This is a genomic window from Streptomyces sp. NPDC046909 (assembly GCF_040644695.1).
In the GTDB taxonomy this organism is placed as follows: Bacteria; Actinomycetota; Actinomycetes; order Streptomycetales; family Streptomycetaceae; genus Streptomyces.
On record NZ_JBEYXC010000006.1, the window covers coordinates 57,672 to 115,342 of the forward strand.

The 57,671-nt window shown below is 72.4% G+C and carries 46 protein-coding genes (2 of these 46 cut by a window edge); 22 read left to right on the forward strand and 24 right to left on the reverse strand.

The genetic code is table 11. The features are described from left to right. Window positions 1-6,957, forward strand: the 3' portion of a protein-coding gene (locus ABZ928_RS21005; RefSeq protein WP_361520873.1) for an amino acid adenylation domain-containing protein. Its footprint begins 810 nt before the window's first position; 6,957 of the gene's 7,767 nt are visible here — the last part of the coding sequence; its start codon lies off the left edge, out of view; the stop codon is at window positions 6,955-6,957. A gap of 16 nt (window positions 6,958-6,973) precedes the next feature. After that, window positions 6,974-10,384 (forward strand): amino acid adenylation domain-containing protein, encoded by a 3,411-nt coding sequence (locus ABZ928_RS21010; protein ID WP_361520876.1) that lies wholly within the window; start codon window positions 6,974-6,976, stop codon window positions 10,382-10,384. Window positions 10,385-10,442: 58 nt separating this feature from the next. Here ABZ928_RS21010 and ABZ928_RS21015 read toward each other — a convergent pair whose 3' ends face one another. Further along, on the reverse strand, window positions 10,443-11,459 hold the full coding sequence (locus ABZ928_RS21015) for an iron-siderophore ABC transporter substrate-binding protein (RefSeq protein WP_361520879.1): 1,017 nt from the start codon (window positions 11,457-11,459) through the stop codon (window positions 10,443-10,445). Window positions 11,460-11,475: 16 nt separating this feature from the next. Next, window positions 11,476-12,438 (reverse strand): methionyl-tRNA formyltransferase, encoded by a 963-nt coding sequence (locus tag ABZ928_RS21020; protein WP_361520881.1) that lies wholly within the window; start codon window positions 12,436-12,438, stop codon window positions 11,476-11,478. Window positions 12,439-12,521: 83 nt separating this feature from the next. Here ABZ928_RS21020 and ABZ928_RS21025 point away from each other — a divergent pair, with 83 nt between their 5' ends. Further along, window positions 12,522-13,826, forward strand: a complete 1,305-nt coding sequence (locus tag ABZ928_RS21025) for a SidA/IucD/PvdA family monooxygenase (RefSeq protein ID WP_361520884.1) — start codon at window positions 12,522-12,524, stop codon at window positions 13,824-13,826. On the opposite strand, the gene ABZ928_RS21030 is transcribed toward ABZ928_RS21025, so the two are convergent. The 3 genes from ABZ928_RS21030 to ABZ928_RS21040 are packed head-to-tail and all read right to left on the reverse strand — an operon-like array spanning window position 13,823 to window position 18,486. After that, on the reverse strand, window positions 13,823-15,817 hold the full coding sequence (locus tag ABZ928_RS21030) for a hypothetical protein (RefSeq protein WP_361520887.1): 1,995 nt from the start codon (window positions 15,815-15,817) through the stop codon (window positions 13,823-13,825). The two genes, ABZ928_RS21025 and ABZ928_RS21030, sit on opposite strands and share 4 nt — an antisense overlap. Window positions 15,818-15,838: 21 nt before the next feature. Continuing rightward, the gene (locus ABZ928_RS21035; protein WP_361520889.1) at window positions 15,839-17,647 is read right to left on the reverse strand and encodes a glycoside hydrolase family 15 protein; all 1,809 of its coding nucleotides are present in this window, start codon (window positions 17,645-17,647) and stop codon (window positions 15,839-15,841) included. Window positions 17,648-17,706: 59 nt separating this feature from the next. Beyond that, window positions 17,707-18,486 (reverse strand): DeoR/GlpR family DNA-binding transcription regulator, encoded by a 780-nt coding sequence (locus ABZ928_RS21040; RefSeq protein WP_361520892.1) that lies wholly within the window; start codon window positions 18,484-18,486, stop codon window positions 17,707-17,709. A gap of 154 nt (window positions 18,487-18,640) precedes the next feature. On the opposite strand from ABZ928_RS21040, the gene ABZ928_RS21045 reads away from it, so the two are divergent. Then, on the forward strand, window positions 18,641-19,525 hold the full coding sequence (locus ABZ928_RS21045; protein ID WP_361520895.1) for an SIS domain-containing protein: 885 nt from the start codon (window positions 18,641-18,643) through the stop codon (window positions 19,523-19,525). A gap of 8 nt (window positions 19,526-19,533) precedes the next feature. Further along, the gene (locus ABZ928_RS21050; RefSeq protein ID WP_361520898.1) at window positions 19,534-20,397 is read left to right on the forward strand and encodes a class II fructose-bisphosphate aldolase; all 864 of its coding nucleotides are present in this window, start codon (window positions 19,534-19,536) and stop codon (window positions 20,395-20,397) included. On the opposite strand, the gene ABZ928_RS21055 is transcribed toward ABZ928_RS21050, so the two are convergent. Then, window positions 20,387-21,532, reverse strand: coding sequence for a methyltransferase (locus ABZ928_RS21055; RefSeq protein WP_361522227.1), 1,146 nt, complete (start codon window positions 21,530-21,532; stop codon window positions 20,387-20,389). The two genes, ABZ928_RS21050 and ABZ928_RS21055, sit on opposite strands and share 11 nt — an antisense overlap. 59 nt (window positions 21,533-21,591) lie before the next feature. Between ABZ928_RS21055 and ABZ928_RS21060 the strand changes: the two genes are divergently transcribed. Further along, window positions 21,592-22,278 (forward strand): alpha-ketoglutarate-dependent dioxygenase AlkB, encoded by a 687-nt coding sequence (locus ABZ928_RS21060; RefSeq protein ID WP_361520900.1) that lies wholly within the window; start codon window positions 21,592-21,594, stop codon window positions 22,276-22,278. A gap of 36 nt (window positions 22,279-22,314) precedes the next feature. After that, the gene (locus tag ABZ928_RS21065; protein ID WP_361520903.1) at window positions 22,315-23,559 is read left to right on the forward strand and encodes an ROK family protein; all 1,245 of its coding nucleotides are present in this window, start codon (window positions 22,315-22,317) and stop codon (window positions 23,557-23,559) included. A gap of 40 nt (window positions 23,560-23,599) precedes the next feature. On the opposite strand, the gene ABZ928_RS21070 is transcribed toward ABZ928_RS21065, so the two are convergent. Beyond that, window positions 23,600-24,469, reverse strand: coding sequence for a helix-turn-helix transcriptional regulator (locus ABZ928_RS21070; protein WP_361520905.1), 870 nt, complete (start codon window positions 24,467-24,469; stop codon window positions 23,600-23,602). A gap of 101 nt (window positions 24,470-24,570) precedes the next feature. Between ABZ928_RS21070 and ABZ928_RS21075 the strand changes: the two genes are divergently transcribed. Together ABZ928_RS21075 and ABZ928_RS21080 are read left to right on the forward strand one after the other, a co-directional pair. Next, window positions 24,571-25,278, forward strand: a complete 708-nt coding sequence (locus tag ABZ928_RS21075; protein ID WP_361520908.1) for an SDR family NAD(P)-dependent oxidoreductase — start codon at window positions 24,571-24,573, stop codon at window positions 25,276-25,278. A 31-nt stretch (window positions 25,279-25,309) separates the two neighbouring features. Next, window positions 25,310-25,759, forward strand: coding sequence for an RpiB/LacA/LacB family sugar-phosphate isomerase (locus ABZ928_RS21080; protein ID WP_361520911.1), 450 nt, complete (start codon window positions 25,310-25,312; stop codon window positions 25,757-25,759). Here ABZ928_RS21080 and ilvY read toward each other — a convergent pair. After that, on the reverse strand, window positions 25,746-26,612 hold the full coding sequence (gene ilvY / locus ABZ928_RS21085; RefSeq protein WP_361520913.1) for an HTH-type transcriptional activator IlvY: 867 nt from the start codon (window positions 26,610-26,612) through the stop codon (window positions 25,746-25,748). The two genes, ABZ928_RS21080 and ilvY, sit on opposite strands and share 14 nt — an antisense overlap. Window positions 26,613-26,695: 83 nt before the next feature. On the opposite strand from ilvY, the gene ABZ928_RS21090 reads away from it, so the two are divergent. Further along, window positions 26,696-28,165: a ketol-acid reductoisomerase gene (locus ABZ928_RS21090; RefSeq protein ID WP_361520915.1), complete on the forward strand. Its 1,470-nt coding sequence runs from the start codon at window positions 26,696-26,698 to the stop codon at window positions 28,163-28,165. On the opposite strand, the gene ABZ928_RS21095 is transcribed toward ABZ928_RS21090, so the two are convergent. From ABZ928_RS21095 to ABZ928_RS21115, 5 genes are read right to left on the reverse strand one after another with little or no spacing between them, the layout of a single operon-like run. Next, window positions 28,162-28,353, reverse strand: coding sequence for a DUF1272 domain-containing protein (locus tag ABZ928_RS21095; RefSeq protein ID WP_361520918.1), 192 nt, complete (start codon window positions 28,351-28,353; stop codon window positions 28,162-28,164). The genes ABZ928_RS21090 and ABZ928_RS21095 overlap by 4 nt on opposite strands. A 25-nt stretch (window positions 28,354-28,378) precedes the next feature. After that, complete coding sequence (locus ABZ928_RS21100) at window positions 28,379-29,287, reverse strand: phosphotriesterase (protein ID WP_361520921.1); 909 nt, start codon at window positions 29,285-29,287, stop codon at window positions 28,379-28,381. Next, window positions 29,284-29,868, reverse strand: a complete 585-nt coding sequence (locus ABZ928_RS21105; RefSeq protein ID WP_361520923.1) for a DUF4865 family protein — start codon at window positions 29,866-29,868, stop codon at window positions 29,284-29,286. The genes ABZ928_RS21100 and ABZ928_RS21105 overlap by 4 nt, the downstream gene beginning before the upstream one ends. A gap of 11 nt (window positions 29,869-29,879) precedes the next feature. After that, complete coding sequence (locus ABZ928_RS21110; RefSeq protein WP_361520926.1) at window positions 29,880-30,176, reverse strand: cupin domain-containing protein; 297 nt, start codon at window positions 30,174-30,176, stop codon at window positions 29,880-29,882. Window positions 30,177-30,188: 12 nt separating this feature from the next. Continuing rightward, on the reverse strand, window positions 30,189-30,764 hold the full coding sequence (locus ABZ928_RS21115) for a TetR/AcrR family transcriptional regulator (protein WP_361520929.1): 576 nt from the start codon (window positions 30,762-30,764) through the stop codon (window positions 30,189-30,191). A gap of 178 nt (window positions 30,765-30,942) precedes the next feature. Between ABZ928_RS21115 and ABZ928_RS21120 the strand changes: the two genes are divergently transcribed. Genes ABZ928_RS21120 through ABZ928_RS21130 form a run of 3 tightly spaced genes read left to right on the forward strand, consistent with a single transcriptional unit; the run spans window position 30,943 to window position 34,564 of the window. Continuing rightward, the gene (locus ABZ928_RS21120) at window positions 30,943-31,233 is read left to right on the forward strand and encodes an SHOCT domain-containing protein (protein WP_361520931.1); all 291 of its coding nucleotides are present in this window, start codon (window positions 30,943-30,945) and stop codon (window positions 31,231-31,233) included. Next, complete coding sequence (locus ABZ928_RS21125; protein ID WP_361520934.1) at window positions 31,230-32,006, forward strand: ABC transporter ATP-binding protein; 777 nt, start codon at window positions 31,230-31,232, stop codon at window positions 32,004-32,006. The genes ABZ928_RS21120 and ABZ928_RS21125 overlap by 4 nt, the downstream gene beginning before the upstream one ends. After that, window positions 32,003-34,564 (forward strand): FtsX-like permease family protein, encoded by a 2,562-nt coding sequence (locus ABZ928_RS21130; protein ID WP_361520937.1) that lies wholly within the window; start codon window positions 32,003-32,005, stop codon window positions 34,562-34,564. Before ABZ928_RS21125 ends, ABZ928_RS21130 begins: the two co-directional genes overlap by 4 nt. Before the next feature lie 32 nt (window positions 34,565-34,596). Here the strand turns inward: ABZ928_RS21130 and ABZ928_RS21135 are convergent, their stop codons facing one another. Together ABZ928_RS21135 and ABZ928_RS21140 are read right to left on the reverse strand one after the other, a co-directional pair. After that, complete coding sequence (locus ABZ928_RS21135) at window positions 34,597-35,190, reverse strand: ATP-binding protein (RefSeq protein WP_361520939.1); 594 nt, start codon at window positions 35,188-35,190, stop codon at window positions 34,597-34,599. 186 nt (window positions 35,191-35,376) lie between these two features. Beyond that, complete coding sequence (locus tag ABZ928_RS21140; protein WP_361520942.1) at window positions 35,377-35,700, reverse strand: hypothetical protein; 324 nt, start codon at window positions 35,698-35,700, stop codon at window positions 35,377-35,379. Window positions 35,701-36,032: 332 nt separating this feature from the next. On the opposite strand from ABZ928_RS21140, the gene ABZ928_RS21145 reads away from it, so the two are divergent. Beyond that, window positions 36,033-37,157, forward strand: coding sequence for a PLP-dependent cysteine synthase family protein (locus ABZ928_RS21145; protein ID WP_361520945.1), 1,125 nt, complete (start codon window positions 36,033-36,035; stop codon window positions 37,155-37,157). Between the two features lie 11 nt (window positions 37,158-37,168). Here the strand turns inward: ABZ928_RS21145 and ABZ928_RS21150 are convergent, their stop codons facing one another. Next, window positions 37,169-37,639 (reverse strand): SRPBCC family protein, encoded by a 471-nt coding sequence (locus tag ABZ928_RS21150; protein ID WP_361520947.1) that lies wholly within the window; start codon window positions 37,637-37,639, stop codon window positions 37,169-37,171. A gap of 52 nt (window positions 37,640-37,691) precedes the next feature. Further along, complete coding sequence (locus tag ABZ928_RS21155; protein ID WP_361520949.1) at window positions 37,692-38,522, reverse strand: DeoR/GlpR family DNA-binding transcription regulator; 831 nt, start codon at window positions 38,520-38,522, stop codon at window positions 37,692-37,694. A gap of 291 nt (window positions 38,523-38,813) precedes the next feature. Here ABZ928_RS21155 and ABZ928_RS21160 point away from each other — a divergent pair, with 291 nt between their 5' ends. Continuing rightward, window positions 38,814-41,093 (forward strand): hypothetical protein, encoded by a 2,280-nt coding sequence (locus ABZ928_RS21160; RefSeq protein WP_361520952.1) that lies wholly within the window; start codon window positions 38,814-38,816, stop codon window positions 41,091-41,093. 4 nt (window positions 41,094-41,097) lie between these two features. Here ABZ928_RS21160 and ABZ928_RS21165 read toward each other — a convergent pair whose 3' ends face one another. From ABZ928_RS21165 to ABZ928_RS21180, 4 genes are all read right to left on the reverse strand, one after another. Continuing rightward, window positions 41,098-43,536 (reverse strand): right-handed parallel beta-helix repeat-containing protein, encoded by a 2,439-nt coding sequence (locus tag ABZ928_RS21165; protein WP_361522229.1) that lies wholly within the window; start codon window positions 43,534-43,536, stop codon window positions 41,098-41,100. A 190-nt stretch (window positions 43,537-43,726) separates the two neighbouring features. Beyond that, on the reverse strand, window positions 43,727-44,332 hold the full coding sequence (locus ABZ928_RS21170; RefSeq protein WP_361520955.1) for a hypothetical protein: 606 nt from the start codon (window positions 44,330-44,332) through the stop codon (window positions 43,727-43,729). 202 nt (window positions 44,333-44,534) lie between these two features. After that, the gene (locus ABZ928_RS21175) at window positions 44,535-45,362 is read right to left on the reverse strand and encodes an MOSC N-terminal beta barrel domain-containing protein (RefSeq protein ID WP_361520958.1); all 828 of its coding nucleotides are present in this window, start codon (window positions 45,360-45,362) and stop codon (window positions 44,535-44,537) included. Between the two features lie 46 nt (window positions 45,363-45,408). Next, window positions 45,409-45,846 carry a DUF6643 family protein gene (locus ABZ928_RS21180; RefSeq protein WP_289921505.1) on the reverse strand — a complete coding sequence of 146 codons (438 nt, stop codon included), beginning with the start codon at window positions 45,844-45,846 and terminating at the stop codon, window positions 45,409-45,411. Window positions 45,847-46,142: 296 nt separating this feature from the next. Here ABZ928_RS21180 and ABZ928_RS21185 point away from each other — a divergent pair, with 296 nt between their 5' ends. Then, window positions 46,143-47,441, forward strand: a complete 1,299-nt coding sequence (locus ABZ928_RS21185) for a TerD family protein (protein ID WP_361522232.1) — start codon at window positions 46,143-46,145, stop codon at window positions 47,439-47,441. Between the two features lie 2 nt (window positions 47,442-47,443). On the opposite strand, the gene ABZ928_RS21190 is transcribed toward ABZ928_RS21185, so the two are convergent. After that, the gene (locus ABZ928_RS21190; protein ID WP_361520961.1) at window positions 47,444-48,637 is read right to left on the reverse strand and encodes a glycosyltransferase; all 1,194 of its coding nucleotides are present in this window, start codon (window positions 48,635-48,637) and stop codon (window positions 47,444-47,446) included. Between the two features lie 39 nt (window positions 48,638-48,676). Between ABZ928_RS21190 and ABZ928_RS21195 the strand changes: the two genes are divergently transcribed. Next, window positions 48,677-49,462, forward strand: a complete 786-nt coding sequence (locus tag ABZ928_RS21195; RefSeq protein WP_361520964.1) for an aspartate/glutamate racemase family protein — start codon at window positions 48,677-48,679, stop codon at window positions 49,460-49,462. Window positions 49,463-49,556: 94 nt separating this feature from the next. Continuing rightward, window positions 49,557-50,102 carry a hypothetical protein gene (locus tag ABZ928_RS21200; RefSeq protein WP_361520967.1) on the forward strand — a complete coding sequence of 182 codons (546 nt, stop codon included), beginning with the start codon at window positions 49,557-49,559 and terminating at the stop codon, window positions 50,100-50,102. 2 nt (window positions 50,103-50,104) lie between these two features. Here the strand turns inward: ABZ928_RS21200 and ABZ928_RS21205 are convergent, their stop codons facing one another. Beyond that, window positions 50,105-51,178, reverse strand: a complete 1,074-nt coding sequence (locus tag ABZ928_RS21205; protein ID WP_361520969.1) for a hypothetical protein — start codon at window positions 51,176-51,178, stop codon at window positions 50,105-50,107. 234 nt (window positions 51,179-51,412) lie between these two features. Between ABZ928_RS21205 and lnt the strand changes: the two genes are divergently transcribed. From lnt to ABZ928_RS21225, 4 genes are all read left to right on the forward strand, one after another. After that, window positions 51,413-53,023: an apolipoprotein N-acyltransferase gene (gene lnt / locus ABZ928_RS21210; RefSeq protein ID WP_361520972.1), complete on the forward strand. Its 1,611-nt coding sequence runs from the start codon at window positions 51,413-51,415 to the stop codon at window positions 53,021-53,023. A gap of 10 nt (window positions 53,024-53,033) precedes the next feature. Continuing rightward, window positions 53,034-53,513, forward strand: coding sequence for an NUDIX domain-containing protein (locus tag ABZ928_RS21215; RefSeq protein WP_361520975.1), 480 nt, complete (start codon window positions 53,034-53,036; stop codon window positions 53,511-53,513). Between the two features lie 54 nt (window positions 53,514-53,567). Continuing rightward, window positions 53,568-54,371 (forward strand): 3-hydroxybutyrate dehydrogenase, encoded by an 804-nt coding sequence (locus ABZ928_RS21220; RefSeq protein ID WP_361520978.1) that lies wholly within the window; start codon window positions 53,568-53,570, stop codon window positions 54,369-54,371. A 65-nt stretch (window positions 54,372-54,436) separates the two neighbouring features. After that, a complete protein-coding gene (locus tag ABZ928_RS21225) occupies window positions 54,437-56,362 on the forward strand; it encodes a GAF domain-containing protein (RefSeq protein WP_361520980.1) in 1,926 nt (641 codons plus the stop codon). Between the two features lie 42 nt (window positions 56,363-56,404). Here ABZ928_RS21225 and ABZ928_RS21230 read toward each other — a convergent pair whose 3' ends face one another. Continuing rightward, window positions 56,405-57,671: the 3' portion of an MFS transporter gene (locus ABZ928_RS21230; protein ID WP_361520983.1), read on the reverse strand. 128 nt of this gene lie beyond the right edge of the window; 1,267 of the gene's 1,395 nt are visible here — the last part of the coding sequence; the start codon falls outside the window, past its right edge; the stop codon is at window positions 56,405-56,407.

The following is a 57,671-nucleotide window of genomic DNA, read 5'->3' on the forward strand; positions in this document are numbered from 1 at the left end:
GACCAGCTCACGGAGTTCGCGAAGAAGTCGGGCGCCACCCCCTTCATGGTGCTGCTCGCGGGTCTGGCCGCCCTCCTGCACCGCACCACCGGCGCCACCGACATCCCCATCGGCTCGGCCGTCATGAACCGCGATCTGCCGGGCCTGGAAAACCTGATCGGCAACTTCGGCAACACCCTGGCCCTCCGCGCCGACCTCGACGGCGACCCCGACTTCACCGAACTCGTCGAACGCGTCCGTCAGTTGTGCACCGACAGCTACGCCCACCAGGACATGCCCTTCGACCGGCTCGTGGAACGTCTGCGCCCCGAACGGCATCCCGGCCGCTCCGTGTACTTCGACGTCATGCTGCTCTTCCTCACCCAGGGCCTCGAAGGACCACGGCTGCCCGGAGTGACCGCCGAGTGGGAGACGGTCCACAACGACACCACCCAGTTCGACCTCTCCCTGGAGGCCTTCCTCACCGAAGGACGGCTGCGGATCGAGGCCACCTACCGCAGCGGACTGTTCACCCCGGTGACCGTCGACCGGCTCCTGCGGCAACTGGAGACCCTGCTCGCGGCGGCCCTCGCCGACCCCGAACTCGCCGTATCCCGACTGCCGTTGATGTCCGACGCGGAGGAGCGCCTGGCTCTGGAGGGCTGGAACGCCACGGACCATCCCGTCCCCGACACCACCCTCACCGCACTCCTCGCCGAACAGGCGGCCCGCACCCCCCGCGCCCCCGCACTCCTCCACGACGACGACACCCTCGACCACGTCCTCGACTACGCGGCCCTCCACGCCCGCGCCAACCGCCTCGCTCGCCTGCTGATCTCCCGCGGAGTCGGCCCCGAGCACCTGGTGGGCGTCGCCCTGGACCGAGGCCCCGACCTGGTGGTGGCCCTGCTCGCCGTGGTCAAAGCGGGCGCCGCCTACCTCCCGCTGGACACCGGCTATCCGGCGGAACGCCTCGCCTTCCTGGTCCAGGACGCCCGGCCGACCCTGATCCTGGCCGCCACCGAAGCCGACCACGGAGTCGACCACGGAGCCCCCGTCCTCCTGCTCGACGAGGAGCGGTACGCCCACCTCGACCCGACCGAGGTCACCGACGCCGAACGCCTCCAGCCCCTTCGCCCCGAGCACCCGGCCTACGTCATCCACACCTCCGGCTCGACCGGTCGCCCGAAGGGTGTCGTCGTCCCCCACGCGGGGATCGTCAACCGGCTGCTGTGGATGCAGGCGACGTACGAACTCGGCCCCGACGACCGGGTGTTGCAGAAGACCCCGGCCGGATTCGACGTCTCCGTCTGGGAGTTCTTCTGGCCGCTGATCTCCGGGGCGGCCCTGGTGCCGGCCCGCCCCGGTGGCCATCGCGACCCCGCCTACCTCGCCGGCCTCATCCGTGAACAGCGGGTGACGACCGCCCACTTCGTGCCCTCCATGCTGCGGGCGTTCCTCGACGACCCCGCCGCCCCAGAAGTGAGCGGCGTCCTGCGCCGGGTGATGTGCAGCGGCGAGGCGCTGCCCTCCGAACTCGCCGAGCGCTTCACCCGTCTCCTCGACGGCACCGCACTGCACAACCTCTACGGGCCGACCGAGGCCGCCGTAGACGTCACCGCGTGGGCGTGCGCCGACGGCACCCGCTCCGCCGCCGGGTCCGTACCGATCGGCCGCCCGGTCTGGAACACCCGCACCCTCGTTCTCGACGCCAAGCTCCGCCCGGTCCCGCCCGGTGTGCCCGGTGAGCTCTACCTGGGCGGCACCCAGCTGGCCCGCGGCTATCTGGGCCGCCCTGGCCTCACCGCCGACCGCTTCGTCGCCGCCCCCTACGGCCCGCCCGGCGGCCGCCTCTACCGCACCGGCGACCTCGTCCGCTGGACCGCCGAGGGCGTGCTGGAGTTCCTCGGCCGCTCCGACGACCAGGTGAAGATCCGTGGTTTCCGGGTCGAACCGGGCGAGACGGAGGCCGCCGTGGCCGCGCTGCCCGGGGTCTCCCAGGCCGCCGTGACGGTACGACGGCCGGACGGCGCACCGCAGCTCGTGGCGTACGCCGTCCCACGGCCCGGCACCCGCCTCGAACCCCTCCAGGTCAGGCAGGACCTGAAGACCACCCTGCCGGACCACCTGCTGCCCACGGCGATCGTCATCCTCGACGAACTGCCCCTCACCCCCAACGGCAAGCTGGACCGAGCCGCCCTGCCCGCCCCCGACCTCGCGGACCTGACCACGGCCACCGCACCCCGCACCGAGGCCGAGGCAACCCTCTGCGCGCTCGTCGCCGAACTGCTCGGCCTGCCCTCCGTCGGCATCCACGACGACTTCTTCGCCCTCGGCGGCCACTCCCTGCTGGCCACCCGCCTGGTCGCCCGGATCCGCGCCGACCTCGGCGTCGTACTGCCGCTGCGCGCCGTCTTCGACACCCCGACCGCCGCCGCGCTCGCCCCCCTGCTGGCGGCCCCGGCCCCCGAGCCTCGCCCGGAGCTGCGGCCCGTGCCGCGCCCGGACGCGATTCCGCTGTCGTCCGCGCAGGCCAGGCTGTGGTTCCTGCACCGGCTGGAAGGGCCGAGCCCGACCTACAACATCCACACCGCCGTACGCCTCACCGGCCACCTCGACCCCAGCGCGCTCCGGCAGGCGCTTCAGGACGTCGTGGGCCGCCACGAGTCACTGCGCACGGTCTTCCCGGACGAGGACGGTGTTCCCCGGCAGAAGGTCGTCACGGACGCGGTCGTCCCGTTCGACATCGTGCCCGCCACGCGGAGCGATCTCGACGCCCTGCTGCGGGAGGCCGCCGCGCACTCCTTCGCCCTGGAGACCGAGATCCCCGTACGCGCCACGCTGTACGGGCTCGCCCCCGACGAGCACGTCCTGTTCCTGCTGATCCACCACATCGCCACCGACGGCTGGTCGGCGGAACCGCTGCTCAGGGACCTGGAGACGGCCTACGCGGCACGGCTGCGAGGCGGGCCGCCCGAGTGGGCGCCGCTGCCCGTGCAGTACGCGGACTACACGCTCTGGCAACGGGAGACGGCGGCAGGCGACAGTCAACTGGACTACTGGACCGGGCAATTGGCGGGCCTTCCCGAGGAACTCCAGCTGCCCGTCGACCGCCCCCGTCCGGCCGTCCACGCCTACGACGCCGGCGCGGTGGACTTCACCATCGGCCCCGACACCCACCGCGCCCTGCGCGCCCTCGCCACGGAAGCCGGCGGCACCGTCTTCATGGCGCTCCAGGCCGCCCTCGCCGTCCTGCTCAGCCGCCTCGGCGCGGGCGACGACATCCCCCTCGGCACCCCGGTGGCCGGACGCGGCGACGCGGCCCTCGACGACCTCGTCGGCCTCTTCGTGAACACCCTCGTGCTGCGCACCGACGTCTCCGGTGACCCGACGTACCGCACCCTGCTCGCCCGCGTCCGCGAGGCCGACGTCGACGCGTACGCCCACCAGGACCTGCCGTTCGAACGGCTCGTGGACGCGCTCGCCCCGACCCGCTCTATGGGCCGCCACCCGCTCTTCCAGGTGATGCTCGCCCACCAACAAGCCCCGGACGAGACAAGGGACTTCGCCGGTCTCACGCTCAGCGAGCTGCGCGTCGACCACTACACCGCCAAGACCGACCTCGCCTTCCACCTCTTCGAACGACCGGACGGCGGCGGGATCGGCGGCTCCCTCGTCCACAGCCACGACCTGTACGACCGCGAGACCGCGCGGGACATGGCCGAACGGTACGTCCGGCTGCTCACCGAACTCGCCGCCGAGCCCGACCGTCCCGTCAGCGCCGCCGACGTACTCACCCCGGGCGAACGGCGGTTGCTGCTGGGGGAGTGGAACGACACCGCCCACCCCATGCCCTCCACCACCCTCACCGCCCTGGTCGAGGAACAGGCGGCGCGGACACCGAGGCTGACGGCCGTGGAGTACGGCATCCCCGGCGGGACGACCCTGACCTACGGCGAGCTCAACGCCCGCGCCAACGACCTTGCCCGGCAGCTGAGTTCGCTCGGCGCCGGACCCGAGCACCGGGTCGGCATCCATCTCGAACGCTCGGTGGAGATGGTCGTCGCCCTGCTCGCCGTCCTCAAGGCGGGCGGGGCGTTCGTGCCGCTGGAGCCGTCGTGGCCCGCCCGGCGGATCGCCGAGGTGTGCGAGAACGCGGGGCTGACGGCCGTACTCGGAGGGGCGGTTCCCGGAGGTCCGCCCGCCCTCGCGGTCGACCTGAGGGACCCCGTGACGGACGCCGGGAACCCGGATGTCCCCGTCGATCCCGAAGGGCTCGCCTACGTCATCTACACCTCCGGCTCGACCGGAGTCCCCAAGGGCGCCATGATCCGGCACCGGGCCATCGCGCACCGACTGCTGTGGCAGCGCGGCCTGTTGGGCTTCGGCACGGACGACGCCGCCCTCTTCAAGGCGCCGCTCGGCTTCGACATCTCCATCAACGAGATCTTCCTGCCCCTCGTGAACGGCGGCCGGGTCGTCATCGCCGAGCCCGGCGGCGAACGGGACGTCGACTATCTGCTGGACACCGTCGAACGCCACCGCGTGACCTTCACCTACCTGGTCTCCTCGATGCTCGACCTCCTCCTCGAACTCGACGGCTTCGCCCGCCGCGCGGAGTCGCTGCGACACGTGTGGTGCGGCGGCGAAGTGCTCACACCCGAGCTGTTCGGCCGCTTCCGGTCCGCGAGCCGGGCGGTCATGTACCACGGCTACGGCCCCGCCGAGGCCACCATCGGCGTCAGCCACGTCGTCTACCGCACCGGCGCGATCCGCAGCGCCGTCTCCATCGGCCGCCCCAACGGCAACACCCGCCTGTACGTCCTCGACGACCGCCTCCGGCCCACGCCGGTCGGCGTACCGGGCGAGCTGTACGCGGGCGGCGTCTACCTCGGCCGCGGCTATGTCAACGACCCCCGTCGCACCGCCGACCACTGGATCGCCGACCCCTTCGGCCCGCCCGGCGGCCGCCTCTACCGCACCGGCGACCTGGTGCGCTGGCGGCGCGACGGCACCCTGGAGTTCCTCGGCCGCGCCGACAACCAGGTCAAGATCCGTGGCATGCGCGTCGAGTTGGAGGAGATCGAGGCGATCCTCGAACAGCACCCGGGTGTGCGGCGCGGAGTCGTGGTGATCCGCGAGGACACACCGGGCGTCAAGCGCCTGGCCGGCTACTGCCTGGCCTCCGGCGACCTCACCGACCTGCCCGGCTGGCTCCGCGAACGTCTCCCCGACCACATGGTCCCGGCCACCCTCACCCACCTGGACGCCTTCCCCCTCCTGCCCTCCGGCAAGGTCGACCGCACTGCGCTGCCCGCACCTGAGGCCACGAGCACCGACACGGCGACCAGGGCGCCCGCCGATGAACGGGAGCGGCTGCTCTGCGAGTTGTTCGCCTCCCTCCTCGGCCTCCCACGCGTCGGCGTCGACGACAACTTCTTCGCACTCGGCGGCGACAGCATCGTCTCCATCCGCCTGGTGACCCTGGCCCGCAAAGCAGGCCTCACCATCAGCCCCCGGCAGGTCTTCCAGACCCCCACCCCGGCCGGCCTGGCCGCGGCGGCCACGCGCGAGCGCCCCACGACCGGCCCGGTGGACGACCCGCTCGGCGAGGCGGACCTGACGCCGATCATGCGCTGGACAGCGGACTCGTACGACGGTCTCGCCCAGGCCGTCCTGCTCGTGACCCCGCCCGATCTCACGTACGACGGCGCGCTGGACATGCTCCAGGCCGTACTGGACCGCCACGACGTCCTGCGGGCCCGGCTGACGGACCGGCTGGTGGTGCCCGCCGAGGGAGCCGTACGGGCGAAGGACGTACTGCTCCAGGTCCGGGACGCGGTGCTCGACGCGCAGCTGGCCGCCGCCGTGGCCCGCCTCGACCCGGCGGCCGGGCGGATGCTCCAGGCCGTCTGGTTCTCGGACACCGGGCGGCTGCTCCTCGTCGCCCACCATCTCGTCGTCGACGGAGTCTCCTGGCGGATCATGACCTCCGACCTGGCGGAGGCCTGGCAGTCTGGGGAGGCCCTTGCGCGCACGGGGACGTCCTTCCGTGCCTGGAGCAGGATCCTGGGCGAGGAGGCGCGCAGGCGAGTGCCCGAACTCCCGCTCTGGAGCCAGCAGTTGGAGTCCGGCCGTCCTCTGCTCGAACGAGCCGTGGAAGGCCCGCGCCGGGACCGGACCCTCGTACTCCCTCCCTCGACCACCGGCCCGCTGCTGACGACCCTGCCCTCCGCCTATCACGCCGCCGTCCCCGACGTCCTGCTGACCGCGCTCGCGCTGGCGGCGGCGAGCTGGCGGGAAGCGCGCGGTGACCTCACGGGGCGGTCCCTCCTCGTCGGTCTGGAGGGGCATGGCCGTGAGGAGGGCATCGCAGAAGGGGTGGATCTGTCGGCCACGGTCGGCTGGTTCACCACCTTCCACCCGGTCGCCGTCGACCCCGGCCCACTGGACCTCGACGAGGCGCTCGACGGCGGCCCGGCGGCGGGCACGGCACTCAAGCGCGTCAAGGAGCAGCTGCGTGCCGTACCGGACGGAGGCCTGGGATACGGGCTGCTGCGGCACCTCAACCCCGACACCTCGGCCGCGCTGGAGAAGCTTCCGCAGCCGCAGGTCGTCTTCAACTACCTCGGGCGATTCACCGCGTCGGCCTCGGCCGACCAGGCGTGGGACCTGGCCCCCGAGGCTCCGATGCTGCCCCTCGCGGGGCCGGTGCGCTTCGGCCTGGAGATCAACGCCGTCGCCGTCGAGGGGGAGGACGGGCCCCGGCTGCACCTCTCGGCCGCCTGGCCCGGGACCTTCCTGACCCCGGCCGAGGCGGCGGATCTGCTGGCCCGGTGGGAGCGGGCCCTGCACGGTCTCGTACGCCATGGCGGGGACGCTCCGGCGGGCGGCCTGACCCCGTCCGACCTGCCGCTGGTGGAGCTGACGCAAGAGGACATCGACGACTTCGAGAACGACTTCGAAAACGACTTCTGAACCAGCGGAGGAACCGGTGACGCAGCACCCCCCGACCGCCGACGAGCTGCTCCGTGCGGTGACTGACACATTCGGCTCGGACACCCCGCCGACCGAGGACGACAGCCTCATCACCTGGGGCCTGGACTCCATCACCCTGATGAAGATCGCGAGCGGCTGGCGTCGCCAGGGCGTCCGCGTCACCTTCGCGGAGCTGGCCAAGGAACCGACGCTGAGGGCGTGGCGCGCGCTGCTCGCGGCCCACGCCGGCGTGGCACCGGAGCCCGCTCCCGCGCCTGTCCCGGTCGCCGACCCCGGGGAACCGTTCCCGCTCGCCGTCATGCAGCACGCCTACTGGATCGGCCGCGGCGAGGACACCACCCTCGGCTCCGTCGCCGCCCATCTCTACGTCGAGTTCGACGGCACCGACGTGGATCCGTCCCGCCTCGACACCGCCGTACGGAGTCTGGTGGAACGGCACGGCATGCTGCGCGCCCGCTTCACCGACGACGGCCGCCAGGAGATCCTCCCCGCGCTCACCCGCCCCGCCACGATCGTCAACGACCTGCGGGGACTGGACGCCGACACGGTCGCGGCCGAACTGGAGGATCTGCGGCACTCCTCCTCGCACGCGCGGCTCGACGTCGCCGCCGGCGAGGTGTTCTCCGTCCAGCTCTCCCTGCTGCCCGACGGCCGCACCCGGCTCCACGTCGACGTCGACATGCTCGCCGCGGACGCCCTCAGCTACCGGGTCCTCCTCTCCGACCTCGCCCACCTCTACCAGGACCCCACGACCCCGCTCCCGCCGATCCGCACCAGCTACCCGGACTACCTCGCCGAACGCGCCACCGTACGACGGCTCAGCCGGGCTGACTCGCAGAAGTGGTGGCAGCGGCGCGTCCCCGAACTGCCCAGCGCGCCCGAACTCCCGCTCGTGCCCGAGGCCGAGCGCGCCGACCCGACCCGGGTCACCCGCCGTCACCACTGGCTGCGCCCGGAGGAGAAGCAGCGTCTGACCGCCCGCGCCCACCGGCACGGACTGACCCCGGCGATGGCGGTGGCGGCCGCCTTCTCGGAGGTGCTGGCCGCCTTCAGCGGTCAGGCGCGCTTCCTCCTCAACGTGCCGATGTTCGACCGCCGCGGCTCCCACCCCGATGTCGACCTGCTCGTCGGGGACTTCACCAGCTCGGTGCTCCTCGACGTGGACCTCGCCGGGCAGGAGACCTTCACCGAGCACGCCCGGCGCCTCCAGGACCGTATGCACACCGACGCCGCCCACGCCGACTACTCCGGCGTGGAAGTCCTGCGCGACCTCTCCCGGCACCGGGGCGAACAGGTCCTCGCCCCGGTCGTGTTCACCAGCGCCCTGAACCTGGGCGAGCTGTTCGACGCGGGGGTGCGGCGGGCGTTCGGGGAGCCGGTCTGGATCATCTCCCAGGGTCCGCAGGTGGTCCTCGACTGCCAGGTCACCGAGGTCGACAGTGGACTGCTGGTCAACTGGGACGTCCGCGAGGACGCCTTCCCCGCCGGCCTCGTCGACGCCATGTTCGCCGCCTTCCACGGGCTGGTGAGCAGGCTCGGCACCGAGGACGCCGTATGGGAGGAGCCCGTGCCGGCGCTCCTCCCGGACGAACAGAAAGCGGTCCGTGCGGCGGTCAACACCACCGCGGGTCCTCGCAGTCACCGGCTGCTGCACCAGGGGTTCTTCGAGCGCGCGGCCGAGCGGCCGGACGCCCCGGCGCTGCTGTGGGCGACCGAAGGGACCCTGTCCTACGGCGAGTTGGCCGACCGGGCGCTGCGGGTCGCGGCCGATCTCGTGGAGCGGGGGGTACGGCCCGGGGACACCGTCGCCGTCAGTTTCCCCAAGGGGCCCGACCAGATCACCGCCGTGCTCGGCGTGCTCGCCGCGGGCGCCGCCTACGTCCCGATCGGCGTCGAGCAGCCGAAGGCCCGCCGGGAACGCATCCGGGCCACCGCGGGATTCCGGGTCGTACTGGACTCCGTGTCGCTGCTCGCCGAACCACTGGCGGCGCCTGTGCCGGTGGATGAGGAGCAGCCCGCCTATGTGCTGTTCACCTCCGGGTCGACCGGGGAGCCCAAGGGCGTCGAGGTGCCGCACCGGGCGGCCGTGAACACCCTCGACGACCTCAACGACCGCTTCGGCGTGGGCCCTTCGGACCGCTGCCTCGCCCTGTCCGCCCTCGACTTCGACCTCTCCGTGTACGACGTGTTCGGGCTGCTGGGCGCGGGCGGCGCGGTGGTCCTCGTGGACGAAGCCGACCGCCGCGAGGCCGCGCAGTGGGCGGAACTGGTCCGCACCCACGGGGTGACCGTCCTCAACTGCGTCCCGCCTTTGCTCGACATGCTGCTCCTCGCCACCGGACCGGGTGAACTCGCCAGTCTCCGTGCTGTGTTGCTCGGCGGCGACTGGGTCGGCATCGACCTGCCGGGGCGGCTCGCCACGCGGGCTCCTGGCTGTCGCTTCACGGGGCTGGGCGGGACGACCGAGACCGCCATCCACTCCGCCGTCTGCGAGGTGACGGACGGTCAGGTGCCGGCGGACTGGAAGTCGGTGCCGTACGGCACCCCGCTGCGTAATGTCCGCTGCCGGGTCGTCGACGGACGCGGCCGGGACTGCCCCGACTGGGTGCCCGGCGAACTGTGGATCGGCGGGGACGGGGTGGCGCTCGGTTACCGGGCCGACCCGGGCCGTACGGCCGAGAAGTTCACGGAGGGGGAGGGGATCCGCTGGTACCGCACCGGGGACCTCGCCCGCTACTGGCCCGACGGCACCCTGGAGTTCCTCGGCCGCCGCGACCACCAGGTGAAACTGCGGGGCTTCCGGATCGAGCTGGGCGAGGTGGAGGCGGCGCTCACCGGACATCCGGCCGTACGCCGGTCGGTGGCGGGGCTGACCCGAGGGCAGCTGGCGGCAGCGGTGGCCGCCGATGGGACGACGGCCGTGGAGGAGTTGCGGGAGTGGGCACGGTCGGTGCTTCCGCCGCACATGGTCCCGTCGCGGATCGTGGTGACCGGGGAGCTTCCGCTGACCTCCAACGGCAAGCTGGACCGGCGTGCCGTTCGTCAACTGTGGGACTCCGAGGAGGAGTTGGAGCATCGGGCGCCCGGCACCGCGCTGGAGACGGTTGTCGCGGGCGTCTGGGCCGATGTCCTCCGGGTCGAACGCGTCGGCCTCGACGACGGGTTCTTCGCACTCGGCGGTGACTCCGTGCTCGCCACGGTCATCGTGAGCAGGCTGCGGGAGGCGCTCGACAGTTCCGAGGTCTCCGTACGGGCGCTGTTCGCCACGCTCACGCCCGGCGGGATGGCCAAGCGGCTGTCCGCCGAGGAGGAGACGCCCGGGCGTCTTGAGCAGGTCGCCGCGATCCACCTGGAGATCGAGGGCATGTCGGCCGAGGAGATCGACTCGGCGCTGCGGGACGGATGACGCACAGGGGAGTGGGGGCGTGCCGCGCTGTGCGGCACGCCCCCCAAGTCCCGCGCCCTCAGTCGAGCTTGGTGAAGCCCGGCTCCAGGTTGTCCAGCGCCCACGGGATGCCCAGTGCCGACGGGCTGCGGAGCTGGCTGACCGTGGCGACATCGGTCACCAGGTAGTTGCCCTTCTTCACCGCGGACATGTTCTTGACCAGCGCGCTGGCCTCGAACGCCTTCTTCAGGTCCGGCGTGGTGAACGCGATGATCACCAGGTCGGCGTCGAGCTTGTCGAGCTGCTCGAAGGACAGCTCACCGGTCGGACTGCCGCTCACCGTCTTGATGTTGGTGACCGAAGGGGTCAGTTTCAGGCCGAGCTCGCTCATCAGTTTCGCGGCGAAGTCGTCCTCGGAGGCGATGGTGTAGATCTTCGCCGGGGTGTTGCCGATGGACAGGCTGTAGGTCTTGCCCGCGAGGCCCGGATGCTCGGCCTTGACGGCGGCGATGCTCGCCTCGGTGTCCTTGATGACCTTCTCGGCCTCGTCCGGCTTGCCGACGGCCTGGCCCACCACCTTCACATGCTCCTGCCAGGTCTGCTGCCCCCATGCCGTCTCGTAGCCGATGGTCGGCGCCACGGCGGCGAGCTTCTTGTAGTCCTTGTCCAGGGTGAAGTCGGAGGTGGCCAGGATGAGGTCCGGCTGGAGGGCGGCGACTGCCTCGTAGTCGACGGCGGTGAGCGTGTCGAGGAGTTTGGTCTTCTTGGTGTCGATCTTGTCCTTGAGCCACGGGTAGACGCCGTCGGAGCTCAGGGCGTCCTTCGAGATGGCGACGGGCGTGACACCGAGGGCGTAGAGCGCGTCGATGTCGTCGGTGCCGCCGTTGCCGATCACCACAACCCGCTCGGGCGCCGCCGTGATCTTCGTGCTGCCGAACTTGTGCTTGACGGTGACGGGGAACGCGGCGTCGGCCCCCGCGTTCTTGGCCCCGTCGGAGGAGGACGCGGCGGGGTCGTCGTCCTCGACGGAGCCGCACGCGGCCAGCGCGGCGGCCAGGGTGACGGTCAGAAGGGTGGTGAGGAGTTTTCTCGACATGTGATCGGCCCTTGCCTCAGCGGGAGTTCGGGTGGGACGTCAGATAGCCGCCCATCGTGCGGAAGTACTCGTGCGCGGCGTACTCGGTGCCGTCCTCGGTCCGCAGCCGCCGTACGAGGAGTCCGTGGTGGCGGCCCGTGTGGGCGTCGGCACCGGCCACGACGACCACGCCGTCGCCCTCGCGGATGAAGATCCGGCCCGGTGTGCCGCCGTAGAACCCCTCGGAGACGGCGGCCTCGACGATCCTGAGGCGCTCTTCGCGGTGGAAGGTGAACGCGTTGGGGTACGGGTCCGACTGGGCGCGGACGAGCCGCTCCAGGCGCTCCGCGGGCCAGGTCCAGTCGATGCGGCTGTCCTCAAGTGCCCTTTTGTGGAAGAAACTTGCCCGGCCGCGGTCCTGGGGCACCCACTGGCCGACGTCCTTGCCGGCGGCGATCAGATCGAGCGACTCGCGCACGATCGGCGCGATGAGGTCGACGGTCCGGTGGAAGAGGTCCGTCGCGGTGTCGGCGGGCCCGACCGGCACCGAGCGCTGGACGAGGACGTCGCCCGCGTCGAGTTCGGCGTTCATGCGGTGCGCGGTGACACCGACCCGCGGCTCGTCGTTGATGAGCGCCCAGATCAGGGGCGAGAAGCCCGCGTACGCCGGCAGCAGCGAGTCGTGCACGTTGAGCGTGCCGTGCGGAGGGAGGTCGAAGACCTCTGGGGGGAGCCAGGTGCGCCAGTTGTTGGCGACGATGATGTCCGGCGCGGACTCCCTTAGCGCGGCGAGGAGTTCGGGGTCGTCGGGCCGGTTGCGCAGCAGGACGGGGACGTCGTTCTTCTCGGCCAGTTCGGCGACGTTGTCGTCCCAGATCTTCTCGTAGGCGTGGTCGCTCTTGGGGTGGGTGACGACGAGGACGACTTCGTGGTCGGAGTCCAGCAGGGCCTGGAGTGTGCGGTGCCCCCAGGTCTGATAGCCGAACATGGCGACGCGCATGCGGTTCTCCCCTCGGACGGCCTCATTGCAAGGTAAGGCTAACCTTATCTAACATGTGGCTGCCTGAGGGAGGCGATGCCACGGTGAACTCACCGCTCACGGGATCGGATCGCACCTACGACATCCTCGGAATAGGTTTCGGGCCGTCAAATCTGGCCCTGGCCATAGCAATTGAGGAGCACAACGCGGCCCTTCCGCCGTCGCGCAGGCTCAACGCCCTTTTCCTGGAACGCCAGCCACGGTTCGGCTGGCACCGGGGCATGCTCATCGACGACGCCACCATGCAGGTGTCCTTCCTCAAGGACCTGGTGACGTTACGGAACCCGACCAGCGACTTCAGCTTTCTGTGCTTTCTGCGCGAACGCGGCCGCCTGGTCGACTTCCTGAACCAGAAGACCCTGTTCCCGCTGCGCGTCGAGTTCCACGAGTACTTCGCCTGGGCCGCCGACCGGGTGCGCTCCCTCGTCGCCTACGACCGGGAGGTGACCGCCGTCGACCCGGTCCGGGACGAGTCGGGCGCCGTCACCTGCTTCGACGTGGTCTGCGGTACGGAGACGTACCGGGCCCGGAACCTGAGCGTGGCCGTCGGCCTCGAACCGCATCTGCCGCCGGGCGCCCAGCTCTCCGAACGCGTCTGGCACAACAGCCAGTTGCTGCCGGGCGTGGAACAACTCACAGCCGAGGGGAAGTCCTTGAGGCGCGCGGTCGTCCTGGGTGCCGGGCAGAGCGCCGCCGAGTCGGTCGACTATCTGCACCGCTCCTTTCCCGAGGCCGAGGTCTGCGCGGTCTTCTCCAAGTACGGCTACACCCCGGCCGACGACAGCCCGTTCGCCAACCGCATCTTCGATCCGGAGGCGGTGGACGTGTACTTCACCTCACCGTCGGAGGTGAAACAGTCCCTGTTCGACTACCACCGCTCCACCAACTACTCCGTCGTCGACATGGACCTGATCGAGTCCTTGTACACGACCGCCTACCGGGAACAGGTCACCGGCCACAAACGGCTGCGCTTCCTCAATGTCTCCCGGATCCGCGAGGTCCGGCCCCGCGACGACGGTGCCCTCGACATCGCGGTCGAGTACCTCCCCACGGGCGAGAGCCATGTCATGGAGGCGGATCTCCTGGTCCACGCCACCGGATACCGCCCACGCGACTTCACGGCCCTGCTCGGCGAGGCCGCCAAACTCTGCCTCCGGGACGACGGGGACGCCATCCGCGTCACCCGCGACCACCGGGTGGAGACCGCCCCCGATGTCACCGCGGGCATCTACCTCCAGGGCGGCACGGAACACACCCACGGCCTGACCTCGACCCTCCTGTCCACCACCGCCGTCCGGGCCGGCGAGATCCACCGCTCCCTGGTCGCCCGGCACGCCGAGGACGGCTAACGCCGAGCCAGGATGCGGGTGATCCCGGCCGCGATCGTGGTCGCCAGGATCCACCCCGCCGCGACCAGCGCGGCCGCCAGCCACTGCTGCCAGCCCTCCGGATTGAAGGCGCCCTCCTGCCCGAAGCCCACCACGGGCAGCAGCAGATCGAGCCCGTACAGGAAGGAGTTGAACGGTGGCGCCTCCGAGGGTTTCGCGGCAGGCGGCTCCCGTACCGCGAACGCGGTGGTCGCGACGAGCAGCAGTACGGCCAGCCAGGCGGCCGCCCGGACCGGGCGGTAGCCGTAGCCGACCGTCCAGTCCTGGACGTACCCCCACAGGCGCCGGGCGGGCGACTGACTCGCCCGGTGCCGGCGGTGCCGGGCCAGCAGGACGTCGCGGGCGGCGTCGTCGTGGCCGTGGCGGGCGTAGGTGGCGGCGAGTTGTTCGTAGGGCTGGGGGAGGTAGCCGCTCGTCTCGCGGGCCAGCCATGCGAGGCGGGTCCGGACCGGAAGCGGTGCCTCCAGGTTGTCGTAGACGAGCCCGTCCATGAGAAGGTCGTCCGGCCAGCAGGCGGGGTCGTCGGCGAGCACGTCGACGCGGGTGTGCCGCAGGTCCACCGGCCCGGCGAACCGTGTGCGTGCGTCTGTGTCGATCGACCCCGTGGTGACTCGTCTTACCGACAAGGTCCCCTCGATCGTGGCGCTGGTGAGGATGAGTGCGGTGACGCGGCAGCCGGACAGCGACACCCGGCCGCGCGCCATGAAGCCCTCGCACAGATCCACCACCCCGGCGGTCAGCCCCCAGAGGATGAGGGCTCGGCCGGACGGGTTCGTCAGCCGGGCCGCGTGGAACTGCACCCCGGCACCCACTCCGGCGTCCATGAGATCGACGCCGCCCTCGGAGGTGAGTTCCCGGAGGTGCAACCCGCCCCGGACTTGTAGTCGACGCGCCGACAGTGTCCGCCGCCCAGGGTTCGCCAGCCGGGCCCCGTTGAGGTGGACGGAGCCGTCGACGCGGGCGTCGTCCAGAACGACCTGCCCATGGCTCGTGAAGCCGGGGGAGGCCTCCAGATCGCCACCCACCCCGATCAGCGAGGCGTCCAGGGCTCGCCCGCCGGGCGCGTCGAACACCGCGCCCGACAGCCGCAACGGCCCCTGCACCGCGGCTCCGGACAGCGCCACCGATCCCTTGGCCGTGAACCCTCCGTCCAGGGCGAGGATGCCCTCGACCCCGAGTCTCTCCGCGCCGAGGGCGACCCCGTCCGGGTTCTCCAGCCGTGCCCCCGTGAACACGCAGCACCGGGAGATCCGGGCGTCCTGAAGCCTCAACTCGCCCTGAGACAGAAGCCCTTCACCGGACGCCGTGAGCCCGCCGCCGCAGAACAACCCACCCTCCACCACCAGCCCGTCGCCGTTGAGCGTCGCCCCGCCCGGATGCACGACCCGCGCGCCTTCCAGCACGAACGTGCCCCCGACCCGCGCGCTCCACATCAGCATCTCCCCGCGAACGTCGGCGTCCCGGCAGTTCACGTCCCGCTCGACCAGCAGGCTGTCCGCATGGAGTGCCGGAGTCCCCGCCAGGCGGGCCCCCGTCAGATCCAGCGACCCGGTGACACGCGCCCGGGTCAGCCCCAGCGGCCCCTCGCAACGCACCGCCGCTAGCCGCAACGACCCCTCCACATGGGCGTCCCGCAGGGAGAGCCCGGGCAGCCGCGAGCCGCGCAGGTCGATCGACCTGGTCGAGGCGGCCTCCAGAAGCGGCTCGTCCTCGAATTCGCTCTCCGTGATCGCGACGGCGTACGGCACCTCGCAACCGGACAGGTCCAGCACGCCGGTCACCACGGCACCCCGTAACCGCAACGCCGCGACGAACCCCGGCACCGCCTCCCGCTCACCCAGCAACAGCCGCGCGATCACCTCCGCACGCACCGTCCCGCCCGACACCACCCGCCCGGCGGGAAACGCGTCCCACAGCTCCCGTTCGGCGTCCGACAGCACAAGCCCCGCCATGACTCCCCCCGTTGCGCACCCTCACCCCAGTGCGCGGTCCAGATTGAACGCCGCGCTGATCAGCGCGAGATGCGTGAACGCCTGCGGGAAATTGCCCTGTTGCTCACCGGTGTGGCTGATCTCCTCGGCGTACAGGCCCAGATGGTTGGCGTACGTCAGCATCTTCTCGAAGGCGAGGCGGGCCTCGTCGACGCGTCCGGCGTGCACCATGGCCTCGACGTACCAGAAGGAGCAGATGGAGAACGTGCCCTCGTCGCCGCGCAGTCCGTCGGGGCTGGCCAGCGGGTCGTAGCGGTAGACGAGGGAGTCGGAGACCAGTTCCTGGGTGAGCGCGTCCAGGGTGGAGAGCCACTTGGGGTCGGTCGGGGCGATGAACTTCGTGAGCGGCATCATCAGCACGGCCGCGTCCAGGACGTCCCCGTCCTCGTGCTGCACGAACGCCTGCCGGGTCTCGGACCAGCCGCGGCTCATGATCCGCCGGTAGATGGTGTCGCGGCACTTCAGCCAGCGGGGCAGATCGGCGGGGAGGCCGCGCCGGTTGGCCATGCGGATCGCCCGTTCGATCGCGACCCAGCACATCAGGCGCGAGTAGAGGAAGTTCTTGCGGCCGCCCCGGGTCTCCCAGATGCCCTCGTCGGGCTGGTCCCAGTGCTCGCACACCCAGTCCACCAGGGCGCACACATCGTCCCACTGGGCGCTGGAAATGGGCTTGGCCCACTTGTCGTAGAGGTAGATCGAGTCGATGAGCGCGCCGTAGATGTCCAGTTGGAGCTGGTCGGCGGCCGCGTTGCCGACGCGTACCGGCGCCGAGCCCTGATGCCCTTCCAGGTGCGGGAGTTCGTACTCGGTGAGGTCGGTGCGGCCGTCGACGCCGTACATGATCTGCAAGGGTCCGGAGGGTTTGCCGTCGCCCGGACTGACGTGCTTGGTCACGAAGTTCATGAACGCCTCGGCCTCGCCGGTGAAGCCGAGCCGCAGCAGGGCGTACACACAGAAGGCGGCGTCGCGCACCCACACGTACCGGTAGTCCCAGTTGCGCTCCCCGCCGAGCTGCTCGGGCAGGCTCGTCGTCGGCGCGGCCACGATCGCGCCGGTCGGGGCGTAGGTGAGGAGCTTGAGGGTGAGGGCCGAGCGGTGCACCATCTCCCGCCAGCGGCCCCGGTACTTGGAGGCGGCCAGCCAGCGGCGCCAGTAGACGACCGTGCTGTTGAACTGCTCCTCGGCCTCGATCCGCGCGCACCGGCGGGGCTCCACGTCCCCGCTGACCTGGTCCAGGGCGAACACCGCCGACTCGCCCTCGGAGAGCTTGAAGTCGGCGCGCACGTCCTGGCCGTCGGTCTCCAGGGCCACCGTCGCGGTCAGACCCAGCGACAGCCCCTCGGAGTCGAAGACGGCGACCTCGCCGACCTTGCGCACGGTGTGCGGCTTCCTGCCGTAGTCGAAGCGTGGCGCGACCCGCGTCCGGAAGGGGATGGAGCCGCGTACGCACACCACCCGCCGGATCAGCCGGTGCCGTTCGGCCTCGGCCGACTCTCCGTCCACGGGCATGAAGTCCTGTACCTCGCCGACCCCGTCCTCGGTGAAGAAGCGGGTGATCAGGACGTTGGTGTCGGGGAAGTAGAACTGCTTGGTCTTCGCCGGTACGGACGCCGCGAGCTCGAAGGCCCCGCCGCGCTCGGCGTCGAGGATCGCCGCGAAGACGCTCGGGGCGTCGAAGGACGGGCAGCAGTACCAGTCGATCGTGCCGTCCGTGCCCACGAGGGCCACGCTCCGCAGGTCACCGATCAGCCCGTGCTCGGCGATCGGCAGATATGTCGGTGCTCCGCTCATCGCAGCCTCCCTGGAACCCAGCCTAGGTCGGCCGAGGCCTTCAGGTGTCGTGAACGGGCTCAGACCGTGATGACCTGGATCCCGGCCTCCTCGAACCGCCGCACCGCGTCCGGCCCGGCAGCGGTGTCCGTCACCAGCGTGTCCACCGCCTCCGCCGCGCAGATCCGGGCGAACGCGCGCTGCCCCAGCTTGCTGGAGTCGGCGGCCACGATCACCCGCTCGGCGCGCTCGCACAGCAGCCGGTTGATCGCGGCCTCCGCCTCGTCGTGCGCGGCCGCGCCGTGCGTGACGTCGAAGGCGACGACACCGAGGACCGCGACATCGACGGTGATCTGGTTCAGCACCCCGTCGGCGAGCGGTCCGATGAGCTCGTACGACTGCGGGCGCGCCACCCCGCCGGTCAGCACGATCTTGAACTGGGGGCGTACGGCCAGCTCGTTGGCGATGTTCAGCGCGTTGGTGACGACGGTGAGCGCGGGCGACCCGGCCGCGAGATCCGCCCGCACCGCCAGGGCGCGGGCCACCTCGGTGGTGGTCGTGCCGCCGGTCAGCCCCACCGCCTCGCCGGGGGTGACGAGACCCGCGACCGCCTTCGCGATGCGCTGCTTCTCGGAGGCGTGCCGGGCCGTCTTGTAGCGCAGCGGCAGCTCGTACGACACCCCGTGCACGACCGCGCCGCCCCGGGTGCGGACGAGCATCTGCTGCTCGGCGAGCTGGTCGAAGTCGCGGCGGATCGTGGCGGCCGACACCTGGAGATCGGCGGCGGCCTCCTCGACGTCCAGCCGGCCGCGCTCCACGAGCAGCTCCAGCAGCGCCTTCCAGCGGGCGTCGCGGGACATCCGCACCCTCCGTTCCTCAGATCTCTCCGTGACCCTAGCGCACCCCGATGCGATCCGAATGCTTGATTCTGCTCGAAAGCTCGCTATATCTTGCAGAAACAAGCACGGCAGTGCGTGGCAAGCGAGTGTTCATGGCAAGGGGAGGAGCCGCGACATGACGTATGTCGAGGACGAACTGGTCAGCCAGCCCGAGTGCTGGATCCGGGCGGCGGCCGAGGCGCCGCGCCACACCGAGGCGCTCCCGGTACGGGGGGAGCGGGTCGCGATCGTGGGGTGCGGGACCTCGTACTTCATGGCGCAGTCCGTCGCCGCGCTGCGCGAGGGCGCGGGTCAGGGCGAGACGGACGCCTTCGCCGCCTCGGAGTTCCCGCAGGGCCGCTCGTACGACCGTGTCGTCGCCCTCACCCGCTCCGGTACCACCACCGAAGTCCTGGAACTGCTCGGCCGGTTGAGGGGCCGCACCCGGACGACGGCGATCACCGCCGACCCGCACACGCCCGTCATCGAGGCCGCCGACGACCTCGTCGTCCTCGACTACGCGGACGAACGGTCCGTCGTCCAGACCCGGTTCGCCACCACCGCGCTCACCCTGCTCCGCGCCCACCTCGGCCTGCACACCGACGCCGTCGTCACCGACGCCCGCACCGCACTCGCCACGCCCCTGCCCGAAGGGCTCGTCGACTGCGCGCAGTTCACCTTCCTGGGCCGTGGCTGGACGGTCGGGCTGGCCAACGAGGCGGGGCTGAAGATGCGCGAGGCCTCGCTGTCCTGGACCGAGGCCTATCCGGCGATGGAGTACCGGCACGGCCCCATCAGCGTCACCACCCACGGCACCGCCACGTGGATGCTCGGCGAGGCCCCCGAGGGACTGGCCGACCAGGTGCGCCAGACCGGCGGACTGTGGGTCGCGGGTGGTCTCGACCCGCTCGCCGAACTGGTCCGCGCCCAGCGGCTCGCCGTGGCCGTCGCCGCCGCCCGCGGCCTCGACCCGGACCGGCCGCGCCACCTCACCCGCTCCGTGATCCTCGCCGGTTCGTAGGAGACGCCGTGCCTCTCGTGACCACCGGCGAGCTCGTCAACCGCGCCGCCACCGGCCATCGGGCCGTGGCCGCCTTCAACATCGTCACGCTCGAACACGTCGAGGCGGTCGTCGCCGGCGCCGAGGCGGCCGCCGCCCCCGTCGTCCTCCAAGTCAGCGAGAACGCCGTCAAGTTCCGCCTCGGCCGTCTCCAGCCCCTCGCCCGCGCCGCCGTCGCCGCCGCCGAACGCGCCACCGTGCCCGTCGCGTTGCACCTCGACCACATCCAGAGCGACACCCTGCTCCGGCAAGCGCCGGACGCCGGATTCAGCTCCGTGATGTACGACGCGGCCCGTCTGCCCTACGACGAGAACCTCGCCGCGACCCGCGCCGCCGCCGACTGGAGCCACGCCCAAGGCCTCTGGATCGAGGCCGAGTTGGGCCAGGTCGGCGGCAAGAACGGCGAACCGCCGCTCGACGCCCACGCCCCCGGCGCCCGCACCGACCCCGCCGAGGCCCGCGCCTTCGTGACCGACTCCGGTGTCGACGCCCTCGCCGTGGCGATCGGCAGCTCGCACGCCATGACCACCCGCACCGCCACCCTCAACCACGACCTGCTCAAACGCCTGTCCGCCACCCTGGACGTACCGCTCGTCCTGCACGGCTCGTCGGGCGTGCCGGACGACGAACTGCGCGCGGCCATCGCGGGCGGCATCACCAAGGTCAACGTCGGCACCGCCCTCAACATCGCCATGACCGGCGCCGTACGCCAGTTCCTCACCGCCCACCCCGAGGCCGTCGACTCCCGCAAGTACCTGGGCGTGGGAAGGGAGGCGATGGCAGGGGCCGCCGAGCGGATCATCCGGCTGGTGGCCGGCGCGGCTACTTCTTGACGGCCCTGAGCACCACGAACTTCGGGTCACTGGCGACCAGTTCACTGTTCCCGAACAGCCGCCGCAGCTTGACGTGGTAGCCCAGATGGCGGTTGCCGATCACCCACAGCTCGCCGCCCGGCCGCAGCGCGCGCTGGGCGCCGGTGAACATCCGCCACGCCGTGGCGTCGGTGGTCGCCTGGTGGGAGTGGAACGGCGGATTGTTGAGCACGAGGTCGACACTCCCGGCCGCCACCCCGGCCAGCCCGTCCCCGACCCGGAACTCGGCGTGCCCCGGCACCCCGTTCGCCTTGTACGTCGCCTCGGCGGAGGCCACCGCCTGGAACGACTCGTCCACGAACAGCACCTCGGCCTCGGGATTGCCGAGCGCCATCGCCGTACCGACGACCCCGTTGCCGCACCCCAGGTCCACCACGCGCTCCGCGCCACGGCTGCGCGGCAGATGCCGAAGGAGGAACCGTGTGCCGATGTCGAGCCGGTCGGCGCAGAAGACACCCGCGTGGTTGACGACGGTGCGTCCCGAGACCCGGCCGATGCCGTCGGGCAGCTCATAGCTGTACGGCCACGGGTTGGCGGCCGGTTCCGCGTTCGGCCCGGGCGTCGGCTCGGGCGTGCAGAAGATCAGCCGCGCCTTCTTCTCCGCGAGGGAGGTGCGGGTCGGTCCGAGGATCCGCTCGAACAGCTTCAGCGTCGAGGTGTGGATCTCCTTGACCATCCCGGTCCCGACGACCACCGTGCCCTCGTGCACCCCGGGCGCCAGCCGCAGCAGCTGGTCCTCCAGGAGGGCCAGGCTCTTCGGCACCCGCACCAGCAGGACGTCGATCCGGCCGGGTGGCGGATCCTGGGTGGTGAGCAGCCGTACGGCCCCCGTCTCGACCCCGGCGCGGGCCAGGTTCGCCCGGGTCGCCTCCTGGGCGAGGTAGGAGTCGGTGATCTGCGTCGGCCGGTGCTCGGCCAGCGCCGTGACCAGCGCGCCCCAGCGGTCGCCGAGAACCACGACCGTGCCGGACAGCGGGACCCCCTGCTCGGCCAGGTGCCTCAGGAGGTACTCGTCCGAGGCGTCCCAGGCACGCAGCCGGTTGCGCGGGTCCTCGGGGAAACGGGCCAGCGCGAGCTCGCCCCAGGGCGTCGTCATACGGTCGTTCATCGTGGGTCCAGGCTAGCCGAGCCGCAGCTCAGGGCAGGATGGGGAGCATGGACGCCGAGCTGTTCCCCAGGGACCGTACGCAGATCGCGCCCGGCGCGGTCCACGTGCCGGACTGGCTCGACGCGCGGCACCAGCGCGAACTCGTGACGGCCTGCCGCGCGTGGGCCCGCCCCCCGGCCGGCCTGCGCACGGTCCACACCCCCGGCGGCGGCACGATGACCGCCCGGCAGGTCTGCCTCGGCTGGCATTGGTACCCGTACGGCTACGCCCGCACGGTCGTCGACGGCGACGGCTCCCCGGTGAAACCGTTCCCGGAATGGCTGGGGGAGCTGGGCCGGAGCGCGGTGCGGGACGCGCTGGGGGAGCCAGGGGAGCCAGGAACGCTGGGGGCGCCGGGGAGGCCGAGGGCGCCCTCACCGTCGTACGACATCGCGTTGATCAATTTCTACGACAGTGACGCCCGCATGGGCATGCACCGCGACAGCGACGAGACGGCGGACGCCCCGGTGGTGTCGCTGAGCCTCGGCGACAGCTGTGTCTTCCGGTTCGGGAACACGGAGACGCGGACGCGGCCGTACACGGATGTCGAGCTGCGCAGCGGCGACCTGTTCGTGTTCGGCGGGCCCGCGCGGCTCGCACACCACGGGGTGCCGAAGGTGTACGCCGGTACCGCGCCGCCGGAGTTGGGGCTGACCGGACGGCTGAACATCACGCTCAGAGTCAGCGGCCGGTAGGTTCCCGGCACAGCGGATCATGGGAGACTCGCCCTCATGAGCGGCGACGCGAACCCCCGGCCGGCGGGGGAAGGAACCACCTCCAGGACACGCCTCGACCGGGGGCGCGGTGCGCTCGGGCCCGCGCTGGAGCTCGTGCACACCGGGCGCGCCCCGACCCGCGCCGTGCTCACCGCCGAGCTCGGCGTGACCCGTGCCACGGCCGGAGCGGTCGCCGCCGAACTGGAGGCCCTCGGGCTGATCCGCGTCGACGCCCGGCCCGGCGCGGCCGCCGGTTCGCAGGGGCGGCCCTCGCACCGGCTCGCGGTCGCCGAGGACGGGCCCGTCGTGCTCGCCGCGCAGGTGCACGCCGACGGGTTCCGGGCGGCGCTGGTCGGCCTCGGCGGCCGGATCGTCGCCACCGCGCCCGGCTGCGAGACCGTCGACGCCGACCCGGCGAAGGTCCTCGCCTCGGTCGTCGAGGCGGGCGTCGAGCTGCTGCGCATCACGGGCCTGCGCTGCGTGGGCGCCGGCCTCGCCGTCCCCTCGGCCGTCGCCGAACCCGACGGCACCGCGCTCAACCCGCTGCACCTGGCCTGGCCCGTCGGCGCCCCCGTGCGCCGGATCTTCGCGGAGTGCGTACGGGCCGCCGGGCTGACCGGACCGGCCTTCGCGGGCAACGACGTCAACCTCGCCGCCCTCGCCGAGCACCGGCACGGCGCGGGGCGCGGCGCCCGGGACCTGCTGTGCGTGGCCACCGGGCACCGGGGCGTCGGCGGGGCGCTCGTCCTCGACGGCCGTCTGCACACCGGCAGTTCGGGCCTGGCGCTGGAGGTCGGCCACCTTACCGTCAACCCCGAGGGCCGCCCCTGCCACTGCGGCAGCCGGGGCTGCCTGGACGTCGAGGCCGACCCCCTCGCCCTCCTCAACGCGGCCGGCCGGGAGCCCGGACCCGAGGTGTCCCTGCTCCAGCAGGCCAACGAACTCGTCCGCGACCACTACGACGACCCGGCCGTCCGCACGGCCGGCGAGGCGCTCATCGACCGGCTCGGCCTGGGCCTCGCCGGCCTGGTGAACATCCTCAACCCGGACCGCATCATCCTCGGCGGCCTCCACCGCACCCTCCTCGACGCCGACCCGGACCGGCTGCGCGCGGTCGTCGCCGACCGAAGCCTGTGGGGGCAGAGCGGGGGCGTGCCGATCCTGGCGTGCACGCTGGACCACAACAGCCTGGTCGGCGCGGCCGAGTTGGCGTGGCAGCCGGTGCTGGACGACCCGCTGGGGGCGCTGACGGCCGCGTGACGTGGGCGCGTCTGCCGAGGGGTGAACGCGAGCGCGAGCGTCAGCCGAGGGATGAACGCGAGGGCGAGTGCCGGCCGGTCAGCGCCTGGGTGCCGATGACGGACAGCAGCTCCAGCTTCTCGGCGGCCTCGGTGCCCGGTTCGGCCGAGTAGACGAGGATGTGCAGATCGTTGCCCTCGACCCGCAGCAGATCGCAGTCCAGGGTGAGCAGGCCCACCTGCGGATGCTCGATCGTCTTGCGCGAGGCCTCCAGACGCCCCACGACCCCCGCGTCCCACAACTCCGAGAACCGCTCGCTGCCCGCCCGCAACTCCTCGATCAGGCGCCGCAGTTGAGGGTCAGCCGGATACCTCGCGGCCGTCGCCCGCAGCTCGGCGACCATGCCGACCTCGAAGGCGCGCCGCTCGTCGGGAGTGTGCCGGACCCGGCCCGGCGCACCGAGGAAGTTGCGCCACACCCCGTTGCGCTCGAAACCGCGCAGACCCGAGGCGTCCCCCAGCAACGCCGAGTACATCGGATTGGCCACGAGCAGGGTCATCGCCGCGTCGGAGACCCCGACCGGCGTGTCCACCAGCCGGTCGAGCAGCCGCTGCACGCTGGGCGTGAGGTACGAGGGCACCGTCCCCGGCCCCGGTGGCACAAGACCGGCCTGCCGGTACAGATACGCCCGCTCGTCCCCCGACAACCGTAGCGCCCGCGCCAGCGCCTCCACGACCTGCGCCGACGGACTGACCGCCCGCCCCTGTTCGAGACGCGTGACGTAGTCGACCGAGATCCCCGCCAGCAGGGCCAGCTCCTCGCGCCGCAGCCCCGGCGCACGCCGCTGACCACCGGCCGGCAGCCCCGCCGTCGCCGGGGCGACCCGGTCGCGCCAGCGCCGCAGCGCCTGCCCCAGTTCCGTCGTCGTCATGCACCCAGTGAACCGCGTCGGCCGAGGCGGTGCCTGGTACTGCGAGTCCCAGGAAGAAGGGTCTTCTGGCTGTCCGCACGGCCCCGCCGGAAGGTGGGGGCATGACGACCACACTCATCACCGGAGCCAACAAGGGTCTCGGCCACGAGACCGCCCGACAGCTCGTCGCCGCGGGTCACACCGTCTACATCGGCGCCCGGGACGCCGAACGCGGCCGCCGCGCCGCCGAGGAACTCGGCGCCCGCTTCGTCCAGCTCGACGTCACCGACGACGCCTCCGTCCAGGCCGCCGCCAAGACCGTCGAGGCCGACGGCGGCCTCGACGTCCTGGTCAACAACGCCGGCATCGAGGTGCGCGTCGAGAACAACGCCATCCCCACCGCCGCGGACACCACCGCCGACGAGATGCGCACGGTGTTCGAGACCAACGTCTTCGGCCTCGTCCGCGTCACCCACGCCTTCCTCCCGCTGCTCCAGCGGTCCACGGCCCCCGTCGTGGTCAACGTCAGCAGCGGCCTCGCCTCACTCTCCCGGCTCTCCGACCCGGACTCCCCGGCGCACTTCTACCCGGCCGTCGCCTACCCGGCGTCCAAGACCACCGTCAACATGATCACCGTGCAGTACGCGAAGGCGTTCCCCGGGATGCGGATCAACGCCGTCGAACCCGGCTTCACCGCGACGGACCTCAACGGCCGCACGGGCACCCAGACCGTCGAACAGGGCGCCGAGATCATTGTCCGCATGGCACGGACCGGCCCCGACGGCCCGACCGGCGCGTACGTCGACGCCGAGGGCCCGCTGCCCTGGTGACCCCCGGGGCCCGGCACGTAGGCTCGGGGCCATGCGGATCTCCGTCTCCTCGGACATGGACGAACCCGTGGCCCGCGCCCTCGTCGCCGAGCTGCGCGCCCGGGGCCACCACGTGGTCACCCACGGGGCGCTCGAACCCGGCTCCGACCCCCAGTGGGCCGCCTGCTCGGAGGCGGCGGCCCGGGACGTCGCGGCGGGATCGGCGGACCAGGCGGTCGTGTGCTGCTGGACCGGCACGGGCGCGTCCATCGCCGCCAACAAGATCCCGGGCGTACGGGCCGCCCTGTGCACCGACGCCTACACCGCCGACGGCGCCCGCCGCTGGAACGACGCCAACGTCCTCGCCCTCAGCCTCCGCCTGACCTCCGAACCGCTGCTCAAGGAGATCCTCGACGCGTGGTTCGCGGCCGAGGCCAGCGCGGACGCGGAGGACCGGGAGAACGTGGCCAGGGTGGGGCGGCTGGATCTCAGGGAGCCGTGACTCGGGGCGCCGTGAGGCTCCACAGCGCGGCGACCAGCGGCCGGCGCAGATCCGTCCGCCGTACGCACAACCCGATCGGAAACGCCTCCGGCGCCGGATCCGCCGGGATCACCGCCAGCCGGTCCCGCACCGCACTGTGCTCCAGTACGAGACGCGGCACCACGCCCGTCCCGCAGCCCAGGGCGACCAGCGTCAACAGCCCTTCGTGACCGTCCGGTTCACAGGCCACCTCGGGCAGGGTGCCCCGGGCGCGGAACCAGCGGTCGGCGGCGTCGCGCACCAGCCCGCGGTGGGGGAGGACGAACGGCCCGTCGAGGCCGGGGTCCGGGCGATCGGCGGCCGTGACCGCCACCAGCTCCGTGACCGCGACGGTCCGTCCCACCAGCGGTTCCGGCAGCCGCGCCGGGATCCCCGCGACCGCCACGTCCACCTCGCCCTCGTCGAGGCGGGCCAGCGCGGCCGCCGCGTCGCCGGTGCGCAGGTCGAGGCGGACCTGGGGGTGCGCGGCGCGGAACGGGGCCAACAGGTCCGGCAGCAGCGCCTGGCAGGCGGTCACCGTGGCGAACACGGCCAGACGGCCGGTGAGTTCGGCCGGGTCGGGATGCTCCTCCCGGTAGGAGCGCCACAACTCCAGTGCCTCGACGGCGTATTCACGGAACCGGTGCCCCTCCGCCGTCAGCGACACCCCGCGCGGCCCCCGGTCGAACAGCCGGTGCCCGAGGTCGGCCTCCAGCCGCTGCACGGTCCGCGTGAGCGTCGCCGCGCTGACGTGACAGTCGAGACTGGTCCGCCCGAAGTTGAGTGTCCGTGCGAGGTGCAGGAAGAGCCGCAGCTCCCGATGATCGTCCCGCATGACCTGCGCCTTTCATTCCCTGCAACAGTCCGCTGCGAATGTTGCGCTTGCCGCAACATGCCCCCGGAGCCTACAACTCGACCATGACCTCCACCACGTACGGCTCCCGTGTCTTCGCCCTCGAAACGATGGACGTCCCCGGCGGCACCGAGACCATCCTCCGCGGCGGCCGACACCTCTTCCCGCTGCTGGCGCAGGCCTTCGCCGGGATCCGCCGCGTCGGCGTGATCGGCTGGGGCCCGCAGGGCCGCGCCCAGGCCCTCAACCTGCGCGACTCCCTCGCCGGCACGGACATCCGGGTGACGGTGGGCCTGCGCCCCGGCTCACGCTCGGCCGCCGACGCCCGCGCCCACGGCTTCACCGAGGAGGACGGAACCCTCGGCGACTGGCTCGCCGTCACCGCCGACAGCGACCTCGTGATCCTGCTGATCGCGGACGCCGCCCTCGCCGCCCACCACCAGGAGCTCTTCGCCGCGCTGAAGCCGGGCGCCGCGATCGGCCTCTCACACGGCTTCCTGCTTGGCCATCTCCGCGCGACCGGAGGCGACTTCCCGCCCGGACACGCGGTGATCGCGGTCTGCCCCAAGGGCATGGGCGACTCCGTGCGACGGCTCTACCAGCAGGGCGCCGAGATCAACGGCGCCGGGATCAACAGCAGTTACGCCGTCCACGCCGACCCCGACGGCCGGGCCGTCGACCTCGCGCTCGGCTGGTCGGTCGCGCTCGGCTCGCCGTACACCTTCCGCACCACGCTCGACAGCGAGTACCTCTCCGACATCGTCGGCGAACGCGCCATCCTGCTCGGCGCCGTCCACGGCATCGTCGAGAGCCTCTTCACCCGCTACCGCCTCGCCGGGGACGACGCGGTGACGGCGTACGAACGCTCCTGCGAGAACGTGACCGGCCCGATCGCCCGCACGATCTCCCGGGCCGGCCTGCGCGCGGTCCGCGAGGGCCTCGACCCCGACAGCCGGGACGTCTTCGACCGCGCGTACACGGCGACGTACGGTCCCGCCCGGGAGATCGTCGCAGAGATCTACGACGAGGTCGCCGACGGCACGGAGCTGCGCAGCGTGATCCTGGCCGAACGGCGGCTCGGGGCACGGGAGATGAGCCGGATCGGTGGCTCCCCGATGTGGTCGGTGAGCGCGAGGGCGCACGCCCGCCGGGCCGGACGGGAGCTGTCCGTCGACCCCTTCACGGCAGGCGTGTTCATCGCCACGATGACGGCCCAGATCGACGAGTTCGCCGACCGGGGCCACCCCTGGTCCGAGATCGTCAACGAGTCCGTCATCGAGGCCGTCGACTCCCTGCTGCCCTACATGCACGCCCGCGACGTCGCCTACATGGTCGACAACTGCTCCCGCACCGCCCGCCTCGGCGCCCGCCGCTGGGGCCCCCGCTTCCAGACCGCCTACGAGCAGATCGCCTACCCGGCCGCCGAACACCCGGCCGACACCGCCCTGTTGACGGCCTTCGACACCCACCCCGCCCACGAAGCCCTGGCCGCGGCGGCGAAACTGAGGCCTTCGGTGGACATCGCCGTCGCCTAGCCGGCCTCCGCCAGGGCGCGGCGCGGTCTCGGGACCAGTTCGCCGCCGCAGTTCGGGCAGATGTCGTGCATGGCCTCGCTGCACGCCACACAGAAGGTGCACTCGTAGGTGCAGATACGGGCGGCGGCGTCGGTCGGCAGCTCGGCCTTCTCGCAGCGTTCGCAGCGGTCGCGCATCTCCAGCGCCATCTCAGCTCCAGTCCTCGTCGCTCGGTCAGGGCCACTCGACGGCGAGGGCCCGCCCAGGATTCTCCCTCATGATGAGTCCGACCAGCTCAGCGCCCATGTCCGCCGCCAGCCGCGGCACCACCCGACGCAGCAGATACGGCATCCCCGGACCGCCGTTCACCGAACGCGCCGCCGCGGTCGTGGTGTCACCGCCGAGAAGGAGACGGTCCCCGAACCCCGCCTCCGCCAGGGCCCGCACGGCGTCCGGCATCCGCCAGTCCGTGGCGTGGTTCGCGCGCGACGGACCGTCGAAGGCGAGGTAGCAGCCGCTCGCCGCGGCCTGGCGATGCACGACGAGGTCGGGGGAGCGGTTCAGATGGCCGAGGATCACGCGGTGCGGCGGCACCCCCAACTCCCCGCACAGCAGGTCGAGTACGTCCAGCGCACCGGTGCCCAGCTCCAGATGGACCGCGATCGGCGCCCCCGTCGCGTGGTGCGCCTCGGCCGCCGCGGTCATCGTCCAGCGGGCGTGCGCGTCGAGCGCGTGGAAGCCGCCCGCGACCTTGACGATCCCGGCGCGCACCCCCGACGTCCCGATGCCCTGCGTGAGTTCGGCGACGAAGAGCGCGGCGAGCCCGCCCCGCAGCGCCTTCAACGTCCGCTCGTCGTAGTGGACGGCCTGGTGCAGCCCGGTCGCGGCCACCACCCGCACCCCGGTCTCCCGGGACAGCGGCGGCAGATCCGCGGCCCGCCGCCCGAGACCGTACGGCGTCCACTGCACGACACTGTTCCCGCCCAGGGCGCGGAACGCCGCCAGCTCCGCCCGGGCCGCGGACACGTCCCGCAGCTCCTGCCCGGGCAACTGCGGGCTGCCGAAGAACACATGGTCATGCGCGTCGCACACGCCCAGCTCCGCCGGCGCCACGTCCCCGAGCACCGTACGGACCGCGCTCACCACTGGCGCCCCCGCGGCAACGCGGACAGCCCCGGCGCCGACAGATGCAGCACCTGGAACACCTCGCCGTCCGCCTTGGGCTCGTCCCGCGCCCAGAGCGAGACGTGGACGACCTCCCACCGGCTGGAGTCGACGACGGCCGCCGCCAGCACCGCCCCGTCCTCCGCCGCGAGCCGCCCGGCCTCGCGCACCGCGTCCCCCATGACCGCCGCCAACTCCACCCCGTCCGGCACGAGTTGACGGCGCCGCACCGCGACCCGCGCGGGCGAACCGGCGGCGCCGCCCTCCTCGTACGCCAGACCCGTCCACTGCCGCACCGACGGCCGTCCGAAGTCGCCGCACGGTTTCTGGAACGGGCCGCCCCAGAGGAAGGAGTTCATGCCCGCCATGGTGTCCCACAGATAGAACGGCGCGTACTGGTTCACCGGCGACCCGTGCACCCCGCGCTCCCGGATGAGATACGCCTTGGCCCCGAGGCCCTCCCAGTCGTCGAGGAGGTGTCCGACGCGGGCGACCCGGCCGCGGACGGCACCCATGTCGTAGTCGGCGGGCAGCGTGAACTCGTACTGCATGGCATGCATCGCGTGCCTCCTCAGGCGGGGTACTCCGCGGCGTCGACGTGTGTCTCCCAGTGCGCGGTCGTACCGTCCTCGGCGGCCTCCACGACCGTGAGATGGGTCATGAACGTGCGCGGTCCGGCGCCGTGCCAGTGCCGTTCGCCCGGCTCGATCCGGTGCCAGGCGGTGTGCGCTCCCGGCGCGAAGTGGACGTTGAACATCCGCAGCCGGGACGGGGATGCGGGCGCGGCTGTCTCGTCCAGCCACACCGTGCCCGTGAAGTTCTCCGCCGGGCCCTGGAGTGTGTCGGGACGCTTCCTTGTGATGTGCACGTGCGTGAACTCCTAGCGAGACGGCTTGAGAAGGGAGAGCAGCCCGCGGACCCCCGCGTCGAAGGCGGCGGGGGAGCCGGACGCGCGGGCGAGGACATAGCCGCCCTGCACGGTGGCGACGACGGTCGCGGCGATCGCCTCGCCGTCCAGGGAAGCCGCGAACTGCCCCTGCTCCTTGCCCTCTTCGACGATCCCGGCGATCCGCTCACGCAGCCAGTCGATGGTCTCGTCCACCGGCGCCCGCAACTCGTCGCTCGCGATGACCTCCGGGTCCATCGTCAGCCGGCCGACCGGACAGCCGCGCAGCACATCGCGCTCGCGCAGCAGATACGCCTCGATCCGCTCGTACGGCGTTCCCGGGCCGCCGAGCACTCCCTCGGCGGTGGCCCGCAACTCCTCGGCCGTCCGCCGGATCGCGGCCAGCGCGAGATCGGGCTTGCCCTTGAAGTGGTGGTACATGCTGCCCTGCCCGGCGCCCGAGCGCTCCAGGATGGCCTTGGGGCTGGTGCCCACGTAACCGCGCTCCCACAGCAGCTCGCGCGTGGACTCGATCAGACGCTCCGGGGTGCTCATGCGCTCACTGTACATACTAGTGGTTACAGAAGTCGAGCCGCTTGAGGAGCAGCCGGAAGGCGCCTTCGTACTCCCCGGGAGGTACGCGCATTGCCGCTGGCCGTACGACGACCCGGACCCCCTCCCGGAGCCAGGCTCGAAGCATCAACGGAACACCGGAACACCGGACACACCTCTAGGGAGATGACCCGAGATGCAGACCCTGGCGCACTGGGACGGCGGGCCCGGCCCGTGGATCCTTCTCTTCCCGCTGATCTGGGCGGCCGTCGTCGTCGGCGCCGTCACCGTCCTCCGCCGCACCGTGTGGCGCGGCCGCCGCGGCCCGTGGCGTGCGATGTCCGACAGCGGCCCGTCCGGCGACTCGCCCATCGCGATGCTCGGCCGCCGCTTCGCCTCAGGCGAGATCGACGAGGACGAGTACTGGCGCCGGCTGTCCGTCCTGGACGAGCAGTTCGGCCGTACGGGCAAGGGCGGTGCGGCATGACCGCCACCACCGCCACGACGGGCACACGGTCGGCCGCCCGGGTCGTCGACGCCGTCAAGGTCTACGGCAGCGGTGACACCAGCGTGAGGGCCCTGGACGGGGTGAGCGTCGACTTCCCGGCCGGCCGCTTCACCGCGATCATGGGGCCCTCGGGCTCCGGCAAGTCCACCCTGATGCACTGCGCGGCCGGCCTCGACACGCTCACCTCGGGCACCGCCCACATCGGCGACACCGAACTGAGCTCCCTCGACGACCGCCGCCTCACCCTCCTGCGCCGCGACCGCGTGGGCTTCGTGTTCCAGGCCTTCAACCTGGTGCCGACGCTGACCGTCGCGGAGAACATCACGCTCCCCCTCGACCTGGCGGGCGGCAACGGCGACCGGGAGTGGATCGACGCCCTCGTCGACGTCGTCGGCCTGCGCGACCGGCTCCACCACCGGCCCTCCGAACTCTCCGGCGGCCAGCAGCAACGCGTCGCCGTGGCAAGGGCGTTCGCCGGTCAGCCGGACGTCGTCTTCGCCGACGAGCCCACCGGCAACCTCGACTCCCGCTCCGGCGAGGAGGTCCTCGGCCTCCTGGGCCGCGCGGTGCGCCGGACCGCCCGCACGGTCGTCATGGTCACCCACGACCCGGTGGCCGCCGCCCACGCCGACGAGGTCGTCTTCCTCACGGACGGGCGCCTGGTCGACCGTATGACCGCGCCGACCGCCGACAAGGTCCTGGACCGCATGAAGGCCTTCGACGCCACCTCACCCCGAGTGGAGCCGTCATGAACGCCTCCGTCCGCCTGAGCGTGTCCTCCCTGCGCGCCCACAGGCGCCGCTTCGCCGGCACCTTCCTCGCGGTGTTCCTCGGCGTCGCCTTCCTGGCCGGCACCCTGGTCATGGGCGACACCCTGCGCGCCAGCTTCGACACCATGTTCGGCAGGGCCACCAGCGGCACCGACGCCGTCGTCCGCAGCGCCGACGCCATCACCACACCCGGGGAGAGCCAGGGCGTACGCCAGCCCGTCGCCACGGACCTCGTGACGGCCATCGAGCAGGTCCCCGGCGTGGCGGCCGCCGCCCCCAGCATCCAGGGCGCGGGCCAGCTGGTCGGCGCGAACGGCGACCCCATCGGCGGCCAGGGACCGCCCACCCTCGCCGGCAACTGGATCGCCGACCCCGAACTCAACGCCTACCGGCTCGCCGAGGGCCGCGCCCCCGCGAAGCCGGGCGAGGTCGTCATCGACCGCGGCACGGCCGAGCGCGGCGACCTGAGGATCGGTGACACCACGACCCTGCGCACCCCCGACCCGGTCCAGGTGACGATCGTCGGCCTGGCCACCTTCGGCGGCGAGGACGGCATGGCCCAGGTGACCTTCACCGGCATGACCCAGGCCGACGCCGAGAAGTACCTCACCGCACGCCCAGGCGAGGCGTCGACCATCCAGGTGCGCGCCGGACCCGGTGTGAGCCAGCGGGAGCTCGTCGACCGGCTGACTCCCGTGCTGCCCAAGGGTGTTGAGGCCATCACCGGCCAGGAGTCGGCCGAGGAGAACACGGAGATGATCTCCAGCCAGTTCCTGACCGTCTTCACGCTCTTCCTCCTCGTCTTCTCCGGTGTCGCCCTGCTCGTCGCGACCTTCTCCATCCACAACACCTTCGCGATCGTCGTCGCCCAACGCACCCGCGAGAACGCCCTGTTGCGGGCCCTCGGCGCCTCCCGCCGCCAGGTCACCGCGTCGACCCTCGTCGAGGCGACCGCGGTCGCGGTGACGGCCTCGCTCGCCGGTCTGGCGGGCGGCATCGGCATCGCCGCGGGCCTCCAGGCACTGTTCCCGGCCATCGGATTCCCCTTCCCCGAGGGCGACTTGGTGATCAGCGCCCTGTCGATGCTGCTGCCGCTCGCGGTCGGCGTCGTGGTCTGCCTCGGCTCCGCGCTCCTGCCCGCCGTACGGGCCGGCCGCACCGCGCCCATGGCGGCACTGCGCGAGACCGCCGTCGACACCTCCGGCGCCTCCCGCGTCCGCGCCGTCGCCGGACTGGGCCTCGCCGCCCTCGCCCTCGGCATGACGATCAGCGGCGTCCTCGTGTCGCCGTCCCTGTGGCTCGCGGGACTCGGCGCGGTCCTGGCCCTCGCGGCGTTCGTCGTCCTCGGCCCGGTCGCCTCCACCACGGCCGTCCGCGTTCTCGGCGGCCCCCTCGACCGACTGCGCGGCGTCACCGGCGGCCTCGCCCGGCGCAACGCCCTGCGCAGCCCCAAGCGCACGGCCGCCACCGCGAGCGCCCTGATGATCGGCGTGGCGGTCGTCTCCCTGTTCACGGTGTTCGGCGCCTCCCTCAAGGCGACCATGGACCAGACGGTCTCCCGCTCCTTCGCGGGCGACGTGGCGGTGAGCACCCCCTCGTTCGGCGCGGGCGGCAGCGGTCTGAGCCCTCGCCTCGCCGGCGCCGTCGCCGAGCTGCCCGAGGTCGACACGGCCGTCGGACTCGGCCGCGGTGTCGCCGAAGTCGACGGCAAGGGACGGGCGTTGACCGTCACCGACCCCCTCGCCCTGGAGCGCACCTTCGACCTCGGCACGGTCAAGGGCTCCCTGAGCGACCTCGGCACCGACGGGATCGCCCTCGACGAGAACGCGGCGGACGAACAGGGACTGAAGACCGGCGACACCGCCCGACTCACGTTCACCGACGGCGAGAAGGAGACCTTCACGGTGCGCGCGGTCTACGACCGCTCGGAACTCGCGGGGGAGTACGTCATCACCCGCGCGGCCTGGGAACCGCACCGCACCCAGGACTCCGACACGCTGGTCGCCGTCTCGTTCAAGGACGGCGTGAGCACGGACACCGGCAAGGCGGCGGTGGAGAAGGTGGCGGAGCACTACGGCAACCCCGAGGTGCAGACCCGGGACGAGTACGCGCAGTCCTCGGCCGGCGGCATCGACATGATGCTCACCCTCGTCTACGCCCTGCTGGCCCTGGCGGTCCTCATCGCACTCCTCGGCATCGCCAACACCCTGACGCTCGCGATCCACGAGCGCACCCGGGAACTGGGCCTGCTGCGGGCGGTCGGCCAGACCCGCGCCCAACTGCGGGCCATGGTCCGCTGGGAGTCGGTCCTGGTGGCGGCCTTCGGCACGGTCGGCGGCCTCGCGCTGGGCGCCTTCCTCGGCTGGGTCCTCGTCAAGGCCTCCGACGGCGCCAGCGACAGCGCCTTCGCCTTCGCGATGCCGCCCGTGCAACTCGCGATCGTGGCCCTGGTGGGCCTGGCGGCGGGCGCCCTGGCGGGCCTGCGGCCGGCGAGGAGGGCGGCACGCCTGGACGTACTGCGTGCCATCGCCACCGAGTGACAAGGAGGGGCAGAGAAGCTGTCACCGCCCGGTCAGCCGACAACGGCCGACCGGGCGGGAGCATGTTCGACCCTGCGGGTGTCGACCTCGGCGAAGACCCGGCCGCTCTTGTCGCCGGCGGTCCGCCGCGGCGGACGCGCGGTGGCGGCACGAGGGGCGGCGGGCGCGGACAGCGCGAACCACACGACCTTCCCCGCCTGCCCGTCCGGCCGCGCTCCCCAGCTCTCGCTGACGGCGGCCACCATCGCCAGACCCCGCCCGCAGGTGGCGAGCGTGTCGGTGTCCAGGAGGTCGTCCGAGAGGTCGTCCGGCAGGCCGTCCGAGAGGTCCTCGTCCGGGAGACTGCCGGGCATGTCGGCCACGACCGGCAGACGCGGGTCGTGGTCGTGCACCGAGACCATGAGCCGGTCGAGCACCAGCTCGATCTCCACGGTGCACATCTTGTCGGGCTGGGCGTGCCGGTGGACGTTGGTCAACAGCTCCGTCACACCGAGCGCCGCCCGGTCTATGAGGGGGTCCAGATGCCAGTAGCGCAACTGCGCAGAGACGATTCTGCGGACCTGGCCGATCCGCGACGGCAGGGCTTGGAGCTCCACCGTGCAGTGCCTGCTTGGGTGACTGATCACGGCTGCGACTCCCCGACTGAAGAGGTCCGGAAGAACACGGAGTTCGGATCGATCAGCAGGGCGCCTGGTGAAACGGCCGCCTGCTGCCATGCCCGGCGGGCTGGTTCGCAGCGTTATCGCCGGTAAACCCAGAGTGACGTGCCACCAGCGTGACTCAGGGGGCGAGGCCCCGCAACTCGCGGTGACTCACCCGCTACGTCCCGCGGCCTTCCGTACGGCCTCGATGAACCGGCGTGCCGCGGGCGGCCCCGGCTCGCCCGGAGCGGGGTCGTGATCGCCGAGGGTCAGCAGATACCGCTTGCCGTTGAGATCGGCGAGGGCCCGGTCGTCGGCGGCGAACCAGGGCTTGGAGGCCCGCACCGCCTGCACCGGCGCGCTGTCGATCTCGCTGCCGTAACTGGTGAGCAACTCCAGCCTGCCGTCGCTGATCCGCACCTGTCCGGCCCGGGTGAGCGAACGCAGCCGCTTCCCGATCCGCACGCCCGTGGCCGTGAACTCCGGCTCCGCCATGCTCCCCGCCCCCTCGCGCGCTCGGTGTGCCGGCCCATGATCCGGCTCGTTACGTGATCCAGTGTGCGCCCCCGTCCGGGACCGGCGCGTCCCGTTCGGTGCAGTCTGCCCCCACCTGGCGTCGAGCACCAGTGCGCATACGGTGCCGGGCGCTGGAGCCCGGAGCACTCGTTCGAATGCGCCCCCACGCCCCTGCGGAGCCCGCTCCCCAGGGTGGTCTTTGGGGTGCTCAAAGGTGTGTTTATGCAGGTGAGAAGCGTGCGGAAGGTGTTTATGATCGAGGCGTCGACAGCGCGACCCGCCGTCGGCGCGAAGCCTAAGGAGCCCCCGCCGTGAGCACCCCCCAGCAGATCCGGACCGGCGCCACCCTCGACGTCGACCACAGCGACGTCACCTACCGCGACTGGCTGAAAGAGGCCGTCCGCAAGGTCCAGGCCGACGCCAACCGCTCGGCCGACACCCACCTGCTGCGCTTCCCGCTGCCGGAGAAGTGGGGCATCGACCTGTACCTCAAGGACGAGTCGACCCACCCGACCGGCAGCCTCAAGCACCGCCTCGCCCGCTCCCTCTTCCTCTACGGGCTGTGCAATGGCTGGATCCGGCCGGGCCGCCCGGTCATCGAGGCGTCCAGCGGCTCGACGGCCGTCTCCGAGGCGTACTTCGCGAAGCTGATCGGCGTGCCCTTCATCGCCGTTATGCCGCGCACGACCAGCGCCGAGAAGTGCCGACTGATCGAGTTCCACGGCGGGCAGTGCCACTTCGTGGACGACTCGCGGAAGATGTACGAGGAGTCCGCCCGCCTCGCGGTGGAGACCGGCGGCCACTACATGGACCAGTTCACCTACGCGGAACGGGCCACGGACTGGCGCGGCAACAACAACATCGCCGAATCCATCTTCCGCCAGCTGGAGTTGGAGAGATTCCCGGACCCCGCGTGGATCGTCGCCACGGCCGGCACCGGCGGCACCTCGGCGACCATCGCCCGCTACGTCCACTACACCCAGCGCGACACCCGCATCTGTGTCGCCGATCCGGAGAACTCCTGTTTCTTCGAGGGCTGGACCACCGGCGATCCGGACGTCACCTGTGACTGCGGCTCCCGCATCGAGGGCATCGGCCGCCCCCGCATGGAACCGAGCTTCGTGCCCGGCGCCGTCGACCGCATGATGAAGGTCCCCGACGCGGCGAGCGTCGCCGCCGTACGGGCACTGGAACAGGCCATCGGCCGCAAGGCGGGCGGCTCGACCGGCACCGGCCTGTGGAGCGCGCTGAAGATCGTCGCCGAGATGGTGGCTGAGGGACGGCGGGGGAGCGTGGTGACGCTGCTGTGCGACCCGGGGGACCGCTACCTCGACAAGTACTACTCGGACGCGTGGCTGGCCGAACAGGGCCTGGACATCCAGCCGTACACCGAGGCGATCGAGTCGTTCCTGGAGACGGGGGTCTGGCCCTGTTAGGACGGCCTTGCTCAGGCCGCCAGGCGCCGGTCCAGTGAAGCGACCGCGCCGCGGAACGCCCGCCCCAGCCCGGCGCGTCCGAGTTTCGCCACGAGGCGGAGCGGGGCCGTGCCGTCGATGGCGAAGGTCCAGCGCACATGGGTGCCCGTCCCCGACGGGGTGAGCCGCCATTCCTCGGCGAAGGCGTGGACGCCGGGAGTGTTCGCGCTGTCGACGCGATAGGCGTACACCTCCGGCGCCTTCGCCGCGATGATCGTCTCCTGGAAGCGTCCACCGCCCCTGAGATGGATCTCGCGCGTCGAGCCGTCACCGGTCGGCCGGGCGAAGGTGACCGCGGAGAACCATTCCGGCCAGCCCGGTACGTCGTCGGCGAGCGCCCGGTACACGGCCTCCGGGGCGGCGGACATCTGCCGTGCGAAGACCATGCGTACGGGAGCGACCTCGATGAAGTCCAGCCCCACGGCGCGCAGTTGGTGAGCCACGGTCACACCCCCGAGGTGACGACAGAGGTGTGACACCCTAACTGAGGCCCCGTCAGCTGTCTGTACCGCCGCCGGGCTCACCGGCCACCACCAGGCGCCGCAGATGCTCGGCGACCTCCTCGCGCGCCGGAGTGGGCAGCCCCGCGTCCGTCACCAGCGTGTCGACCTGCTCCAGCGCGGCGAACGAACTCAGGCCCACCGTGCCCCACTTGGTGTGGTCGGCGACCACCACGACCCGCCGCGCCGACTGCACCAGACGGCGGTTGGTCTCGGCCTCCGCGAGATTCGGTGTCGACAGACCGGCCTCGACCGATATCCCGTGGACCCCGAGGAACAGCACGTCGAAGTGGAGCGCCGCGATCGCCTGGTCGGCCACCGGGCCCACCAGCGAGTCCGACGGCGTGCGCACCCCGCCGGTCAGCACCACCGTGGCCGCGCCCTGACGGGGGCCCGTGGTGCGCTGCGCCGCGTGGAAGACGTCGGCCACCCGCACCGAGTTGGTGACGACGGTGAGGTCCGGCACATCGAGCAGATGATGCGCCAGCGCGAACGTCGTCGTACCGCCTGAAAGAGCGATCGCGGAACCCGGCGCGACCAGTTCGGCCGCCGCCCGCGCGATGTCCTCCTTGGCGGACAGTTCCAGACCCGACTTGGCCTCGAAACCCGGCTCGTGCGTGCTCGCCTCGACGACCGGGACCGCGCCGCCGTGCACCTTCTCCAGGACACCCTGCCGCGCCAGCGCGTCGAGATCGCGCCGCACGGTCATGTCCGACACGCCGAGCTTGCGCGTCAGCTCGTTGACCCGGACGCCGCCGCGCCGCCGCACCTCGTCCAGGATGAGGGCGCGTCGCTGCTCCGCGAGGAGGTTCTGATTCTCACTCACGTACGCTCCGGTCCTTTCGCCTCAACCTGTCCGACACGCCCGGCACACCAGCTCCGACGAGGACATTCTCCCTGTCTCCGGTGCGCGGGCGTCCCATCCTCGCACGGCACGGTACCGGTCGCGCCACCGACCGTCACGACGCGCGCATGTCACTCGATCCCCTCTGTTCCCGACACGGTCACCCGGATCGGGGAGATTCCGTGACGAGCGGTGTGCCCGCACGTCCCAGCGGAGATCCTTGAGCCCGCACGGACACACGCAGTCAGCGCGTCACGGGGGAAGTGCAGAACAGTGGAACGTGTCTCAAGCGGCGGGCGGGACGGCTCCGCCCTGGAACTCCTGGTCCATGGAGTGGGCGGTACGACGCCCGAGAAGATGCTCGACGATCCGCGGACCGTGCGGATCACCGGCGACCACACCGCGGCGGTGTTCCGGCGCGCCGAGGACGCCGGGGCCGACACCGGACACGACGGCCGCCGGGGCGAACCGGTGCCCGAGGCCTACGTCTGGTGCAACCTCACCTCCGGCAACGCCACGCGCGCGCTGTGGCTGTTGCTGCTGCCGTTCATGGTGGTCAACCTCGCCCACTGGATGCGCCCCACCGCGCGCGGCCGCACCCGCACGGTCCGCCTCTACGGACTCCTGGTGCGGCTCACGGCCCTGACCCTGACCGTGCTGCTGGTCGCCGCCGTGTGCGAGGTGGCCCTCGACCTGGCCGCCTGGCAGTGCGCGGGCACGCGCGCGTGCGCCAACCGGCACTCCTGGCTGGGCTTCCTGTCGCCGACCGTCTCCGACGGCGGCTGGTGGAGCCGCCCCGGCCGCCGCCTCGCCCTCGCCGCCCTGCTGCCCACCGTCCTCATCTGCCTGCTGTGGTACCTGTCCCACCGCACCTGGAACGCGTACGAGTCCCAGCAGCCCATGACCCACCCGTCCGAAGCCGACGAGGACACCGCCCGCACCGCCCTGGGCCGCCCCGGCTTCTGGTACGGACGCCGCCTGGTGGCCCGCCTGCGCGCCGCCCACACCGCCGCGGCCCTGCTCACCGTCGCCGCCGCCGTCGGCTCCGCGGCCGCCCGCTTCGACCGCCGCCCCGGCGGCCCCGCCCTGCTCGACACCCTGGGCCGCCTCCTGATCGTGGCGCTGGCCGGCGGCGCGGTCGTGGTCGTCTGGGTGGTGTGCCGCCGCGGCCGCAGCGAACACCGCCTCGACCGGGACCTCGACGAGCATCTCGTACGACGACTGCCGCTCGCCGCGCTCGGCCTGCTCGCCCTCACCCTGCTCTACGCCGGCTGGGAGCGCCCCGGCTGGGAGTCGACCGGCAGGCTGCCCGGCGACGCGACCTTCGGCGCCATCGCCCTGGTCCAGGGCCTCATCGTGATCGTCCTCGCCGTCGTGGCCCACCTCCTGCACCGCACTCACCCCGACCCGCGCGCCGCCATGCGGGGTCTGGGCGGACCCGCCGTCGCGATGCTGGCCTGTGCCCTCGGCGGCGTGATGTCCGGCGGGGTCTCGCAGCGCGTCGCCGACTGGCTCGACGGCACCGGAACCTCCCTCACCGGCCCGCCGGTCCTGCTGACCTGGCAGGCCTCCGTCATCCCGCCGCTCCTCGTCGTGCTGCTGGTGCTGTGCGGCTGGCTGGGCCGCCGCACCTGGCGGCTGCGCCGCGACGAACTGGCCGCCGTGACGGCCGACTACCCGGATGAACCCAAGGACCGCGCCCGCACCCGGAGCATCGCCACCACCCGCGCGCTGGCCACCCTCACCGACCGGGCCCCGCTGATCGTCGCCGTCACCTCCGCCACGACCCTCCTGCTGGGCGCCGCGGCCCTGGTGGGCGCCCTGGACACCGGGAAGACCCCGAGCGACGCGGCACGGACCTCGTACGCCTTCGTGCAGGGCGCCGCCGACACCGCCCAGGCACTCGGCTCCTGGCTGATCGGCGTCGGCTTCATACTCTTCGTCACCTGGGGCCGGCGCGCCTACAAGGACCCCTCCGCTCGCCGCACCATCGGCATCCTCTGGGACGTCGGCACGTTCTGGCCGCGCGCCGCCCACCCCTTCGCGCCGCCCTGCTACGCCGAGCGCGCGGTCCCCGACCTGACGTGGCGGATGGCCACCTGGACGCGGGCCACCGGCGGCCGGCTGGTGATCTCCGGGCACTCCCAGGGCAGCGTCCTCGCCGCGGCGGCGGCCTGGCAGCTGACCCCGGCCGACCGCAGGCGCGTCGCGCTGCTGACCTACGGCTCGCCGATCGAGCGGCTCTACGGCCGCTGGTTCCCGGCCCACTTCGGCCCGGCGGCGCTCAGCGCCCTGCACCACGACGTGGCCTGCTGGCGCAATCTGTACCGGCTCACCGACCCCATCGGCGGCCCGGTCCGGCTGCCAGGCGACTGCGGCCCCGAGGTCGACCACGAACCCCTCAAGGACCCGCTGGCGTACGGCCGCACCGAACGGCACCCGCTGCCCGCACCGGTCCTGGGCCACTCCGACTACCAGGCCGACCCCGCCTTCGCCGAGGAGCGGGGCAGACTGCTGGCCCGGCTGCGCCCGGACGTACCGGCGCAGCGGTAGCCGGTCAGGGCAGGTCCGGCAGGTCCTCCGCGTACAGCAGGGTCAGGTCGTCAGTGCTGGGCTCCTCGACCTGCGCCACCCGGCTCGCGTGCCGCTCCACCATGGCCTCGAAGGTCTGGCGGGCGGTACGGCCGTTGCCGAACGCGGGGCCCTTCGGGATCGCCGTGAAGTACTTCAGCAGGGCCTCCGGCGCGCCCTCCGCCAGCCGGTACTCGTGCTCGTCGGCCTGCTGCTCGACGATCCGCAGCAGTTCGTCGGGCGCGTAGTCGCCGAAGGTGATGGTCCGTGAGAAACGGGACGCGACACCGGGGTTGACCGACAGGAACCGCTCCATCTCGGCCGTGTACCCCGCGACGATCACCACGACCGCGTCCCGGTGGTCCTCCATCAGCTTCACCAGCGTGTCGATGGCCTCCTTGCCGAAGTCCCGGCCGGAGTCCTCGGGCGAGAGCGCGTACGCCTCGTCGATGAACAGCACCCCGCCGCGCGCCCTGTCGAAGGCCTCCTGGGTGCGGATCGCGGTGGAGCCGATGTGCTCGCCGACGAGGTCGACGCGGGAGACCTCGACGAGATGGCCCTTCTCCAGCACCCCGAGGGCGGCGAGGATCTCGCCGTAGAGGCGGGCGACCGTGGTCTTGCCGGTGCCGGGGGAGCCGGTGAAGACGAGGTGGCGCTTGACCGAGGCCGCCTTCAGCCCCGCCTGCTGGCGGCGCCGCCCGACCTCGATCATGTCGGTGAGGGCCCGCACCTCGCGCTTGACGCTCTCCAGGCCCACCAGCGCGTCGAGTTCGCCCATGACGGCCTTGGAGGTGCGCGAGGGCTTCTCCGGCTCGGCGGGGGCGGCCTGCGGCTCCGGCTCGGTGCTGCGCTGGCCGGGGATCGCGCCGAGCAGGCCGGGGGACTGGCTCACCGTCTGCACGGCCGTCTCCGGGGCGGCGGGAGGCCTGAGGCCCACGCTCTCGTCGCTGGTGCAGTCCTCGACGACCGGGCCGATGCCGGACCCCGTGTCCGGGCCGGCGTCCGCGAACTCGTAGCCGCCGCGCGCGCACCGCTCGGTGCGGCACTTCTTCAGCGTCGTACGGCTGCCGTCGATCACATGGAAGCCGTAGCCGCCGCTGCCCGTGACCCGGCAGTTCAGGAAGCTGCCCCGGCCGCCTGCCGACACATAGAAGCCGGCCTCGGCGGGGGAGTCGACCGTGCACCGCTCGATGGTGGGGTCGGCGCCCTTGGTGACGATCACGCCGGTCTGGGTGCCGTCCACCGTGCAGTTGTTGAGGGTGCCGCCGCTGCCGTGGTCGCGGAACCAGGCGCCGGTCGCCGCGTCCCGGATGCGGCAGTCGTCGAGCTGCGCGGTGGCGCCGTCGCTCACCGACACGGCCGTGTTGCGGACCTGGGAGAGATCGCTGTCGACGACGTCCGCGCGGGAGCCGCGGTCGAGGACGAACAGCGCGTCCGGCACGTCGTGCACCCGGCAGGAGTCGAGGACCGCGGTCGCGCCGTCGCTGACCCACACCGCGGGATAGTCGCCGGTGCTGTCGAAGATCTCGCACTGATTGGCGTCCACGCGCGTGCCCGGGTCCCACACCGACAGGCCGTTGCGCCCGAACTGACGCACCGTCGTGCGGGTGAGGGTGAGCACGGAACGCGAGCGCAGGTCCACCGCGTTCTCGGGGATGTCGTGGATTCGGCAGTCGGCCAGGGTCAGCACGGCGTCCGTGTCGAGCGTGACGCCGTCGCCGCTGGTGCGGTGCACATCGCAGTCGGTGAGGTGTGCGGTGGCCTTGTTGGTGATCTGGACTCCGCTGCCCCGGACCTCGTAGACCTCGCAACCCACCGCTTCCAGCGCGGAGTTCTCCCCGGTCACCGACAGGCCCGTACCGGAGGCGTGGTGCACCCGGCAGCGCTCCAGACGGGGGTGGGCGCCGCCGCGGACGGCGACCCCGGACTGCCCGGCCGCGACGACCTCGCACTCCTCGAACACGCCGCCCCCGTCGTCGAGTACGGCGATGCCGACCCCGGCCGGGTTGTCGACGGTGCAGCGCCGCACGGTCGGACGGGCGCCGCCGCGCACCTCGATACCGGCGGCGGACCGCGTGACGATGCGGATGTCGGTGAGCTCGGGGGTGCCCTCCTCGACCAGCAGCGCGGGCGCGGCCGCGTCCTGGCCCTCCACGTGCAGGTCCTGGACCACCGCCGAGGCACGGACGGTCAACGGCACTCCGTCCACGGGCGCGATGCGCACGGATCCGGGCGAGCCCTCGGGGCCGCGCAGGGTCACCGCCCGCTGCACGACGAGGTTCTCCCGGTAGGTGCCGGGGGCGACGGTGAGGACGTCGCCGTCGGCCGCGGCCTCCAGGGCGGCGGCGAGCGATGCGTACTCACCCGTGCGGCGCCGCCACCGCGAGGTTCCGGTGTGCGTCACCTGGACCGTGCCCTGTGCCATGGCGTTGCCGTGCCCCCACCTTGCGGTACTCATGGCGCGCGGGCCGTCGGGTCGCCGGTGCCGGCGTCGGAGGTCCGACACGGGCACGTCCCTGCAGCTCGCTCGCTCGCGGGTTCGTGCTGCCGAAGAAGTTCGGCCGGTCCACCGTAGCGTGCGTGCGGGTGGTGGGTTGACCAGAGCGGGAAGGCTGTCAGCTGCCGGTGCCGGTCCTGCCCCAGTCCGGGCCCGCGCGGTCCCAGGCCTGGTCCCAACGGGCGTAGCGGCGACGGACCATGCGCCAGACCAGCAACCGGCGGGCGCTCTCTATGAGGCCGACGCCGAGCAGCGCCGCGCCGACCCCGGCGAGGACGGCGTGTGTCGTGGCCGTCGCCGAGTCCAGCGGGCGGGCCACTATGTGGCCCTGTGCGTCCGTCCACAGCGTGAAGTGGTCGCCCCGGTCCGGGTTCTTGAGGTTCGCCATGACCGAGCCGTGCTGCGCGGTGCCGTCCGGGGCGGTCCAGTCGGCGAGGACCCGGGTGCGCAGCTCCCGGCCGGTGGAGGCCTCGGGATCGGCGTCCAGCGGGGACCGGTCCAGCTTGCGGGCCACGGTCGCCGTCACCAGGTGGCGGGAGGCGCGCTGGTCGCGGACCGAATCCTGCAGCGCGTCCTGGGCGACCCGGCCGACGATGACGCCGGCCACCGGTGTCACGACCAGGATGAGCAGGAGGGCCGCGAGGGCGACCCAGGCCTCGGCCAGATCGGTCGCACGGCGCAGCGGATTGTGCCGCCAGCGCCAGAGTCCGCTGATCGCTCGCACCGTTCGCACCCCCTTCCCGCTCCGTGATAACCCCTGGCGGAGTCGTTCACGCGCGGGCCCGGTCAAAGAGAGAGCGAAATCACCAGACCGGGGCCTCTCATGAACTTCTCACGATGCCCAACGCGCAGGCCCCCGCGCCCGGTTCCCGCGTCGAGGTGCTTTCGTGGATCTTCGGTGAGTGAACCCCCGGCTCGGCGGATCCTCAGCCGAGGATCTCGACCGGGTCGCCGACGCGGATCGTGCCACGGGACTGCGGCACCAGGTTCTGCCCGAAGACCAGCTTCCCGCTCAAGCGCCGGTGGCGTCCCAGCGTGTGCAGGGGTTCCCGGCCCCGCCGGGCGCTGCCCTGGTCGGTGGTGGTCACGACACAGCGCCCGCAGGTCTTGGCGACACGGAAGACGACGTCACCGATCGCGACCCGGGACCAGCCGTCCTCGGCCCAGGCCTCGGTGCCCGAGACGACGACATTGGGCCGGAACCGGTTCATGGGCAGCGGGCCCTCGGCGGCGTGATCGCCCTGCGCGATCAGGGAGTTGAGGGCGTCGAGCGAGGCGGTCGTGGTGAGCAGCAGGGGATAGCCGTCGGCGAAGGAGACGGTCTCGCCCTCCAGGGCGTAGTCGGGGTCGACGGGTCTGCGCATGGCCGGATCGTCCATGTGCACGAGACGTACGTCGGTGCCGAGATAGGCGCTGCACCAGGCGTGTACGGCCGCGTCCTCGGCGGGCACCGTCTCCACCTTGTCGCCGAAGATCTCCATCGGCACGGTGCCGACCGGCCGTGGCACCGCGACCTCGAGCGGTGCCATGCCGGGAGCCGACAGGCGAACGCCGCCGCCGGGCAGAAGCTCGGCGGCGGCAAGCGCGATACGCGGCTGCTGGCGTTGCGTGACGACCTTTCCCCCGTCGTCGATCAGCGCCCAGCGCCTGTCCCCGGCCAGCCCCCAGGGCTCGACCTCGGCCGCCCCGGGTGCCAGAGCCCGGAACGCCTTGACCGGATGGACATGAATCGACTGCAGCTGCGCATTCCCCATGGGGCCATCGTGCCAGCAGGCACGCGGGCTCCGCGCGGGGGTCGGCTCAGTAGCCTCGGTACTGCTGGTTGTTGTACGGGTCCTGGTACGGGGCCGGAGCCGGGCGGGGAGCCGCGGGGCGCATCGCCTCGTAGCCCATGCCCTGCGCGGCCGCCGGACGGGGCTGCTGCGGCTGCGGGCCGGGATAGCCGCGCGGGGCGGCGGCCTGCTGCGGGATGTACGCCGCGGGCGCCTGTTGCAGCGGAGAGGGCTGCTGGGCCTGCGGATAGCCGTAGGAGGGCTGGGACGGACCCGCCGGCAGGGCGGGCAGCGCCGACGGCAGCGCGGGCAGGTTGCTGCTGCTCGGCATGGCGTACTCGGCGGGGACCCGGATCGGGGCGATCTGCGGGGTGCCCCGCTCGGCCACGAGGGAGTCGTAGATCGGGGTGTCCGGGAAGGAGGCGGAGTAGTAGCCGCCACCATAAGTGGAGCGGGGGGAGGTCATGGCACATAAGTTAAGCCCACGATGTGCTGGTTGGGGAGACCGATAAGAGGGTTGTTTTCCGTGTCGGCAGTGACTCCGGATCCCCAATGCGAGCGAACTCGGCAAAAAGGGGCGGCGACAGAGGTTCAGATCGTGTAAAGGCCGAGTTCCGGGCGGGTTACCGGGGGTTGGACACCGATCTTCCTGTGCTCCTCATGGGAGTTCGCTGTCGAGGGCAATAGGTTGGCCTTGTAGACAACCATTGGGCTGCCGGGACATGCCTGGCGCGGTCTCATGTGATGGGGGCGGACATGTCAATGTCGAAAGGGTCCAATACGCCGGTGCCGACGGCGGCGCTGCGGGTCGAATTGGGCTGGAGTTCCGCGCCGGGCGTCCCCGACGTGGACGCCTCGGCGCTCATCCTGGTGGGCGGAAAGGTCCGTTCCGACGCCGACTTCGTCTTCTACAACCAGCCGGCCCACACCTCCGGCGCGGTCCGCCACGAGGGCAAGCGGAACGCCGGCGGCCAGGTGACCGACACTCTTCTCGTCGACCTCGCGCGCGTGGAGCCCGCGGTCGAGACCGTGGTGCTTGCCGCCTCCGCCGACGGCGGTGCGTTCGGCCAGGTGCCCGGCCTGTACATCGAGGTCAAGGACGCCGCCCAGGGCACGGTGGTCGCCCGCTTCGACAGCGCGGGCGCGAGCGTCGAGACCGCCTTCGTGCTCGGCGAGTTCTACCGCCGCCAGGGCAACTGGAAGTTCCGCGCCGTCGGTCAGGGCTACAGCAGCGGCCTCGAAGGCCTGGCCACGGACTTCGGTATCACGGTGGACGAGCCCCAGCAGGCCGCGCCGCCCCAGCACGCCGCGCCTCCGCGGCAGGCGGCGCCTCCCGCGCCGGTGGCGCCTCCGGTGACCGCGCCGCCCGTCACCATGCCCCCGCCGCCTCCCGCCGCACCGCCCGCGCCCCCGGCCCAGCCGGTCCGCCTGACCAAGGTCACGCTCACCAAGTCCGCCCCGTCCGTCTCGCTGACCAAGCAGGGCGGCACCTCGGGCGCGATGCGCGTGAACCTCAACTGGGAGGTCCGCAAGCAGTTCTCGGGCTGGGCCGGCAAGCTGGGCCGCCCGGTCGCGATGCACAACGACCTCGACCTGGACCTGTGCGCCCTGTACGAACTCACCGACGGCAGCAAGGGCGTCGTCCAGGCCCTCGGCAACGCCTTCGGCGCCCTGCACCAGCCGCCCTTCATCCACCTCGACGGCGACGACCGCACCGGCGCGGTGGCGAGCGGCGAGAACCTGACCATCAACCTCGACCACAAGCAATACTTCCGGCGCATCCTCGTCTTCGTCACCATCTACGAGGGCGCCCGCTCCTTCGCCGACCTGCACGCCACCGTCACCCTCCAGCCCCAGTACGGCGCGGCGATCGACTTCTCGCTGGACGAGTGCACCGTCCCCTCGACGGTGTGCGCGCTCGCCCTGATCACCAACACCGGCTCCGACCTCGTCGTCCAGCGCGAGGCCCGCTACCTCGTGCCCGAGCGCGGAGTGAGCCCACAGCGGACCGTCGACTACGCCTACGGCTGGGGCATGAACTGGACCCCCGGCCGCAAATAGCCTCAGCCCTCCTCGGACACCGTGTCCGGACGTGCGTAGGTGCGGCCCTTCCAGGCCGCACCGCGCCCCCGGTAGTGCTGCACGGCCGAGTCGACCGTCATCAGCAGATAGAGGAACGCCGTGAACGGCAGCAGCGGAGCGAGCCACAGCGGCTGCCGGTAGTAGCGGAGCATCGGGACGTACGTCCCCGTCATCACCAGCCACGCGAGCCCGCCCAGGACCGCGACCGCCGTACTCCCCGCGGCGAGCCCCACCACCAGGGCCACCGGCGGCAGGAGATAGACCAGCGCCAGCCCCGCCACCGTCCCGGCCAGCAGAAGGAGACTGTGCCGCAGTTGCGCGTACGCGCTGCGCGACACCATGCGCCACAGATCGTGCAGCCGTGGATAGGGACGCACGCTGTCCACCCGCTCGGCGAGGCCCAGCCAGATGTGCCCGCCCCCGCCCTTGACCGCGCGCGCGAGCGCCACGTCGTCGATGACGGCGTGCCGGATCGCGTCCGGGATCCGCGCCCGCTCGGCGGTCTCCGCGCGCAGCAGGACACAACCGCCCGCGGCGGCCGCCGTCCGGGACCCCTTCCGGCCGATCCGGCGGAAGGGATACAGCTGCGCGAAGAAGTAGACGAACGCCGGGACGACCAGCCGCTCCCACAGGCTCTCCACCCGCAGCCGGGCCATCAGCGACACGACGTCGAAGCCGCCGGTCCGTGCCGCGGCCACCAACTCCCGCAGACTGTCGGGCTCATGCGCGATGTCCGCGTCCGTGAGCAGCAGGTACTCGGGCTCACGCGCGCGTGCCAGCCCGATGCCGTGGCGCACCGCCCACAGCTTGCCGGTCCAGCCCGCGGGCGGTTCACCGGGCGAGCCCACGGTCAGCGGCAGCCCGCCGTACCGCTCGGACAACTCCCGGGCGAGTTCCCCCGTACCGTCCGAACTGCCGTCGTCGACGAGGAAGACCTCGGCCCGCCCCGGATAGTCCTGGGCGAGCAGCGACGGGAGACTGGCGGGCAGGACCGCGGCCTCGTCGCGCGCGGGGACGACCACGCAGACGGACGGCCAGGCGTCCGGTTCCCGCCGCGCGGGCAGTCTGACGTCCGTGCGCCAGAAGAAGCCCTGGCAGAGCAACAGCCACAGCCAGGCGGCGAGAGAAGCGGCGGCGGTCCACGCGAAGGCGCTCACCCGCGCAGTGTGCCCCACCGGCGCGGCCCGAAAGGGCTCATCGTCTATCGTGGCCGGGTGAAGATCGCGCTCATGGACTCCGGAATCGGCCTGCTGGCGGCCACCGCCGCGGTACGGCGACTGCGCCCCGACGCCGATCTCGTCCTCTCCCTCGACCCCGACGGCATGCCCTGGGGACCGCGGACGCCCGAGGACCTCACCCGGCGCGCCCTGGCCGTAGCCGAGGCCGCCGCCGCTCATGGGCCCGCGACGCTGATCGTCGGCTGCAACACCGCGACCGTGCACGCGCTGCCCGCCCTGCGCACCCTCCTGGAACCGACGCTGCCCGTCATCGGCACCGTCCCGGCGATCAAGCCGGCCGCCGCCGGTGGCGGACCCTTCGCGATCTGGGCCACCCCGGCCACCACCGGCAGCCCCTATCAGCGCGGACTCATCAAGGACTTCGCCGACGGCGTCCCCGTCAGCGAGGTGCCCTGCCACGGTCTCGCCGAGGCCGTCGAGCACGCCGACGAGGCCGCCATCGACGCCGCGGTCGCCGCGGCCGCCGCCCTGACCCCCGACGATGTAACGACCGTCGTCCTGGGCTGCACCCATTACGAACTCGTCGCCGAACGCATCCGCGCCGCCGTCCAGCGCCCCGGCCGTCCGCCGCTCGTCCTGCACGGCTCCGCCGGAGCCGTCGCCGCCCAGGCGCTGCGCCGGATCGGCGAGCAGCCCGCCCCGCAGGCCGCCGCCGAGGGCAGCCTCACGGTGCTGCTGAGCGGACGGGAGGGCGCGCTGCCCCCGGCGGCGCTGGCGTACGAGGAAGGCCGGATCCTCCAGCGGGTCAGCCCCGCGCGCTGACCGAGCGTGACAAAACGGGCGGGCTCAGCCCACCGGACCAGTCACCCTCCGCTACGCGCTACCCGCGCAGCGAAACCTGAGTAATCTCGTAGGCATGAGGGACCACCCCCACGGCGACAACGCGCCGCACCCCTATGTCTGGACGGGTCGTGCCACCAACCGCGTCCAGTGGCTGCTGGCGTGCGTCGGCGCCGCCTGCATGGCGCTCGGCATCGAACTCGCCGTCGACTCGGCGTGGACCTCCGGCATCGCCCCGCTCGCCATGGCCGTCGTCGGCTGCATCGCGGCCGGCCTGCTCGTCCTCTTCCTCACCCTGGCGTTCGTGCACGTCGCGCTCAAGGTCGACGAGGAGTCCCTCGAAGTGCGCTGCGGCCACATGGGCCTGCCGCGCCGCCGCATCCTCCTGTCGAACGTGGCGGACGCCGAGGTCGACCCGCATGTCACCCCGCGCCAATGGGGCGGCTGGGGCTATCGCTGGCGGCCCGAGAAGGGCACCGCCGTCGTCGTACGCCGTGGCGAGGGCATCGTGCTGAGCCTGTGGGACGGGCACACCTTCACCATCACCGTGGACGACGCCGAGGCGGCCGTGGCGATCATCAGGGACCGCCTGCACTCGCGGGCCCCCGGCACGGCGCACTGAGGTCACGGATCCGGTCGGTCGTTCCGCGGGCGTACGTCGTCCGGATCCGGCAGCGGTGACTCGTCCGCCAGCGGGCGGGCCGTGGCCAGCCCCGCCAGCAGTCCGGCGCCCACCGACACCGTCGTGAAGCTGAGCGCGTTGCCGACCGCGGCGAGCGCCGCGAGCGCCGTCAGGGCCGCGCCCGCGGTGAGCGCGACCGGGGTGGAGCGCGGGGAACGCCACAGCGTGTAGAGCAGCCAGCAGAAGGCCGCGGCGAGGAGGGCGACGCCCACGACGCCCTGTTCGGCCGCCTGCTGCAACGGTGCCGAGTGCGGTTTGGCGTCCGACTGAAGGGTCTGGGCGGCCGTCGTGCTCAGCTCGCCGAAGCGCCCCGGGCCGACTCCCAGCGCGGCGTCCTGGCGCGCCATGTGCAGGGCGTCGTGCCACAGCTCGATCCGGTGCAGGGTGAGCTGGCCCTCCAGCGACGCGGCGAGCCCCTCCGGTACCGCGCTCCCGGCGACCGCCCAGGTCAGCCCGGTCGCCAGGGCCGCCGCCAGGACCAGCCCCGCGAAACCCGTGCCGCGGTGCTCGCGCATCCGGCCCGCGGCGAGCGAGCAGAGCACCACCGCGGCGGCGGCGACGCAGCCGCCGGCCGAACCCAGGACGGCGGCGGTCACCACGATCCCGGCGGCCAGCAGCCGCAGCACCAGCCGCCGGAGCGGTGCCCGCACGGCCCAGGCGGCGCAGCACGCGGCACCCGTGGACAGGGCCAGTACGGCGGCGGTGGCACCGGCGTGGCCGAGCGGGGCGACGATCTCAGGGCCTGCGGAGAGCCGTGGCACGGCCGCGGTGAGAGCGACCCCCGCGAGCGCCGCCGCGCAGAACGCCGCGACCGGCAGGATCGCCCCGCAGATCCGGCCCGCCGCATAGCCGGCGGCCACCGCGAGGACGGCGAGCAGCACACCCTCGGGACGGCCGTCGTGCACGGCCGCCGTGATCAGGGACCAGGTCGCGCAGGCCCCGAGCACCACCACGCCGGTCGCATCAGAAACGTTTCGTCTGTCGCCGTCCTCCGCCTGACCGGCCGCAGACCTCATGCCCGTGGAACCCACCCGACCCCCCGAACCGGTCGCCCCCGCGACCTGTGCCGGGCCCTCGTCGTACAGCCGCCTGACCGGCGGTACGACAAAGGCTCCGGCACACGGTAACGGCTGATGGACGGTTTGTGGACGAGTTGCGCAGGAAGGATGCGGTGCGAGCGGTGCCCCGGGCCCGTGCTGCCATACGGACCGCGCTGTCGGTGCCAAGGTCACCCGCCGTACACTCCCGGAGTGACCGTCACCGCAACATCCGTGGACGAGTCGGACCAGCAGCAGCCGACCGCGCCCGCCTCCCGCGCGGGCCGCCTCGTGCGCTTCGTCCCGGCTCTCGCCGCCGCCCTCTCCGGAGTGCTGCTCTACGTCAGCTTCCCGCCGCGCACCCTGTGGTGGCTCGCGCTGCCGGCCTTCGCCGTCTTCGGCTGGGTGCTGCGCGGCCGCAGCTGGAAGGCGGGCCTGGGCCTCGGCTACCTCTTCGGCCTCGGCTTCCTGCTGCCCCTGCTGGTGTGGACCGGCGTGGAGGTCGGTCCCGGGCCCTGGCTGGCCCTGGTGGTCATCGAGGCGATCTTCGTCGCCCTGGTCGGCGCGGGCATCGCGACGGTCTCGAAGCTGCCCGGCGCACCGCTCTGGTCGGCCGCCCTGTGGATCGCCGGCGAGGCCGCACGCGCACGCGTGCCGTTCCACGGCTTCCCCTGGGGCAAGATCGCCTTCGGCCAGGCCGACGGCGTCTTCCTGCCGCTCGCCGCCGTGGGCGGGACCCCGGTGCTCGGCTTCGCGGTCGTCCTGTGCGGTTTCGGGCTGTACGAACTGGTCCGCCTGCTGGTGGAGAAGCGCCGGGGCGGTCAGCTGCGACGGTCCGCCGCCGTGGCCGCCCTGCTGAGCGTGGCCGTCCCGGTCGTCGGGGCCTTCGCCGCCCGCCCGCTGGTCAGCGACAAGGCCGAGAACGGCACCGTGACCGTCGCCGTCATCCAGGGCAACGTGCCCCGCGCCGGCCTCGGCTTCAACGAGCAGCGCCGGGCCGTGCTCGACTACCACGCGCGCGAGACCGAGCGGCTGGCCGCCCAGGTCAAGGCCGGCAAGGTCGCCAAGCCCGACTTCGTGCTGTGGCCCGAGAACTCCTCCGACGTCGACCCGTTCGCCAACGAGGACGCGCGCGCCGTCATCGACGCAGCCGCCAAGGCGATCGGCGTGCCCATCTCGGTCGGCGGTGTCGTCGAGCGGGACGGCAAGCTCTACAACGAGCAGATCCTGTGGGACCCGGTCAAGGGACCGACCGACACCTACGACAAGCGGCAGATCCAGCCGTTCGGCGAGTACCTCCCGCTGCGCTCCCTCATCGGGGCCATCAACAGCGACTGGACCTCCATGGTCCGCCAGGACTTCAGCCGCGGCACCGAGCCCGGCGTGTTCACCATGGCCGGCGCAAAGGTCGGCCTGGTCACCTGCTACGAGGCGGCCTTCGACTGGGCCGTGCGCTCCGAGGTCACCGACGGCGCCCAGCTGATCTCCGTGCCCAGCAACAACGCGACCTTCGACCGCAGCGAGATGACGTACCAGCAGCTCGCCATGTCCCGGGTCCGCGCCGTCGAGCACAGCCGTACCGTCACGGTTCCGGTGACCAGCGGTGTCAGCGCGATCATCATGCCGGACGGGAAGATCACCCAGAAGACCGGCATGTTCGTCGCCGACTCGCTCGTCCAGGAGGTGCCGCTGCGGTCCTCCGAGACGCCGGCCACCAAGCTCGGCATCCTGCCGGAGATGCTCCTTGTACTGGTCGCGGCCGGTGGACTGGGCTGGGCGATCGGCGCCGGTGTCCGCAACCGGCGGGCGGGGGCGGCCGGTTAGGGTCGGCGTCATGGCTACTCCCGAGTTCATCCGCACCCTCCGTGAATCCGTCGGTCATCAGCTCCTGTGGCTCCCCGGAGTCGCCGCCGTCGTCTTCGACGACGAGGGCAGAGTGCTGCTGAACCGTCGCTCCGACAGCCGTCGGTGGTCGCTGATCGGAGGCATCCCGGAGCCGGGAGAACAGCCCGCGGCCTGCGCCGTGCGGGAGGTGTTCGAGGAAACGGCGGTGCACTGCGTCGCCGAGCGCGTCGTCCTCGTACAGGCGCTGGAGCCGATCACCTACCCCAACGGCGACGTCTGCCAGTACATGGACATCACCGTGCGCTGCCGGGCCGTCGGCGGCGAGGCCAAGGTCAACGACGACGAATCCCTCGACGTGGCCTGGTTCGACGTGGACGCGCTCCCGGATCTCAACGAGTTCGGGAAGTTCCGGATCAAGCAGGCCCTGGCGGACGCCCCCACATGGTTCGACCCCACTGGATCCCACTGAAGTATGGGCTCTGACCACATGGGGTGAAGGAGAAGCGCTGCCTAGGGTCGAGCCATGACCCCGCCCAGCGCCCTCCCGGCACCCCCCGCCGCCCCCTCGCTCGACCTCGGCGGCCGCACCGCCCTCGTCACCGGCGCCGCCGGTGGCATCGGCCGCGCCTGTGCGCTGCGGCTCGCGGCCGCCGGGGCCAAGGTCAGAGCGGTGGACCGGGACGCCGAGGGCCTCGAGGAACTCGCCGACGAGGCCCGCAACCTCGCCGGCGCCGTCGAACCGCACGTCCTCGACCTCACCGACCTGGACGCCGCCGAACTCGCCGCCGCCGGCACCGACGTGCTGGTCAACAACGCCGGGCTCCAGCTCGTGCGCCCCCTCGACGAATTTCCGCCCGACGTCTTCCACACCGTGCTCACCGTGATGCTGGAAGCCCCGTTCCGGCTCATCCGAGGCGCCCTGCCCCACATGTACGGGCAGGGATGGGGCCGGATCGTCAACGTCTCCTCGGTGCACGGGCTACGCGCCTCCGCCTTCAAATCGGCCTATGTGGCCGCCAAACACGGCCTGGAAGGCCTCTCCAAGACGGCCGCGCTGGAGGGCGCGCCCCACGGCGTCACCTCGAACTGCGTGAACCCCGCCTATGTGCGCACCCCCCTGGTCGAGAAGCAGATCGCCGACCAGGCACGCGCGCACGGCATCCCCGAGGAACGCGTCCTCGCCGAGGTGCTGCTCCAGGACAGCGCCCTCAAGCGGCTCATCGAACCCGAGGAGGTCGCGGAAGCCGTGGCATACCTGTGCGGCCCCCAGTCGTCCTTCGTGACCGGCACGTCCCTCGTGATGGACGGGGGCTGGACGGCGCACTGAGCCGGGTCCCCGTGGGTTGTCCACAGGGCTGACGAGGCGACCGTGCGATGAGGAATCCTGTGAGCATGTCCCGCGATCACGTGCAGTCCGCCGAGCGCCCCGCCGGCAGCGCCGAGGCACCGTTCCTGGAGCTGCTGGCCAGGGGCGCGTCCGCCGACGCCTACGAGCAGCCGGTGCTGGTCGCCCGCGCCGAAGGCCGGCCGGCCGAGCGGATCGCCGCGCTGGAACAGGCCAAACTGGTCGCGCTGCGCGTGCGCTCGGAGCTGGAGGGACGGCGCCGGCGCGAGGCCGAGCTGTCCGCGCTCTTCGAGACCGCGCACGACCTCGCGGGGCTGCGCGACCTGGACGCCGTGCTCCAGGCGATCGTCCAGCGCGCCCGCTCGCTGCTCGGCACGGACGTCGCCTACCTCAGCCTCAACGACCCGGCCCGCGGCGACACCTACATGCGGGTGACCGAGGGCTCGGTCGCCGCCCGCTTCCAGCAGCTGCGGCTCGGCATGGGGGAGGGGCTCGGCGGCCTCGTCGCCCAGACAGCCCGGCCCTACGTCACCGACGACTACTTCCAGGACGAACGCTTCCAGCACACCCGCGCCATCGACAACGGAGTACGGGACGAGGGCCTGGTCGCCATCCTCGGCGTACCGCTGATGCTCGGACACCACGTCATCGGCGTGCTGTTCGCCGCCGACCGGCGCGCCCGGGTCTTCGAGAGGGAGCAGATCGCCCTGCTCGGCTCCTTCGCCGCACTCGCCGCGGCCGCCATCGACACCGCGAACCTGCTCACCGAGACCCGCTCCGCCCTCGCCGGGCTGGAACGGGCCAACGAGATCATCCGCGACCGCAGCGGCGTCATCGAGCGCGCCTCCGACGTCCACGACCGGCTCGCCGAACTGGTGCTGCGCGGCGGCGGGGTGCACGACGTGGCCGCCGCCGTCGCCGAAGTCCTCGACGGCAAGGTCGAGTTCACCGACGCCGCCGCCACCCCGACCGAGGCCCTGGAGACCTCCCGGGCCGAAGGACACGCGGTACGGCACCGGGACGACTGGATCGCGGCCGTGGCCGCCGGAGGCGAACTCCTCGGCGCGCTCGTCCTGCACGGCCACCCCGGACTCGACCCCGTCGACCAGCGCACCCTGGAGCGCGCCGCGATGGTCACCTCACTGCTGCTGCTCGCCAGACGCTCGGCGGCAGAGGCCGAACAGCGCGTCCGCGGAGAACTCCTCGACGACCTGCTCGACGCCCGCGACCGCGACCCGCGCCTGCTGCGCGAACGCGCCTCCCGGCTGCACGCCGACCTCGACGCCACCCACGTCGTGCTGGCCGCCCGCCTCGACGCCGCCGCGGCCGACGCCGATCAGGAGGCGGACGCCCGCAGACGCCTGTGGTCCGCCGCCTCCCACCTCGCCGCCACCCGGCACGGACTGGCCGCCGCCCGCGACGGCGGCACCGTCCTGCTGCTGCCCCTCAAACCCGGCGACACCGCGACCGCCCTGGCCCGCCGCACCGCCCGCCACCTCGGCACGGCCGTCCACGAGGCCGTCACCGTCGGCGCGTCCGGCCCCGTCGAGAACCTCGCCGCCCACCCGGACACCGTCGCCGCCGCCTACGAGGAGGGCCGGCGCTGCCTGGACGCCCTGGGCCTCCTCGGCCGCTCCGGCGACGGCGCCGCCGCCGAGGACTTCGGCTTCCTCGGCCTGCTCCTGGCCGGCGACCGGGACATCACCGGCTTCGTCGACCGCACCATCGGCCAGGTCGTCACCTACGACGAACGGCGCGGTACCGACCTTTTGCGCACCCTCGACGAGTACTTCGCCTGCGGCATGAGCCCGGCCCGCACCAAGGACGCCCTGCACGTCCACGTCAACACGGTCGCCCAGCGCCTGGAGCGCGTCGGCCGCCTCCTCGGCGACGACTGGCAGAGCCCGGCCCGCACCCTGGAGATCCAACTCGCCCTGCGACTGCACCGGTTGTCGGCGCGGGCACAGCACTGACCCCCGCACGCTTCGGCGTACGGGGGCCGGCTCGGAGGCGGATCAGACGCTGCGGGCGTCCGCGGTGGCGGCCCGCACCGGCTCGGTGCCGGTCGCGGACTCCACGTCGGCGAGATCCCGGTCGCGGGTCTCCTTGGCCACTCCCACCGCGATGAGCGTCACGACGGCGGCGGCGATGACGTACAGCGCGATCGGGGTCGAGCTGCCGTAGTCGTCCAGCAGCGCGGTCGCGATGAGAGGTGCGGGCGCGCCCGCCGCGACCGAGGCGAACTGGGCGCCGATGGAGGCGCCGGAGTAGCGCATCCGGGTCGCGAACATCTCGGAGAAGAACGCGGCCTGCGGCGCGTACATCGCCCCGTGCAGCACCAGACCCACGGTGATGGCGAGGATCAGGTTGCCGAAGTCGCCCGTGTCGATGAGGGAGAAGAACGGGAACATCCACAGCCCGATGCCGGCCGCGCCCAGCAGATACACCGGCCGCCGCCCGATCCGGTCCGACAGGGCGCCCCACAGCGGGATCACCGCGAAATGCACGGCCGAGGCGATCAGTACGGCGTTGAGAGCGGTCTGCTTGGAGACGCCGGCCGCCGTGACGGCGTAGACGAGGATGAACGCGGTGATGACGTAGTAGCTGATGTTCTCGGCCATGCGCGCGCCCATCGCGATGAGCACGTCCCGCCAGTGGTGGCGCAGCACGGACACCAGCGGGAGCTTCTCCGCGCCGGCCCCCTGCTCGGCCTTGCGGGCCTCGGCGTGGGCGAGGGCCTGCTTGAAGACGGGCGATTCATCGACAGACAGACGTATCCACAGACCGACCATCACCAGCACACCGGAGAGCAGGAACGGGATCCGCCAGCCCCAGCTGGTGAACGCGGCGTCCGAGAGGACGGCGGTGAGCAGCGACAGCACACCGGTGGCCAGCAGCTGCCCGGCGGGCGCGCCGGTCTGCGGCCACGAGGCCCAGAACCCGCGCCGCCGCGCGTCCCCGTGCTCCGACACCAGCAGCACCGCCCCGCCCCACTCGCCGCCGAGCGCGAAGCCCTGCACCAGGCGCAGCACGGTCAGCAGCACGGGCGCGGCCGAGCCGACCGTCGCGTGCGTCGGCAGCAGGCCGATCGCGAACGTCGCCCCGCCCATCAGCAGCAGGCTCAGCACCAGCAGCTTCTTGCGGCCCAGCCGGTCGCCGAAGTGCCCGAAGACAAGGGCGCCGATGGGGCGGGCGGCGAATCCCACGGCGTACGTCAGGAAGGAGAGGAGGGTGCCGACGAGCGGGTCGGAGTCGGGGAAGAACAGCTTGTTGAAGACGAGG

Bases quoted from the DNA above. Each gene is read 5' to 3' on its own strand.
- ABZ928_RS21015 (WP_361520879.1), bottom strand. From the start codon at position 11,459: ATGTCGAGAAAACTCCTCACCACCCTTCTGACCGTCACCCTGGCCGCC.
- ABZ928_RS21020 (WP_361520881.1), bottom strand. From the start codon at position 12,438: ATGCGCGTCGCCATGTTCGGCTATCAGACCTGGGGGCACCGCACACTC.
- ABZ928_RS21030 (WP_361520887.1), bottom strand. From the start codon at position 15,817: ATGGCGGGGCTTGTGCTGTCGGACGCCGAACGGGAGCTGTGGGACGCG.
- ABZ928_RS21035 (WP_361520889.1), bottom strand. From the start codon at position 17,647: ATGAGCGGAGCACCGACATATCTGCCGATCGCCGAGCACGGGCTGATC.
- ABZ928_RS21040 (WP_361520892.1), bottom strand. From the start codon at position 18,486: ATGTCCCGCGACGCCCGCTGGAAGGCGCTGCTGGAGCTGCTCGTGGAG.
- ABZ928_RS21045 (WP_361520895.1), top strand. From the start codon at position 18,641: ATGACGTATGTCGAGGACGAACTGGTCAGCCAGCCCGAGTGCTGGATC.
- ABZ928_RS21055 (WP_361522227.1), bottom strand. From the start codon at position 21,532: ATGACGACGCCCTGGGGCGAGCTCGCGCTGGCCCGTTTCCCCGAGGAC.
- ABZ928_RS21060 (WP_361520900.1), top strand. From the start codon at position 21,592: ATGGACGCCGAGCTGTTCCCCAGGGACCGTACGCAGATCGCGCCCGGC.
- ABZ928_RS21065 (WP_361520903.1), top strand. From the start codon at position 22,315: ATGAGCGGCGACGCGAACCCCCGGCCGGCGGGGGAAGGAACCACCTCC.
- ABZ928_RS21070 (WP_361520905.1), bottom strand. From the start codon at position 24,469: ATGACGACGACGGAACTGGGGCAGGCGCTGCGGCGCTGGCGCGACCGG.
- ABZ928_RS21075 (WP_361520908.1), top strand. From the start codon at position 24,571: ATGACGACCACACTCATCACCGGAGCCAACAAGGGTCTCGGCCACGAG.
- ABZ928_RS21080 (WP_361520911.1), top strand. From the start codon at position 25,310: ATGCGGATCTCCGTCTCCTCGGACATGGACGAACCCGTGGCCCGCGCC.
- ilvY (WP_361520913.1), bottom strand. From the start codon at position 26,612: ATGCGGGACGATCATCGGGAGCTGCGGCTCTTCCTGCACCTCGCACGG.
- ABZ928_RS21090 (WP_361520915.1), top strand. From the start codon at position 26,696: ATGACCTCCACCACGTACGGCTCCCGTGTCTTCGCCCTCGAAACGATG.
- ABZ928_RS21095 (WP_361520918.1), bottom strand. From the start codon at position 28,353: ATGGCGCTGGAGATGCGCGACCGCTGCGAACGCTGCGAGAAGGCCGAG.
- ABZ928_RS21105 (WP_361520923.1), bottom strand. From the start codon at position 29,868: ATGCATGCCATGCAGTACGAGTTCACGCTGCCCGCCGACTACGACATG.
- ABZ928_RS21115 (WP_361520929.1), bottom strand. From the start codon at position 30,764: ATGTACAGTGAGCGCATGAGCACCCCGGAGCGTCTGATCGAGTCCACG.
- ABZ928_RS21120 (WP_361520931.1), top strand. From the start codon at position 30,943: ATGCAGACCCTGGCGCACTGGGACGGCGGGCCCGGCCCGTGGATCCTT.
- ABZ928_RS21125 (WP_361520934.1), top strand. From the start codon at position 31,230: ATGACCGCCACCACCGCCACGACGGGCACACGGTCGGCCGCCCGGGTC.
- ABZ928_RS21130 (WP_361520937.1), top strand. From the start codon at position 32,003: ATGAACGCCTCCGTCCGCCTGAGCGTGTCCTCCCTGCGCGCCCACAGG.
- ABZ928_RS21140 (WP_361520942.1), bottom strand. From the start codon at position 35,700: ATGGCGGAGCCGGAGTTCACGGCCACGGGCGTGCGGATCGGGAAGCGG.
- ABZ928_RS21165 (WP_361522229.1), bottom strand. From the start codon at position 43,536: ATGGCACAGGGCACGGTCCAGGTGACGCACACCGGAACCTCGCGGTGG.
- ABZ928_RS21175 (WP_361520958.1), bottom strand. From the start codon at position 45,362: ATGGGGAATGCGCAGCTGCAGTCGATTCATGTCCATCCGGTCAAGGCG.
- ABZ928_RS21180 (WP_289921505.1), bottom strand. From the start codon at position 45,846: ATGACCTCCCCCCGCTCCACTTATGGTGGCGGCTACTACTCCGCCTCC.
- ABZ928_RS21185 (WP_361522232.1), top strand. From the start codon at position 46,143: ATGTCGAAAGGGTCCAATACGCCGGTGCCGACGGCGGCGCTGCGGGTC.
- ABZ928_RS21200 (WP_361520967.1), top strand. From the start codon at position 49,557: ATGAGGGACCACCCCCACGGCGACAACGCGCCGCACCCCTATGTCTGG.
- ABZ928_RS21205 (WP_361520969.1), bottom strand. From the start codon at position 51,178: ATGAGGTCTGCGGCCGGTCAGGCGGAGGACGGCGACAGACGAAACGTT.
- ABZ928_RS21215 (WP_361520975.1), top strand. From the start codon at position 53,034: ATGGCTACTCCCGAGTTCATCCGCACCCTCCGTGAATCCGTCGGTCAT.
- ABZ928_RS21220 (WP_361520978.1), top strand. From the start codon at position 53,568: ATGACCCCGCCCAGCGCCCTCCCGGCACCCCCCGCCGCCCCCTCGCTC.
- ABZ928_RS21225 (WP_361520980.1), top strand. From the start codon at position 54,437: ATGTCCCGCGATCACGTGCAGTCCGCCGAGCGCCCCGCCGGCAGCGCC.